Genomic DNA, 57,671 nt, shown 5'->3' on the forward strand with positions numbered 1-57,671 from the left:
TACCCGCCCACCAACCCGGCCAATGACGCGGGCGTTCTGTTTATCGAAACCTCCGGCTGTTTGCCCATGTGCGGACACGGCACCATTGGTACTGTTACGGTGGCTATCGAACAGAACCTGATTCGCCCCAAAACGCCCGGTGTGCTGAATCTGGAAGTACCCGCCGGACTCGTTCGGGCCGAGTACCAGCAGGATGGAAAAAAGGTGACATCGGTAAAGATTACGAACATCAAATCGTATCTGGCGGCAGAAAAACTAACCGTCGAGTGCCCCGACCTGGGCCCGCTGACGGTCGATGTCGCCTACGGGGGCAACTTCTACGCCATCGTCGATCCGCAACCGAATTTTCCGGGACTGGAGCATTACAAGGCCGAACAACTTATTGGCTGGGCACGCGAGATGCGAACCCGCCTGAACGAGCAATACACCTTCGTGCACCCCGAAAACCCGACCATTAACGGGCTTAGCCATATTTTGTGGACGGGTAAACCGCTGAAAGAAACCTCAACCGCCCGCAACGCTGTTTTCTACGGCGACAAAGCCATTGACCGGTCGCCCTGCGGCACCGGAACATCGGCCCGCATGGCGCAGTGGTACGCTCAGGGTCGCCTGAAGCCGGGCGAAACGTTCGTTCATGAAAGCATTATCGGGTCAATTTTTAACGGTCGCATTGAGGCCGAAACGGAGTTGGCGGCTAACCCGGCCATTGTACCAAGCATTGAAGGCTGGGCCAGAATTCACGGCTACAACCACCTTATTCTGGACGAAGACGATCCATATGTGTATGGATTTCAGGTAATATGACACACGTTGGCATTATTGGCGGAGGCATTATCGGGCTCAGCTCGGCTTATTATTTACACAAAGCGGGGCACCGCGTTACTCTGTTCGATCAGACGGAGATTGCTGACGGCTGCTCGTTCGGGAATGCCGGTATGATTGTGCCCAGCCATATCATACCGCTGGCACAACCGGGTATGATTGCCAAAGGCATGCGCTGGATGCTCGACTCCAGCAGCCCCTTTTATGTAAAACCCCGCCTGAACATGGAGCTGGCCCGCTGGGGCTGGTTGTTCTACCGACATTCGACCAACAAACACGTTGACTACTCCATTCCAGTTTTGCGCGATATTAGCCTGTTAAGCAAAACGTTATACCAGGATTTAGCCGCCAACGGCGATCTGAATTTCGAATGGCAGGAACGGGGTTTACTGATGCTGTACAAAACGGCATCGGCCGAGCACGAAATGGCGGAGGAAGCCAGCGTAGCCAACCGGGCGGGGATTGAAGCGCAGGTACTGAACGGGCAGCAGGTTCAGGATCTGGAGCCTCATACGCGGGTTGATGTGCGGGGGGGTATATTATATCCCGGCGATGCCCACCTGAATCCGGGTGAACTGGTTCGTTCGCTGGTGGCGTATTTGCGCAGGCAAGGCGTCACCATTCTGGAGAATCATACCGTGACAGGCTTCGGCAGGAACCAGTCGCGTATCACATCGGTACAAACCGCGCAGGGTGACTTCTCCATCGACGAACTCATTGTGGCGGGGGGAGCCTGGTCTCCGTCGCTGGCCCGCCTGCTGAACCTGAATTTGTCGATGCAGGGCGGAAAAGGGTACAGCTTTGCACTGCACAATGTCAAAAACAACATTCGTGTTCCAGCCATCATGCTCGAAGCGCGCGCAACGGCTACCCCGATGGGCACCGACCTGCGGTTTGCGGGTACGCTCGAAGTAGCCGGTACCGACATGACGGTGAATATGAATCGGGTGCGGGGCATTGTCCAGTCGATCAACAAGTATTACCCGGATGTACCGGTTGCCATGCCTCAGGTCGAAATGGTCTGGCGGGGATTGCGTCCCTGTTCACCCGACGGACTGCCCTACATTGGCCGGACGGAACGATTCGATAACGTAATTCTGGCCACCGGGCACGGCATGATGGGGCTCAGCTTAGGCCCCGCCACCGGCAAGCTGGTGAGTGAAGTGGCCAGTGGCAAAGCGGACAGCATGGCGATTGAGGCTTTCAGCCCGGATCGGTTTTCCTGAGTTCTCTCTGGTATCTGTTACCGATACCTTTTTTAGAAACGGTTTGAGCCAGTTAAATTAGGATTAAGTCCCTAATTTAACTGGCTCAAACCGTTTTGTTTTTTTGGTAAAAGACAAGGATTATCCAGGTCAGGCCACAACGCTACTAAATTTATAAGGCCAGATTCCAGGCTGGAACGCTTATTCTGTTTGCTATGTACGGTAGACAAACTTACGTCCTTTAGCGTGTTAGTGTGGCTAAGATTTGTTTCAACTTCTCGTAGCTTCCCGGGCCTTGCAGGTTAGCCGCTACTTTTCCTGCTTTATCAATAACCACGAAAGTTGGTATAGAGACAATATCGTATTTGATGTGAAAGCCGTGTCCGTCGAGCACGGGCACAAATGGCAGCGCTTTTGTATTTAGTTGGTCGGCGTTCTTCAGCTGTTCACTACTCATGACTCCCAATACAACGGGACCAGTTTCTGACTGATAAGGCTTTAACGCATCAGCCAGCATGTCAGTCTGTTTGTCACCCCAGAAGGGTCTGTCCAGGCTTATCAGAAAGCATAAAACAACCACATTTCCCATCAAATCGGCGGAACGATATATCTTCTCGTCGAGGCCTTTCATGCTGAAGGGAGCAATAGCTTGACCAGCCTGAGGCTGCCTGGCCGGATCGCGGTCGCGAATCTGATGTGTCTCGTGCTCTTCGGGCGTCGTTGGCCGCAACAGGTAGGACGCTGGCTGCCCATATTCATTGTAATTGGCCACCAGATGATAAGCGTACGGGTCCTGCTGAATAAGTTGACTATACTCTTTCATCGAAATCCGCTTGCCGGTCTTCTGATCTGTAATAGGGGTAGTTTCGTCGATCCGTCGGCTATAACGAAACCCGGACTTTTGTACACTTATCTGCGCCTGGCATGTTGTAACGACAATCCATAGGCACATGATTAGACAAACTCCTTTCGGCAAAATTTTCGGGGTCATGAGGATAGCTGATTGGTAAGTAGATGTCAAGTAGACAAACTAGCCTTAAATCTATCGTTTCTACCAAACAGTTGGTAGTAAATTACACTCGCAGAAGCAGAAAAGTCGCTCCCTGCAAACAGGAGCGACTTTCTGTTACTCATCTTTTTAGTACTCGTCGAGCTGGATGTAGCCAAGGCAACGTATTTAGTCTTTCTTGTACTGCTGAATAATCTTGTAGAGAGCCTTCTGTTTTTCCAGTTCGGGGAAGAACTCGAATAGCTGAACGTGCGCGTCATAATCAAGCGAAAGCGCGGCCTCCAATTGAATGAGAGACTCGCGATAATGACCCGCGTGGATCAAATAAACAGCCGAGCGGTAATACAGGTCTGCTTCGGCGGGCATGTCGTTGATACCCGATTGGATAATATCATTGGCCCGCAGAAAATCGCCCTGGTCAAACGGCACCAGTGACCAGGTCAGATACACATCAGGATTTTCGGCATCCACCTCAGCTGCTTTTTCAAACGCTTCTACGCTCGAAAGGACGTTTCCGATCTTGTATTCCGTTTCGGCGATGGCCAGGTAGTACTCACCGTTCTGATCGCTAAGCTTAACTGCTTTTTGCAGGAACGGCAGGGCTTCGTACCACTTACCCGATTCGCTCAGACAAACGCCGATGCCAAACCAGGCCTCATCCCACATGGCATCCAGTTTGATGGCTTCGCGGTACTCCTTGATGGCTTCGGGGATGCGATCCTGTTTCTCCAGGCTAGCCCCGAGATGGCAGAACGTATCGGCCGTCGCTTCTTCGAATTTCAGCGTTTCGCGGTAACAGGCTTCGGCTTTCTCGAACAATCCCAGATTCATGTACGTATTACCCAGGTTGAAATGCGCCGAGGCAAAGTCTCCCTTAATAATAACCGCATAATCATATGCTTCGGCGGCTTCTGCGTAACGCGCCAGTTTACTATAAGCAATACCAATGTTGTACCAGGCATTGTACGAATACGGATCCGTATCGATCAGCTGTTGGTAGTACGACAGACTGTTCTCCAGCTCACCCGTTACATCCAGACAAAATGCCAGTTCATACAGTGCATTCTCGTTGTTAATGTTGAGCGCAATCGATTTTTTGTATTGCGTGATTGCTTCATCGTATTTACCCCAGTTCTGATAGCTTTGACCCAATTGAAACAGAATATCGTCTTTATCTTCGGCGCGGTCGAGCAGTTCTTCCAGCACCTGAATCGACTCTTCGTATCGACCGGCCATGTTCAGGACTGACCCCCGCATAAAGGGTATATCCAGATCGCCGGGGTTAAACAAAGATGCTTTCTCCAGCAAATCCAGTGATTCATCAAACCGTTGAAAATTAGCCAGAATCTGCGCTTTGTCGAGCATCAGTTCCAGCGCGTAAGGGAAGTTTTCCAGGCCGGCTTCAGCCGCCTTGAACGCCTTGTCCAGATCACCCTGATTGAGGTAGTGCTCAATCATTTGTTCATAGACATCCAGGTCGAAAAACTGACTTTGTTGCTGATCCAGCATTTGCTCAAAACGCCGGATTGATTCTTTTATATCGCCTTCTCGTTCTTCGAACTCTTGCTCCATACTATTGCCTTCAAAATGTGGGCGGATAGGGGCCGCACCAATGGCGCGGTTTATCCTTTGGCACTTCAATATAAACTCAAAAAAGCGAAACTCCAACCCCCGAACCGAAAATTTACGGACCGTCCGGAGGCTATTTATAAGCGGCTGCTACACGCTTTAATGTCTCACTAAGTGCTCGATACTGAAAATCAAGCACCTTTTCAATGGTGTGCCCATCGTACTGATATAACGAACTTGCCGACCGTGCCGTTTCTTTGGTTATCAGTGGACTCCTGTTCATCATCCAGGCCCGGACAGCTTCTAAAGGCCATAGCAACCGGCTTATTGTGGCTGGAATCGATACGGTCGGTGGCCGTTTATTCAGTACGGTGGCTATCTGTTCTAACAACAAACGATACGGAATGGTGCCCCCATTGAGAATGAACCGCCGGGCGCTCACGTCAGATTGCATTAGGCTCACAAGCACATCCGTTACATCCAAGACATCAACGTAATTAACTAGACCAGCCGGGTAAAAAGGCCGCTCATCGTGTACGTACTTGATAAGTTGAAGACTGCTTCGGCTCCAGTCGCCCACACCCAGCACCACAGACGGATTGACCATAACGGCATTAAGTCCCTCAGCCACACCCCGCCACACCTCCAGTTCAGCCCAGTATTTCGTTTTGGCGTACAGGGAGTTATTCGGCGAATCTTCCCATTTTAGCTCTTCATTGATCAGCATTGGCTCGCCCACGGCTCCACCTTTCACCGTTGGTCGGCCAATGGCAGCTACCGAACTCACATAACCCAGTTTTCGGACACCCGCTTTCAGGCAAACATTGACGACGTTGGCGGTTCCTTCCACATTGATCCGCTCCATTTGATCCCGATCCTTGGGCAGGAACGAGACAATGGCTGCGGCATGAATAACATCCATGTCCGGTTGAATGACAGTTTCCAGCGAGGGAATATCCAGTACATCCCCCTCATGCCAAGTAAGTTGATCAGCTACGTCGGCTAAGAGCCCATACCCGCTCGCTGGCCGAAAAAGCGCTGCAACCGAATAGCCATCAGCCAGATAACGCCGGGCAATGTGAGAGCCAATGAAGCCAGTAGCCCCGGTAATAAAGACTGATTTACGGAAGGATGATGAATTCATTCAGAATGCGTTGGAGCGTGAGGAAGCCGGGGGCCTGCCGGGCGTGGATATCTGGTTAATAATAATTGGAATATTCGATTTCCCTACGTTTGGCTTGCCGATAAATACGTTTACGCGCTTGCAGTCGAGCCGCAGGTCTTTGATGGACTTGAAGTTTTTGATTTCGACCCAGTTGAGGAAATTATTCGTATTCGGCGTGGTGTTCTCCATAGCAGCCCGGCAGTTCTCTTTGTGTAAACATAACAACGTTCGGCCCTGAATTGCTAATTTTGCGGGCAAATAAGGTTTTCCGTTCCCTGTTGGCGGTGGTTCGTTAAGGCCACGGTTAAACCGAAGACCAGAAACCGAAAACCGAAAACCAATCTATGTCTCAAGAAAATCCACAACGCTATACCGTTACGGCGGCCCTGATCTACGCAAACGGTCCGATCCACATCGGACACCTTGCCGGTTGCTACCTGCCCGCCGATATTTATGTTCGATACCTCCGGTCGACGGGTAAAGACGTCGCATTCATCAGCGGGACCGACGAACATGGTGTACCCATCACGATCAAGGCAAAAAAAGAAGGCATCACCCCACAACAGGTCGTCGATAAGTATTACGGCCAGATCAAGCAGGCGTTCAATGACTTCGGAATCTCGTTCGATATTTACTCACGCACATCGAATCAGATCCATCACAAAACGTCGCAGGAGTTTTTTACGAAACTGTACGAGCAGGGTGATTTTGACGAGGAAGTAACTGAACAATACTTTGATGAAGTAGCCGGGCAGTTTCTGGCCGACCGCTACATCGTTGGCACCTGCCCGGTTTGCGGCAACCCCAATGCCTATGGCGATCAGTGCGAACGGTGCGGCACGGCCCTCAGTCCCATCGAACTCGTTGAGCCCCATTCTATGCTGTCGGGCTCCAAGCCGATTCTGCGTTCAACCAAAAACTGGTTTCTGCCGCTGGACCGGATGCAACCTAAAATTGATGAGTACGTCAATAGTCATCCGGAATGGAAAACCAACGTGGCTGGTGCGTGCCGGTCGTGGCTGAACGAAGGATTGCGCCCACGCGCTATGACCCGCGACCTGGAGTGGGGCATTAAAGTACCCCTCCCCGATGCGGACGGTAAAGTGCTGTATGTTTGGTTCGACGCGCCCATTGGCTATATTTCCATGACCAAGGAATGGGCCGAAGAGCAAGGCCGTGACTGGGAATTATACTGGCGTGACGAACACACCAAACTTGTCCACTTTATCGGAAAGGACAACATCGTCTTCCACTGCATCATTTTCCCGGCTATGCTGATGGCCGAGGGAAGCTACATTCTGGCGGATAACGTACCAGCAAACGAGTTTATGAACCTCGAAGGCGATAAAATCAGTACCTCGCGCAACTGGGCCGTCTGGCTGCATGAGTACCTCGACGAGTTGCCGGGTAAGCAGGACGTACTGCGTTATGTACTGGCGGCCAACGCCCCAGAAACCAAAGACAGTGAGTTCACCTGGAAAGATTTTCAGGCGCGCAACAACAACGAACTGGTTGCGGTGTTCGGCAATTTTGTAAACCGGGCCGTTGTGCTGACTCAGAAATTCTGCGATAACCATGTTCCTGTTCGGGGCGAACTGACCGAGTACGACAAAACGGTCTTTAACGAGCTGGCCCTGTTTCCGGATCGCATCGGTCAGTCTATTGCTCAATATAAGTTCCGGGAAGCGCTGGCTCACCTTATGGATCTGGCACGCCTGGGCAACAAGTACCTGGCCGAAACTGAACCCTGGAAAGTCGTCAAGACCGACCCACTTCGCGCAAACACGATCCTGAACATTGCCCTTCAGATTTCGGCTAACCTGAGTATTCTCTGCGAACCTTTTTTGCCGTTCACAAGTGAGAAATTGCGCAGTCAGCTCAACATCACCGAGCACTTCAACTGGACCAATGCCGGTCGGACCGATTTACTGACCGAAGGTCATTTGCTGGGTAAAGGAGAACTTCTGTTCGCTAAAATCGAGGACGACGAAATCAATACACAGATTCAGAAACTACTGAATGCCAAACACATGAATGAGTTAGAAACCAAGAATGTTCCGCCCCTTCGGGATGAAATCAGTTACGACGACTTTGCCAAAATGGACATTCGCATTGGCACGATTACCGAAGCCGAACGCGTACCCAAAAGCGATAAACTTCTGAAATTAAAGGTGGACGACGGCCTAGGCGGACGTCAGATTCTGAGCGGCATTGCCAAGCATTTTGCACCCGAAGACATCATCGGAAAGCAGGTAACGTTTCTGGCTAACCTGGCCCCTCGCAAAATGATGGGTTTTGAATCGCAGGGCATGATTCTGATGGCCGAAGACCGCGATGGAAAACTAGCCCTCATCGCTCCCGGCGATGCTGTCTGGAACGGAGGAACGGTCAGTTAACGTATCAGTTGGCCTGATTTTGACAAGCCGGAAGGATTCGCTTTCCGGCTTTTTTGTGATAACAAGGCAAGCCACTGCGATTATATCCGTTGCCCGGCAAATGCCTGTTCTGGTGAAACGTTCGGCTTGAAAACACTGTTACCCATCTGAACTTGCCCTGTAGTTACCCCTGTGAACGAAGAACAAAAAAGCGCCGGCCGGATATTTGACCTGGCTATCCTCCGGCGATTATACGCGTTTATAAAACCGTACCAGACGCGCTTTTACCTCCTGATTGGCATTATTATGCTGGCGGCCTGTCTGGCTCCGCTGACTCCCCTGCTCATTCGCTACACCATCGACAACGTCATTGCCGAAGGAGATTACCAGCAGCTGACGATCATGCTGGTCATCATGATTGGTGTACTTGTTGTTCAGGCAGTAATCCAGTTTTTAAATACATACCTGTCTGGCTGGCTGGGCCAATACGTGATTCGTGATATTCGGGTACAGCTTTACCGAAAAATACTTCATCTGCGACTCAAATTCTTTGACAATACCCCTATCGGTCGATTGGTGACGCGCTCGATCTCCGATGTCGAAACGCTAGCGGATGTATTCAGCGAAGGCATGGCCGCTATCGCAGGTGACATTCTGCAACTGGTCCTCATTATTGGTGTCATGTTCTATACCGACTGGCGACTGGCGGCAATCAGCCTGTCGACCATTCCGGTTATGCTGTTCAGTACCTATGTGTTCAAGGAAAAGATCAAAACATCGTTCAATGAAGTCCGGACGGCGGTGGCCAACCTGAATTCGTTTGTTCAGGAACACATCACGGGCATGAACATTGTCCAGATTTTCGGCAGTGAAAAAATTGAAGCCGAGAAGTTCAAAGCCATCAACAACGAGCATCGGGCCGCCAACATTCGGTCTATCTGGTATTATTCGGTCTACTATCCCGTTGCCGATATTATTTCGGCGGTGGCCGTTGGCCTGGTCGTTTGGTACGGCGCGCAGCAGATCATCAGTTCAGACGTGACGTTCGGGACAGTTACGGCTTTTGTCATGTTTATCAACCTGTTCTTTCGCCCGATCAGGATGCTGGCCGACCGATTTAACACGCTTCAGATGGGTATCGTGAGCACCGACCGTATCCTGAAGTTGCTGGACAGCGACGAGTTCACCGTTGACAACGGCACTTATGCACCTGCCACCATCCGGGGAGCCGTTGAGTTTACGGATGTCTGGTTTGCCTATAACAATGAAGATTGGGTACTGCGCGACATCTCGTTCCGGGTCAATGCGGGCGAAACGGTGGCCTTTGTAGGCGCAACAGGCGCAGGCAAGTCGTCTATTATCAACTTATTAAGCCGTTTTTACGACATTAACAAAGGCGAGATACGCGTTGATGGCAGGGACATTCATGAGTATGAACTGGGTCATCTGCGCCGGAATATCGGCGTCGTGTTACAGGATGTGTTTCTTTTCTCCGACACCATCGAGAACAATATTACGCTGGGCGACAAACGAATCAGCCGGGAGAAAATAGTGGAAGCGGCCAAACTGGTTGGCGTTCACGATTTCATCGAACGCTTACCCGGTGGCTACGAATACAACGTAATGGAGCGCGGGTCCACCCTTTCGGTTGGGCAGCGTCAGTTGATCTCCTTCGTTCGGGCCATGGTACAGGATCCCAAGATCATCGTCCTTGATGAAGCGACCTCGTCGGTGGATACCGAAACCGAAGAAATGATTCAGGATGCCATTGGCAAACTGATGAAAGGACGCACAGCCATTGTCATTGCTCACCGGCTCTCCACGATTCAGAAGGCGAACAACATCATTGTGGTAGATAAGGGACGCATCGTTGAACAGGGCAACCACGAGGAGTTGTTGCAGCAGGAAGGCTTCTACGCCAACCTGTACCGGATGCAATACAAAGAAGTCGTTTAGGACCAGAGCCGGGGCTCGTTCTTTGTACTTCCGAGAAAACGTAACTTACCCGTGGCGGTATTATCGACGGTCGGACAAGCAGCGTAGATGATCAGGTGGCCCGTTAGTCGCGCAGAGCGGCTTCTTCGTCCTCGGGTCCGGCACCCGTTGTGCCTTCGGTAATTACCTTATGACCTGACACGTTCGGCTTATCATTCATGGGCCCAGGTCCGCTGCCATCGAGGGCATACGCTATCGAAGCGGCTAAATCATCGGGCGCGAGTTTCGCAGACTTCTCGACGGGTTTAGGGTATTCTTCACCAGCGCGCTGATCAATCACTTCCTCATCAGCGGTGGGATCATTGTCCATACCAGATGGAACACGGCTGGACGTGCCGCCAGTCAATTCGTCGGAATCAGGGCTGAAGTGTCGCATGGGCGTTGATGAGTTTGATTTTCTCTATAACCCGCGAAACAGGCGTGCTGTTTTATTCCTCGGCCAGTTTCTTGACCATGATCTTGTCAATCCGGCTCTTGTCCATATCAACAATTTCGAAGCGGTATCCATGCCAGACGAATGATTCTCCCGCCTGAGGAATGTCTTTCAGAATGTATAGCGCAAAGCCACCCAGTGTATCAAAGCCCGTTAATTCACGACGAGTCTGGGCGTTGATATTGATCGACAATGACGACAGGAAATCCTCGAACGGAAGTTGTGCGTCGATGAGATAGCTCCCGTCTTCGCGCTCCCGGATTTCGTAATCGGAATGGACATCGTCGTTGATATCGCCCACCAGCACATCCAGAATGTCATTCAGGGTAATAACACCCAACACGCCCCCGTATTCATCCACAATGACACCCACGTACTGTCTGCGCTCCCGAAACCGTTCCAGAACCTGATAGGCCCGGTTATTTTCCGGAATAAATAGCACATCCCGTTTCATATCGCCCAGGTGCAGAAGCTCCGAGTCCAGGTCTCTGCCTAAGAAGTCTTTCGTGTAGATCAGTCCAACCACTTCATCGACTCCCCCGTTGCAGAGCGGATAAACCGAGTGTTTGTGCTCCAGAATCCTGGCTTTGTTTTCAATCGGATCATCTTCCAGATCGAGGTACACAATCTCCTGCCGGTTCGTCATGAGGGAAGTAATCTTACGATCGCCCAGCTGAAAAACGTTCTGCACGATTTCCTGCTCAATTTCTTCGATAGCTCCTCCCGAGGTTCCTTCCTGAATCAGGCTTTTAATTTCCTCCTCAGTTACCGCACTTTCGTTCGGCCGAACATTCAATAGCTTCAGCAGTAAATCGCTCGAAATGGTCAGTAAGGCAATAAACGGCGACGTTAACCGCGAAAGCAAAAGCATCGGCGCGGCCATGGTTTTGGCAATGCCTTCCGGATTGGACAGGCCAATTCGCTTTGGTACCAGTTCGCCGAAAACCAGCGACAGATAGGTTAGCAGCAGAAGTACCAGCACGACCGCTACCGAATGTGCATATGGACGAATAAATTCAACCTGGGCCACATACGCCTGCACATCAGTCGTCAGTTTATCGCCCGAAAAAATACCGAGTAAAATACCGATCAGGGTTATGCCGATTTGTACCGTTGACAGGAAGCGGTTGGGAGAATTAGACAGATCGAGGGCAACCTGAGCCTGGCGATCTCCGTTTTTGGCGGCTATTTCTAACTTGGATTTGCGAGAGGAGACTAGAGCGATTTCTGACATCGAAAACACACCGTTCACCAGTGTCAGAAGAAAAATAATGAGGAGTTCCACAAAGAGGATGATTGGCCTGTTGCAAAAATATAGAAATGGAACTGGTTTGCAACAGACTCAACAGTGCGACAGACCATCTGTTTTGCTACTTTTACGCTTCGAACCGTTAATTTTCTGATGATTGTCTTTATTAATGACCGGCCTATTCGGCTCGTTGGCCCAAAAGCCGCTGCTCAACTGACGAATCCTGCGTTGGCAAATCACCCGGAATTCATTGACTATGATCAACTTGTCGATGCACGACTGGAGGTTTTGAAGCCAGATGCCCTGCACGGCCACCTGCTAATCATCAACGCTACGCCTGCCACGGTCAATAAACTGCTTACGCTGCTTCAGAAAGCCAATGCGGGTCAGCTTCTTTCCATTACCCTGGGTTGCCTGAATAAAGATGATTGCGAGGAGGCCATAAAAAAACCGTTCAAGATTATTAAAGCCGCAGGGGGCGTGGTTTTTAAGGGCGACAAGATGCTGCTTATGTTTCGGCGGGGCGTCTGGGATCTTCCCAAAGGCAAACTGGATAATGGTGAAACATCGCGAAAGGGAGCCGCTCGTGAGGTTCAGGAAGAAACGGGGGTTCAGGTTTCCGTCGGTGAACGAGTCTGTACGACCTGGCACACGTACACCCAGAATGGCAACCGTATTCTGAAACGCACGAAATGGTATAAAATGTCGGTCATCAATGACAGCCGCATGGCTCCACAGACCGAAGAAGATATTGAAAAACTCGCCTGGTTTGATCGTCGGGAAACGAAGCTGGCCTTAACCAATTCGTTCAGTTCGATCCGGTATGTGTTTGATCAGTTAGATGCATAGGACAGGAACAGGAATACGTTCCTGTTCACTTTGCCTTATCCGGATCCTGGTTCTGTAGTTGATACGGCAGAAATTCATCAACATCCTGACCATACCGATGCAGGTCACGAACAATGCTGGAACTGATGGGTGCCAGATGCGGTGAGGTAATCAGAAAAACAGTCTCTACGTCTTCGTAAATGTACCGGTTAACCTGCGATATGCCGTTTTCGTATTCAAAATCGGTCGTGTTACGCAACCCACGCAGCAGGAACCTGGCCCCGATGGAACGGGCCACGTTGGCCGTCAGGCCGTCATAGCTCATCACCCGAACAGCGGGCTGGTGGCGAAAAGCACTCTCAATTAACTCCGTCATCTGCTCGAGCGGAAAGTAGCGCACCTTGTGGGCATTTCGCCCAATGCCAATAACTACTTCGTCGAATAGCTGTAACCCACGCAGAACAATATCTTCATGACCCTTGGTGAACGGGTCGAATGAACCAGGAAAAAGGGCGATGCGCTTCATAGTGAATGGATGCGTGAATATGTATTCGACTTATTCACCAAGTAAGCCCAGTCCGTACAGACTTAAATACCGATGATCGGGCAGATCATCAAAATCAGGGGCTACGGACAGACCAGGGGGTGTTTGTCCGAAGGACAAGTTAGGCAGGAACCGACTCAATTCAGCGTACGCTTCCGCAAAAGGCGTTATTTCGCCGTAAAGAATGATTCGGATTTGCTCCGCGCTCAACTTCTGTTCGTCAAGCACGTACAACAGGTAATAGGTTAAATCCTGTACGTTTTTGTACCCGAAGCGATTGCAGTAACGGACCTGGTGTGCATGGCGATATATGACCGTGACAAACTCATCTTCAAAGAACAGATAAACGTTATCGGGTGTCAGCGCATGACGATCCAGGTTGGCGGTGGCCTGAATCAGCGCTCCCACCTGATGAACAAAGACCAGGGGCTGAAGCGGATACATCTCCGAGAAAAAATCGGCCAGCGGGTGTTCGAGGTTGAAGACCGACAAAAACCCCTCCGACGGATGAGCGAATGCCTGCGCAAACTCGTGTGCCGGCAGGGCACTTCCCCGCATCAGGGCCAGGTAACTACCGGCATATTCTTTCCGGAAAAGTGGCGCGGGCACAAGTGTGAACGAAGGCGAGTTTACGCCAATGCGTATTTCCTGCCACGGTCCGGCCGACAGAACCGGATGTTCCCGAAAAACGTCCGGTAAAATACCCGTCATGGACCGATCGGTCAGCAGGGATGAAAATGTGTAATCGCTGAGGTAGACACCACGCCCCCGCTTATCCTGCACCAGTATCCGGAACCGATCCCGCCCAACCTCCAGACTTAATACCGATTGGTCGGTATGCCGCGGATCGAACGAGTCGGAGCCAATGGAAACAGTAGGTGTAACGGTCACAGCGATTTGCACAATATCGAATAACTAAAGTTTACGGGTAGATCGATTAACGTCATTAAAACGGGCAATCAATTTCCAATATTTTCACTGCAGATAACCGCTCAGTTTAAAAACATCATCGAGCGACTGGCAGTAGCGGAACAACGCATGTACCTCTTCCGGCGGATAACTCTTTATCTCATCGAAGCTCATCAACCGAACTTCTTCGATAATTTGCCCATCGAGACTCATTTCGGGGTCAACTCCTTGGCGAAGTACCCCGCCCGTTACCCGCACGGTAAAGAACAATTCCATGGCGTGGAGGGGCGGCTGCATGAACTCATTCACAAACAGCATATCACCGATTTCGACCTCAAGCCCGGTTTCTTCAATGAATTCCCGAACTAGGGCTGCGGGGGCTGTTTCACTGAACTGAGCCCCGCCACCTGGGGGGCACCAGAACGTATCAGTAGGACCAATGCCCCGGTGTCGAACCATCAGCAATCGTTCATCTTCCCGATGCAGGCCGCAGACGCGCAGCCGGAGCCGGTTTCCATACAATTTAAGAACCTCTTCCCGAGGAGTGTCAGCTACTTGCGTCACGGTCTGTTACGTATTTGGGGACGCAAAGGTAAGGAAATTAGCCTGTATGATGTATGATATAAGTTGTATTTACCCGGCTACATCATACATCCTATGGCCTGCATTCAATCAATACGGGCTTCCGGATATGTAGCTTTCGAGCGAGTCAATGCGGGTTTTCTGATCACGGATAATGGCCGTAACAATGTCATTGATCGAAATAATACCGATCAGGTTTCCTTTTTCCATAACCGGCAGGTGCCGGATGTGCCGATCTGACATGATAATCATACCATCCTCCAGTGATTGTTCAGGCTCGATGGTGATAACGCTCGCCGTCATAACGTCGGCAATGCGGGTGTCATCGGAGTGACGATCCTTCAGAATCACTTTGCGGGCATAATCCCGTTCAGAAAAAATGCCGGTCAGTACACCCTTGTCGACAACCAGCAAAGCACCGATGTTTTTTTCGGCCATGACCTTAAGTCCATCCAGTACGGTTTGATCGGACGAGACACTATAGAGCGCGTTAACTGACTTTCCCTGAAGTATTTGACGTATGTTCATTGGGCTAAAGGTTTAGTGGCGGGTGAATATAAGAAAAAGGGTGAACGAGCGAAAGGAGATGCCGAGAAAGGAGCGAAAAATAAAAGACAGAGCTCGTTTCTCTGCTTTCCAGTCTCCCCCTTTTTGTGTAAATTAGTCGCATGAACGAAACCAAAGCGGCTGCCGAATTGCTAGCCAAACGTTTCCCTTTTAAGCCTACTCCCGGCCAGGAACAGTTTTTTGAACAGATTGGCCATTTCATTACTCCTCAGGAAGTTGAACACTACCGCGATTGCTTTTTGCTGCGGGGTTACGCCGGTACCGGGAAAACGACACTCGTTGGTACACTCATCAAGGTACTTCCTCGGTTTGGGTATAAATCAGTGCTGCTGGCGCCTACCGGACGGGCCGCCAAAGTGATGACGAACTACGCCAAGAAGGCTGCGCAAACCATTCACCGGAAAATATACCGGCAGGTGGCCGAGCCGGGTTCGGGTAGCCTGGCCTTTCAACGGCAGAAAAATTACCATGAAGACACGCTGTTTATCGTCGACGAGGCATCGATGATTTCGGACGAAGCCGATTTCGGTGGCAAGGGACTTCTGACAGACCTGATCGACTATGTCTTCGAAAACCCCGGCAACAAGCTTATGCTTGTCGGCGATACCGCTCAGCTGCCCCCCGTTGGTCGAGAGTTGAGTCCCGCCCTGGACCGGGGGTTTCTGGCGAGTGCCTTCGACATGACCGTATATGAACAGGAATTGACCGAAGTCATGCGGCAGGACGAAGAATCGGGTATTCTGTACAACGCAACCGGCCTGCGCCTGTTGCTCGATGGGATTTCGGCTACCCCCAAAGCCGTTGGATTTGACGCCCTCGTTGGCGATGGCTCTGACTCCACTCCTGCCGAAATGCCGCCAATTCAGCTCAACGTGCGGTCGTTCAATGACATCTACAAAATGCCCTTGATGAAGCTGGAAGACGGCATTCGGTATGCGTACGACAAATATGGCCGTGAGAATACGGCTATCATCTGCCGATCGAACAAAACGGCAGTGCAATACAACCAGTTTGTTCGACGAATGATTGACCAGTGCGAAGAAGAACTCGACGCGGGCGATATGCTGATGATTGCCCGAAACAATTATACCGTTCTGGACGAAGATTCTCCGGCGGGGTTCCTGGCCAATGGCGAGTTTGCGGAAGTGCAGAAGATTCGAAACAAAGAGGAAATGCATGGCTTCCGGTTCGCAACCGTTACCCTGCACCTGGTGGACTATGAGGAGCAACCTGATTTCGATGCGAAAATTATGCTCGATACGCTGCATACACCCGTGCCCTCACTGACCGCCGATCAATATAAGTCTCTGTACGAAAGTGTATCGAAGGACTACTTTTATATCAAGAGCAAAAAAGAACGATCAGAAGCCATCCGGCGCGACCCCTATCTGAACGCATTACAGGTCAAATTTGCGTATGCGCTCACCTGTCATAAGGCGCAGGGTGGCCAGTGGAGCGCTGTTTTTGTCGATCAGGGCTTCTTGCCCGAAGGGCAGGTAAACGACGAATTTGTCCGTTGGCTTTATACCGCCCTGACCCGGGCAACGGATGAAGCGTTCCTGATGAATTTCAATCCGCAGTTTTTCGGGTAAAACTATCGTTTCGGTTTGCTGTTTTTAGTATATGGCTGGCTAGCCGTACCGGCGGACCGGCCTAAGCTATCTTTGCGTCGGTAGACCTTATACCAAAACCTGTAAACCCAGAAAATATGTCCCTCGATTGGATTATGAGTGCCTGCATTGGCGTCGGCCTGGCGGCCTGCTGCGGGTTTCGGGTGTTTGTACCGCTGCTGATTGCCAGCGCAGCGACAAAACTTGGCCTGATTGGCACAATGGCTGGTTTTGAGTGGCTTAGTGGCTGGCCTGTTCTGCTGGGCCTTACGGTTGCCACGGTCTTTGAGGTTGGCGCTTATTACATTCCCTGGCTCGACAATCTGCTCGATACCGTTGCCACACCCGCATCCATTTTGGCGGGCACCCTACTGAGTACGTCGTTTCTGCACATCGACAACCCCGTTATCCATTGGGGGCTTGGCTTAATGCTTGGCGGTAGTTCGGCCGGGATTGTTCAGGCGGGAACAAGTTTATTACGACTCGGCTCAACAGCAACGACCGGTGGGATCGCTAACCCGGTAGTCGCCACCGGCGAGAATGTAGCCTCGTTAGGTTTGTCCGTGTTTACAATTTTTCTGCCACTCGTAGCGATGGTTATCATCGCTCTGATCCTGATTTTCATCATTGGTCGTCTGGTATCCCGCCGGAAAGTCTGGTTTACGAAGGCGTCTACTAAACAGACAGGTGGACCGATCAGCCAGATACCCCGAAGCAGCAACGGACGGCTATAATGCCTGACCGAACGAATTGTTTGTACTTCAGTTAATTACTCCAACATCAGAATAATCAACTGAAGCACAAACAATTCGGTCAGATATTACAACGTAGCGACCGTCCGCTTCACAAACGCGGTCAGATCAGCTCCGGTAAGCATATTTTGCGAGAGTAACGCCAAGTCGTACACTTGTTTGACAAGGGCCTTTTGCGTATCGGCTTCGGTTTCCGCCAGAATTTTGCCAATCAAGGGATGGTTTCCATTAACGACCACATTGTGCGTCATGGGGAAGTTTCCGTAGAATGACTGCTCTCCAGACAGTGCCGACATATCTTTCATCCGACGCATAAACTCCGGCAGGGTAATCGTAACGGGTAGTTCATCCGTTGGCTGGGCTTCGATGCTTACGTTCAGCATTTTGTTATCCAGCACCTGGTCGAATACCTCTTTCAGTTTCGTCTGATCGGCCTCCGACAGAACACTTTCGCTGTTCAGTCCTTTGTCGATCAGCTTATCCAGTGTATCGGCATCAACCCGCTGGAAATTAACCTTTTCCAGCTTCTGTTCGAGGGCATTGATGAAGTGTGCATCGATAACGTTATCCAGCAGTAGGACATCATATCCGCGCCGACGAGCCGATTCGATATAGGCATCCTGTTGCTTACGATCCGACGTGTAGAGCAGCACCAGCGTCTCGTTTTTATCGGTCTGGTTGGCCTGCACTTTCTCGCGGTATTCGTCCAGCGTAGCAAATTCACCTTCCGTATTTTTAAGTAGGACAAAGTTTTTGGCTTTCTCCCAAAACTTGTCGTCGCTCAAAATACCGTATTTGATGAATAGACCAATATCGTCGAACTTTTCTTCGAACGACTTGCGGTCGGCATTGAACAGGTCATTCAGCTTGTCCGCTACCTTACGGGTAATGTAGCCGTTGATCTTCTTGACATTCGTGTCCGATTGCAGGAAGCTGCGCGACACGTTGAGCGGAATATCCGGCGAGTCGATGACCCCATGCAGCATCATCAGGAAGTCAGGAACAACGTCTTTTACCTCATCGGTAATGAATACCTGACGGCTGTAAAGCTGGATTTTCTCGCGCTGAAACCGCAATTCGTTTTTGATGCGGGGAAAATAGAGGATACCGGTCAGATTGAACGGATAGTCGACATTCAGGTGAATCCAGAACAACGGCTCCTCGCTCATTGGGTACAGCTCCCGATAGAAGGTTTTGTAATCTTCGTCGGTTAGTTCCGATGGCGATTTGGTCCAGATCGGGCTCGTGTTGTTCACGACCTTCCCGTCAAACTCTACGGGTACGGGCAGGAATCGGGCGTATTTGTCCAGGATGCCCTGCAAACGACCTTTGTTCAGAAACTCCTCCGAGTCCGGAGCAACGTGCAGAATAATATCCGTTCCGCGTTCGGCGCGCTCGGCGGGTGACAATTCATATTCGGTTGAGCCATCGCACGTCCAGCGAACGGCTTGTGAACCATCCCGGTATGATTTTGTGACAATATCAACCGTCTCAGCCACCATAAATGCCGAGTAAAACCCTAAGCCAAAATGACCAATGATCTGGCCTTTGTCGTCGGTCTTATCTTTATATTTTTCCAGAAAATCCGTTGCGCCGGAGAAGGCAATCTGGTTGATATATTTCTTGATTTCATCGGCTGTCATGCCGAGACCATTGTCGCTAATGGTTATCGTCTTTGCCTCTTCGTCGAGCGATACGGTCACTTTCAGGTCGCCCAGTTCGCCACCGAACTCCCCAAACGACGCAAGTTGACGTAGTTTCTGAGTAGCATCTACGGCGTTGGAGACCAGCTCCCGCAGAAAAATCTCGTGGTCAGAATAAAGGAATTTCTTAATGATCGGGAAAATATTCTCGGTGTGGATCGAGATCTGGCCCCGCGTGGACTCGCCCCGCGTGGACTCACCTTGTTCGTTTTGTACTGCTTCCATAATTTAGTCAGAATGAGATTATGAATCTGATTAGGCGACGTCAAATCCTGTTCCACCCTCTTCATTTGTGACACATTGACAGAGTTGCGGGGCTGGAGCGGCAGAAATTGACGTTTTAACCATCACAAATTCGCCGTTAACGAACAGGCAATACCCATTGGTTGTTATGCCTGCCTATGCCTACGACCGCTTACACTGACATAACGCTGCCCGAATTGCAGCAACTTCGCCAACAACCGCATACGGCTATTATCGATGTACGGGACGAATGGGAGTTTGACGAATTTAACCTTGGCGGACTCAACGTCCCGCTACCCGACATTCGCGCCCGGAAAGCTGAACTTCTACCCTATCAGACGTTAATCGTTATTTGCACGAACGGGGCTCGGAGCCGGGTGGCAGCCAAAGACCTGCTCCGGCAGGCCGAATTCCAGCATAAAACCATCTACCACCTGCACGGCGGCATCATTGAAGCGGTTGACTAGGTCACAATGGTGAAACCGGGCTTGGCAGCCTGCTTTTCCACCTGTGGTAGAGGAATCTGTAGAATATCATGCACGCTCACTCGAATGAGTCGGCTCAACTGGTTGAGGGGTAAATCGTTGCGCTCAAAGCCAAAGGGCTCTTCTATTTCTTCACCAATCAATTCCAGCCCAACCAGAATATACGACGTCAGCAAAACGACCGGAATGGTCAGGTAGCCGAAGGCCGTAATAACGGTGAAAGGCAACATCATGACATAAAGCAGAATGAACAGTTTGATGAACAGGGTATAGGAGAACGGAATTGGCGTACTCTTGATCCGTTCGCAGACACCGCAAACATCCATGAGCGTTGTCAAGTACTGATTCAGGTTAATATGCTGCGATTCAGAGATGTGGCCGTCGCGATACAGAATTTCCGTTTTTACCCAGAGCTGGTTGGCTACGCCCGCCGGTTTATGATCAAAGTTGCGTAAGTCACGGCGCTCGCCCTGTTCAACCATATCCAGCTCACTTAAATCAGTCATATCGCGCAGGTGATTTTTTAACGCAAACGGAAAGTTGGAGATGGCTTTGGCAAAGAAGTGTCGGCTTTCGTCATCATCTTCGGGCAAAACGGCATTGAAAAAGATGGCCAGATTGCGGCAGTTGTTTACTAGTTCGCCCCACGCCTGGCGGCCTTCGTAAAAACGGTCGTAAGCCGTGTTTGTCCTGAAAATGAGGAGCAAGCTAAGCAGAATCCCCATGGCGCTCAAAAAGGAACCGGGCGTATCTTTCAGGCGAATATCGAGGAAAGTCATTTCGCCAATCGTAACCAGCGTTACATACACACCGATGATGATCAGCTGGCGGAGGATCGCTTTTGCCGTGGGGCCGGTGTGAAAATGATAGATGGATGGCAGTAGGCCCTTGTTTTTGTAAATGATCATTCTGTTGGACGATTGCTTGACTTCCTGATTAACGCACTAAATCCTTAAACAGTTATACGACCAGCGAAGACCCGTTTGGCGGGGCCAATCAGGTTAATGGCATCAAATTGACCATCAGCCAACTGCTTAAATGACACGCGCAGGTTTCCGCCAATTGTTTTGATGCCTACCGGACTGGTCAGGGCCAGCTGCTGGTGAGCAACCAGCGCCACAGCAGTCACCCCAGTTCCGCAGGAATAGGTTTCGTCTTCAACGCCCCGTTCGTAGGTTCTGACAAAAACCGTATTGTCCGCCATGACCTGCGCAAAGTTGACGTTTGTGCCACGGGGTTTGAATTGATCACTGTATCGGATGGCACGCCCTTCAGCGACAACATCGAGCGATTCCAGATCATCCACGAACAGGACGACATGGGGTGAGCCGGTGTTCAGAAACGTCAGTCCGTTGCGGTCTTCGCTACCCGATACGGGGCTCATTTTCAGCGAAATATTCTCATCATCGACAACGGCCGTATGTTCACCGTCTACGGCTATAAACTGTGTTTCCTGCTCAAACATGCCCAGGTCGTGCGCAAACCGAACAATGCACCGCCCACCATTTCCGCACATGCTGCCCTCTGCCCCATCGGCGTTGAAATAAACCATCCGAAAATCATAGTCCGGATCGTTTTGCAGCAAAATTAACCCATCGGCTCCAATGCCAAACCGGCGGTGGCAGAGCTGTTCAATCAGCGCCTGGTTAGCTGCAGGAAACGTTTTGCTTCGGTCATCGATCAAGATAAAGTCGTTGCCGGTACCCTGGTATTTGAAAAACTCCATGACGATTGGGCTTTTTGGCTATAAAAAAAGCCGCCCTTGCAGACAGCTTTTTCAACAATGTTGTGTAACGCGGAGGTAATTAAGCAGCTGCAACTACTTTTGCTTTGCGCTCTTTAACACGAGCAGCCTTACCCTGACGACCACGCAGATAGAACAAGCGCGCACGACGTACTTTGCCCAGACGGACGATTTCGACTTTATCGATGTTGGGTGACAGAAGCGGGAAAATCCGTTCAACGCCTACGCCATTCGATATTTTGCGGACGGTAAACGTCTCGCCACCGGTGCTTGGGTTACGGCGTTGAATAACCGTTCCTGTAAACACCTGAACACGTTCCTTATTTCCTTCGCGGATTTTAACGTGTACGTTCACCGTATCACCCGCCCGGAATGTGGGCAACTCGGTGCGACGCTGCGCGTTGTCTGCCTCCACTAATTTGATTAACTCGCTCATGACCGTATATAAATCGCCAGATAACTATTTGCGAAATGAGCCGCAAAGATAGTAATTTTCTCAGTAGGAGAAAATACTTTTGCAAAATTACGTGCTGGCTCAATAACCGACTCCATGAAAATACTGAACGTTGATCAAATTCGTTCCCTTGACCAATCGACAATTCAACACGAACCCATAGCACCGATCAATTTAATGGAGCGAGCCGCGCTCACCTTTGTCGACTGGTTCATTGACCACTTCCCGACTACAACCAAAACGAAAATTTTCTGTGGCCTGGGCAATAACGGGGGCGATGGTCTGGCGATTGCCCGTCTGCTTCTGGAACGTGAATACCCCATTGATATCTTCGTGGTGCGGTACGCACCCCGCGAGTCGGATGACTTTATGCATAACCACCGGCGGCTCAAGCTCGTGACGGATAAGGTCCACTACGTTGAACTAGCCACTGATATTCCGACCATCCGCCACGACGACGTTATTATTGACGCCATTCTTGGCTCTGGTCTGTCGCGACCAACCGAAGGCATTGTCAGCGATACAATCAAGGCCATCAACCGCGCACCCGCAACCGTTGTTGCCGTCGATATCGCCAGCGGACTGTACACCGATCAGCCGAACAGCCCGACCGATGTCATCATCGAACCCGACTATACCCTGTCGTTTCAGTTACCCAAGCTGGCCTTCCTGTTGCCTAAAAACGGGCCTTATGTGGGCAGTTGGCACTTGCTGGACATTCGGCTACACAAACGATTCATCGACAAAGCGCCAACGCCGTATTATTACACCCAACCCCATGAGGCTCGCCTATTGCTTCATAAACGGAATCAATTCTCTAACAAAGGCACGTTTGGCCATGCTTTGTTGCTGGCAGGCAGCTACGGAAAAATCGGAGCGGCCGTTCTGGCCGCTCGTGCCTGCCTGCGGTCGGGGGTAGGTTTGCTGACTGTACAAGTGCCCCAGTGTGGTTACAGCATTGTACAAACCAGCGTTCCCGAAGCCATGTGTAGTCCGGACTGGCATCAAAACGTGCTCAGTGGAACAGCCCAGACGGGCCATCCGGATAATGAAAGCATAAATCCATCCGATTACTCGACTGTGGGCATTGGTCCGGGCATTGGTAAAGCGCCCGAAACGCTGGCCTTCTTGAAAGGCCTGTTGCCTACGTTGAAGAAACCGATCGTTGTCGATGCGGACGCCCTGAATTTGTTGGCCGAAAACCGGGAACTGCTGACTCACCTGCCTCAGAACAGCATCCTGACCCCACATCCCAAGGAATTTGAACGACTCACAAAAAAATGGAGTAACGATTACGAGAAACTCACCATTCTGCGCGATTTCGCCAAAAAATACCAGGTCGTTGTGGTGTTAAAAGGAGCTCATTCAGCCGTTACGACACCCGATGGAGACATTCATTTCAATTCAACGGGGAATCCGGGATTGAGTACCGGCGGCACGGGCGATGTGCTGACGGGTGTTTTAACCGCCTTGCTGGCTCAGGGATATGATCCGGTAGAAGCGGCTGTACTCGGCGTGTTTGCCCACGGCCTGGCTGGCGATCGGGTAGCGGAGCAACGAGGCCAGATTGGCATGATAGCTTCAGATATAATCGATGCGCTTAAGTGGGAATAAATAGGCCGAAACTGTAGAATAACATCCACACATTTACCCGACGAGACAGCGTTGTTGTTGTCCATAAGTTACCGCCTACGAAATATTCATAACGGGTAGTTATACGTACTCGGCATATTCCGGTTTTTTACGCTTTTCAGGATTTTAACAAGGTCCCAAATTTGCGCCAGTATTAGTAAACAAAATACTACTGCGCACGATGAAACATACGGTACAGCGGGACCTGCGAACAGGTCGCCCTTCACGAAGAAGCCGGGGCACTCTCGATCAAACAACTGCCTTGGGCGGCCTGACAATAGCCTTGTTTGCCTATATACTTTACTATTTCATTTATCCGATGGTTGCCAAGGGTCTGCTTTGGTAATTTCCCCTTCGACTACTTCAGGAATTGGTAGGTGGCAAACGCTGAAACATAGGCCAGTATCATCATATACGTTAGCTGTACCATGGGCCATTTCCAGCTCTTCGTCTCTCGCTGTGTAGCTGCCAATGTGCTCATGCACATCATAGCAAACACGTAGAAAACTAACAGCGACCAGGCCAGCGCGGGTGTATACATAGCCTCCCCTGTCTCGGGGTTGCGCTCCTGCCGAAGCCGCTCCCGAATGGTTACTCCGGCGTCATCTGCCCCATCGCCAATGCTGTAGATCGTGGACATTGTCCCAACGAATACTTCACGGGCGTAAAATGAACTCAGCAAGGCAATCCCGATCTTCCAGTCATAGCCAAGTGGCCGAATAGCGGGCTCAATGAAATGACCAAAATTACCGGCGTAAGACGCTTCAAGTCGTTCGGAAGCAATCCGGTTTTGCAGCTCATCCGACGTAACTACCGGCTTTTCCTGTCGGACACGCGCTTCCGCCTGCTCCATCGCGTTACCGGGGCCGTAGTTTGACAGTACCCACAATATGATAGATATGGCCAGGATAACGCGTCCGGCTTCCCAGACAAACGACCGCACGCTTTCCCATACTGTTAAACCGACATGATTCCAGCGGGGTAACTTGAACGTTGGCAATTCCATAATGAAATAGCCCCGTTCTTTTGTCTTCAGAAACAGCTTCAGGACATAGGCGGCCAGTAGAGCACTGACCAGCCCAAGCAAATACAACCCCATCAGGGCCAACCCCTGCAGATTAAATACGCCTAGAACGCGCTGGCTTGGCACCACCAGCGCAATTAAAATTGTGTAAATTGGTAACCGGGCCGAGCAGCTCATCAGTGGTGTTACCAGAATGGTAATCAGCCTGTCACGCCGGGTGCCGATGCTGCGCGTTGCCATGATGGCGGGAACAGCACAGGCTACCCCCGAAATAAGCGGCACAACGCTCCGCCCATTCAGCCCGAACTTCCGCATGATTCGGTCCATGATCACCATGACCCGCGCCATGTAACCCGACTCTTCCAGCAAGGCGATCAGCAGAAACAGAAAAGCGATCTGTGGAATAAAAACGAGTATACCCCCAATACCCGCCAGTATACCATCGGTGAGCAAATCGGTGAGTGGGCCAGGGGGCAAACTTTCTTTCAGCTGCCCATTGAGCCAGGCGACACCCGTATCAATGGCATCCATAAACGGTTGCGCCCAAGCGAAGATAGCCTGAAAAATCAGCAGGAGCACGAAGCCGAAAATGGCGTATCCCCAAACAGGATGTAACAGAACACGGTCGAGCTTTTGACTCCAGGTCGGCTGGTTGATTGGCCGTTTGTCCGTTACAACCTCCGTTACGATTGCCGCTATACGTTTGTACCGTGAGATCGTCTCATTGGCCTGAAAGGTTGACTCGTTGAACTGATGTTTGTCAATAATAGCATCGAGACCCATTTGCTGAGAACGATTCAAAAACGAGAACCCATCATGCTGAATGACGTACTGAAGAGCGAGGTAATTATTATCGAGCTGGTATTGGGTTCTGGTGTCGGTAATTATGGCTGAGGCTTCATCGGCCGGATCGAAGAAAAGCTTGCCCGGCAGGGTCGGCGCCAGCATCTGTTCCTGAACTGCCTTTTTAAGTTGATCAATGCCTTCACCGGTCCGGGCGTTGAGCCGCACCACGGGTACACCTAACCGCATGGCTAGCCGCACCGCATTAACTGATTTAGCCTGCTGCTGCGCCACATCGAGCATGTTCAGCGCCAGAACGGTCGGTACACCCAGATCAATAACCTGCGTGAAAAGGAGCAGGTTCCGATGAAGATTAGCGGCATCAATTACAACGACAGCCACATCAGGATAGTCGGGATGGCTGGGATTAGCCAGAATATCCGTAACGATCTGTTCGTCTAACGACTTGGGATAAATGGAATAAACACCGGGAAGGTCGATAACGACAGACGACGTTTGCCCATCCAGAGGCCAGATTCCGGACTTTTTGTCCATCGTGACACCAGGAAAGTTACCCGTCTTCTGACGCAGGCCGGTCAGTTGATTGAATAAAGACGATTTGCCGGCATTTGGGTTGCCAATCAGGGCAATTGTGGAAGACGATTTCAAGGCACAGGTTCAGACGTGGCCGCCCTACACGATGCATGAAGACGGGACCATCCACACGGTTAAGTCTATTTATTCTTTATTCTGAATCATAATAGTAGCCGCTTCTGACTTACGCATGGCCAGGCAGTACCCGGCTACGTTCAGGCATATCGGATCACCCAGGGGCGCTTTGCTGTGCAGGCACACTTCAGCACCCGGCAAACAACCCATCTCAAGCAGCTTAAGCGACATTAACTGGTTATTGAACGACTCAATGATGGCTCGTTCTCCAATTTTCAGGTCAGCTACGGTGCGCTTGCTCATGGTCATCGGGAGGCTAATCTTTATTTAGATTCAGTTTAATTAACGCAAGATTACGACGGAAAGTTTATCGACGCAAATCTATCTCAGCAAATCCCACGCAAACCGGACTATGGTTGCGGCAATAAGCACCAGGAAAAATACCCGGATAAAGCGGTTGCCTTTTAATATGGCCAGTCGTGCTCCCAGAAAAGCACCCGTAAGGTTGGCAACCGCCATCGGCAGAGCGAGCGCGTACAGGATTTTGCCTTCACTAACAAAGTACACAGTACTGGCGAGATTCGTGGAAGCGTTCACCAGTTTGGCGTGGGCACTCGCCTTAAGGAAGTCGAAACCGATTAGAGTAATAAATCCCAGAACGAGAAAACTGCCTGTTCCCGGCCCAAAAAAGCCATCATAAAAGCCAATGCCCGCACCCATACTCCACATGCGTATTCGCTGCTGCCGGGGCGTCACAATTCGGTTGGAGACCTGCCCGAAGTCTTTTTTGGTGAATGTGTAAATAAACACCGCCACCAGAATAACGAGGGCAAGTGGTTTCATAAAGCTATTGGGCACATGCGAGAGCGTCCACGAGCCAAGCCACGACGCCCCAAAGGCAATGGCCATCATGGGTCCAATGAACCGACCAACAACGGCGACACGTCGGCTGTATTGAAAAGCCCCCATCAGGCTACCGAACATAGACGGGATTTTGGTTGTCCCGATCAGGGTCGGCACCGGGTACTGCGGCAAGGTAAAGAGCATAGCAGGCGTTTGGATCAGCCCTCCCCCACCAATAATCGCGTCGACGAAGCCCGCGAGGAACGAAAACCCACAAAGAACCAGAACGGTAGAATAATCCATCAAGCGAGCCTACTCCTTAATAACAGCCGCGCAAAAATAGGCAAGGCATAATGGCTGCGTTTCAGAAGGTGAAACTATTTCTTTTTCGCATCAGCATTGCGCTGTAAATTTGCAGAATTATCAGATAGAGCATGGCAGAATCAGTACGACAGTTGGGTGCGTTGATGCGGAAGGAGTTTCTGCTGGAGTGGCGACAACGCTACGCGCTCAACGGTATGCTGCTTTATATTGTGGGGGCCGTGTTTGTGTGCTACCTGAGTTTCAATGCCCGGCGCGGTCAGTTAACGCCCATCGTCTGGAATACATTGTTCTGGATTATCCTGCTATTTACCGCTATTAATGCCATTGCCAAAAGCTTCGTGCAGGAACGGGCGGGACGTCAACTTTATTACTATACGCTGGCGAGTCCGCAACAGATCATCCTGTCGAAAATTCTGTACAATACGGTCCTTATGCTGATCCTGGCCTTTTTAGGCTTTGGTATCTACGCCTTTGTGATGGGAAATCCGGTCGATGACATTCCGGTTTATCTATTAACACTTTTGCTGGGAGCCATCGGTTTTGCGTCTTCGCTGACGCTCGTATCAGGCATTGCCAGTAAAGCAGAGAACCCGGCAACGTTGATGGCGGTCTTGAGCTTCCCTATCATTCTGCCGTTGCTGCTTATGCTATTGAAAGTCTCCAAGAATGCCCTGGATGGTCTTGATCGAAGCGTAAGCTGGGGTGAAATCACGATTGTGTTAGCCATTGACGCTATTGTGGTGACACTTTCGTGGCTATTGTTTCCGTTTTTATGGCGGAGCTGATGTAACGCGGACAATCTGTCCGCCCTTATTTGACCAACCCTGCGGACAGACCATCCGCATTACTTAAATGAAAAAGAACTGGTGGAAGGCCCTGGCGGTCTTGATTCTAACCTACGTAATTTTACAGGGCCTGTTGGGCGTCGTACCGCGCCAGCCAATTTTAAATGAGAGTATCCGGAACGTATATTTTCATGTTCCCCTTTGGTTCAGCATGATCGTTCTGCTGCTGACGTCTGCCATTTATTCCATTCGGTACCTGCGAAACGGTCGGCTGGACGATGATCTGGTCGCGGTTGAGTTTGCCAACTCGGCCATTCTGTTTGGCTTGCTGGGCTGCCTGACGGGGTCAATCTGGGCAAACTTCACCTGGGGCGAACCCTGGCCGAATGATCCCAAGCTAAATAGTGTGGCAGTGGGAATGCTTATGTACCTGGCTTACCTGATTCTACGCGGCTCCTTTGACGACGAGCAGCGCCGGGCGCGTATCTCAGCGGTCTACAATATCTTTGCTTTCGCTGTATTCGTTCCGTTGATTTTCATCGTTCCGCGCCTGACGGATTCACTCCACCCTGGCAATGGCGGTAACCCGGCTTTTGGAAAGTATGACATGGACAACCGGATTCGGCTGGTATTTTATCCCGCCGTTATTGGCTTCACCCTACTGGGCGTCTGGATTACCGAGCTTCGCGTTCGATTCCGTCGGCTGAAAGCCGCTCTGGACGATTAGAGTCATGGCCCCGGTCGGAACCACCGTTCGGGGAACATCCGTTCGGGGAATGATTCGGCTTATCTTTGCGTTATTTTTCTAACTACTTTATACGACAATGCGACTGCCTTTTCGCCTGACCTATCTCCTGGCAACGTTACTTCTCTTCAGCCAAAACCTAATGGCCCAACAGCCCGCAGCGGATGGCATCGAAATGGCCGATCGGCTTCGGGCTGACGGTAAAATCTGGGTAGTGGTTGCCGTAATAGCGGCCGTTTTTGTTGGTATCATCGTTTACCTTATTCGGCTCGACCGGCAGATCGGGAAGCTGGAAAAAGACGTAAACGAGAAGAAGAATCAGTATAGTTTGTAATTTGTTGTCTGTCGTTTTTCAGTCTATAAACCACAGCGGTTAAATCCGTTAACCCCATGAAACTCTCTCACATTTTTGGTATTGTTGTTATCGCTCTAGCCATCGGTATAATCGTTGCTACCGCGGGTGATGCCAGTTCGTATGTTACCTTCAAGCAGGCAACCGAGCTTGCCAAGGATGGTGACGATAAAATGATTCACGTAGTCGGCAAGGTTCAGAAAGATGCCCAGGGACGAATTACGGATATGCTCTATAATCCTGCCATCGATCCGAACCACTTCGAGTTTACGCTGGTCGATAACAACAACCAGGCGCAGAAAGTGGTTTTCAACAGTCCCAAACCCCAGGACTTCGATCGGTCAGAGCAAATTGTGATCATTGGAGCCATGCAGGGCGATCACTTCCAGTGCAACAAAATTCTGCTGAAATGCCCATCCAAATACCAGGACGGCAAGCTGGAAACCACCGAACACGAAGTAAAAACAGCACAATTATAAAAAGAGCGAAAGAATGAAAGAGTGAATTAACACCTCCTCTGCGGCTCTCGCTCTTTCACTCATTCACTCTTTCTCTCTTTCTAATTTAGCGAATGATACATACCACCGTCGGGCAACTCGGCCACTTTTTTGTCATTTTATCGTTTGTTACGGCACTCGTAGCAACGGTCGCTTATTTTCTGTCCGCCCTCGGGCGAGGACAAACCGTCGAGGAAGCGGAGCCCGTCGAGGAGCCCCAGTTAGCCTATGCCGGTGAGTCAAGTCTGGGCGGGAAGAAAGCCAGACACAAGACGCCATCAAAGCACATCAGTCAGCCCGAGCCAGCCGATAAAGACGACTGGCGGACACTGGCACGATGGGCCTTTTACATTCATGGCGCGGCTGTAATCGGCGTCGCATCGAGCCTATTTTACATCATCTACAATCATTATTTCGAGTATCATTACGCCTGGAGTCACTCGTCGAGGGCGCTGCCGGTTCAGTACATGATCTCCTGTTTTTGGGAAGGTCAGGAAGGGTCCTTCCTGCTGTGGCTGTTCTGGAATGCAGTTCTCGGTGCCATTCTGATTCAGACGAGTGGCAAAGGCTCTTTATCCCGGCAATGGGAAGCGCCGATGATGGCCGTTTTTGCGCTTGTTCAGGCATTTTTAGCTTCCATGATTCTGGGCGTCATCTTTGGCGATTCATTTAAGGTCGGGTCGTCACCGTTTCTGCTACTGACGGAAGCCATGCCCGATGCACCGATCTTTACGGCTGACCCAACGTTTGTACCCAAAGACGGGAACGGACTGAACCCCCTGCTCCAGAACTACTGGATGGTTATTCACCCGCCAACCCTGTTCCTTGGTTTTGCGTTGGCGCTGGTTCCTTTTGCCTATTGCATTGCCGGTTTGTGGCGCAATCAACCCCTCGAATGGATACGTCCCGCGCTGCCCTGGACACTGATCGGTGGTATGGTGCTGGGGGTTGGTGTTATGATGGGTGGTTACTGGGCTTACGAAACCCTCAACTTTGAAGGGTACTGGAACTGGGACCCCGTCGAGAATGCCGTATATGTTCCCTGGCTGGTACTGGTCGCTTCACTGCACACCATGCTGATTGCCAAGCGGAGTTCGACAGGGCTAAAAATGTCCATCATTCTTACGATTGCCACCTTTGTTCTGATTCTGTATTCCACCTTCTTGTCGAGGAGCGGCATTCTGGGCAATGCGTCCGTTCACTCCTTTACCGATTTAGGTTTGTCGGGGCAATTGTTGCTTTATCTAATGGCCTTTATCGTACTGGCGGTTATTCTGGCGGCCAGCAAATGGAAATACATTCCCGCCGATAAAGAAGAAGCGTCGGTATACACCAAGGAATTCTGGTTATTTATCGGGGCTACTGTACTGTGCCTGGCCGCTTTTCAGGTGATTGCAACAACCTCTATCCCGGTTTATAATAAAGTTCTGGAATCGTTCGGTAAAGTATCAAACCTGGCGCTTCCTGCCGACCAGGTGGCTCACTACAGCAAATTTCAGATCTGGTTCTTCGTCTTTATTGCGTTGCTGACTGGCGTTGGCCAGTACATGTGGTGGCGTAAACTGGAGCATAAAAAGTGGGATGCCCTGGTTACACCCAGCATCCTGACCTTATTGATCAGTGCGGCTCTGATTGCCTTTGGCGAAATGAAAAACCCGGTGTACATGGCTTTGCTGGTGGCTTCCGTTTTTGCTTTAGTCACCAACGGGGCTACCCTGCTGGACATCATGCGGGGCAATCACCGGCTATCGGGTGGCGCTATTTCGCACATCGGCATGGCCCTCATGCTCATTGGCATTCTCTACTCGTCGGGTTATACGAAAGTGATTTCGCTGAACAACAGCGGTTTACTCATTTCCAAACAGGAGGAGTTCACCAAGGATAACAACAAGCAGAACAAAGAAAATAAGCTGTTGTGGCTGAACCAGCCGGAGCGCATGGGCCCCTATCAACTGACCTACCGGGGTAAGCAGATTGAAGCTCGCGACGTGCCGGGTTACATTCCCCGCCAGGATGTGGTGGTGATTGAAGGCGATTTCCACGGTATTGCCCAGCGTGATATTGAGCAGAACGGTAAAGTCTACCACAAGAAAGGAGATACGCTGGCCCTGTACCCGGAAAACACCTATTATCAGGTCGAATACCGGGAGCCCAATGGAAAAATTTTCAATCTGTATCCGCGTGCGCAGGTGAACGAACGGATGGGCTTACTGGCCTCACCCGATATTCGGCACAAGTCTGATCGGGATATGTACACGTACGTATCGTCGGTGCCGGACCCTGATGCCGAGAACACCTGGGCGAAAACGGAAACGTACAGCGTTGCGGTTAAGGACACGTTCTTTTTGAACGATTACGTGGCTATACTGGACGATGTCTCGCGTACAAACCAGGTGGAAGGCGTTGACATTGGCCCCAATGATGCGGCTGTCCGGGCTAAAGTTCGGGTGCTCGACAAAAATGGTGAACACATAATCAGCCCTGCTTTCGTGATCAAAGACCGGATGGTAGCACACCCGGCCGAGGTGAGCGACGAGTTGGGTGTACGGATGCAGTTGAACGAAATTGATCCGCGCACGGGCAAGTTCACATTTGCGGTTAACCGGACGCAGCGGGATTACATCGTCATGAAAGCCATCGAAAAACCACTGATCAATATTCTCTGGATTGGCACCCTGATTGTTGTGATCGGCTTCCTGATCGCTACCATCCGTCGGTATCGGGAGTTCAACAAGATGCAGCGTAAATCGGTTTAATGAGTTTGTGGTTCGTCGCCAGTTGCGTACAATGCGGCACTGTCCGTTCAGTAAGCAACAGGCGACGAACAAGCCGTTACCTGTCAAAAACACATGAAACTATCTGAAATGCTTCTCCTGGCCGTTTCCATTGGCTTTTTAGTTATCTGGATTGCGGAATATCAGCGGACTACTTTTGGGGATAGCTACTGGTTATTAATGCTGTTTCTGGGTTTCCTTCTGGCTTTTCAATACGTCCGAAGCAAGCGAATCGAACGGGAGAAGGCAGTCTCGCCAACGATCAAACAGATGATAGAAGACCGCAGTAAGAAAAAGAAACACTAAGTGACGCATAAGACAGGGTCTTTTAGATTCATTACTGTTCATGCCTAACGCAGCGTTTACAACGCATCATTTTTCACTAAAATTTGGAATCGTACGCTCTTTTAATCGGCGCCTTGCTTGCCCTTGTACTCGCTGGTTTCTTCTCGGCAGTTGAGATGGCTTACGTATCTGTCAACCGATTATACTTCGAGTTGCACAGTAAACAGGGTCCGTTGAGCGAGAAACTGGTATCAAACTTTCTAAAGAACCCTATTTTATTCGTCGGGACCACCTTAACGGGTAACACGCTTTTTCTGGTTCTTTATACCGTTCTGGGGGTTACGGTTCTTAACCCCTTCCTGACAATTATTCTGCCCGAAAGCTGGGCCACGCACGAATCGGTGTTTATTTCCATAGAAACGCTGATTCTGACCATCATTTTCTTACCGCTGGCGGACTACATCCCCAAGAGCCTTGCGCTCATTCATCCCGACCGTTTTCTGGAAGCGCTGGCCGTACCACTTTGGGTGATCTTTAAAGCCATTGCCCCCATCGTTCGGTTACTGGTCGGAACAGCACGATTCATTATTCGGTATATACTGGGCAAGCGTAACCCGGAAATTCGCCCGGTTTTCGGACTGACCGACCTGAACCACTATCTCCAGCAACTCAATCAGAAAGCCGATACCGAAAAGGACGTAGAAGTCGATGCGAAAATATTTAACAATGCCATTGAGTTTCGGGATGTACGCGTACGCGATTGCCTGGTTCCCCGGACGGAAATTAATGCCATTGCGGTAGACGATACGGTTGAAGATCTTCGGTTAGCCTTTCAGGAAAGTGGCCATTCCAAGATTGTGGTCTACCGCGACACGATCGACGATGTTATCGGCTATTGTCATGCACTGGCCCTGTTCAGGAAACCAGCCACGGTCGAAGAAATCATTACCCCCATTATCATTGTTCCGGAAACCATGCCCGCGCAGGATCTACTGTTACGCTTTCTATCAGAGCGCAAAAGTCTGGCCCTCGTTGTCGATGAATTTGGTGGCACCGCTGGCATTGTGAGCGTAGAAGACATGGTCGAAAAGATTTTTGGCGAAATTCAGGATGAGTACGATACCAATGAAGATTGGGTAGAGCAGCAACTCGATGAGTCGAACTGGCTGTTGAGCGCCCGGCACGAAATTGATGACCTGAACAAAACCTACGGCTGGACGATTCCCGAGGGCGATTATGACACGCTGGGTGGCCTGATTTTAGAAGCACACGAAGACGTACCTCGGGTTGGCGAGGTCATCGAGTTTTCACCCTTTACCTTTACCATTATCTCAATGGACGGCACACGAATTGATACGGTAAAAGTCCATCTAACCAAAGAATAATTTTTTTGCTTTCGTTACCATTCTCTTACATCGTGAATAAATCATCCATTCAAAAAACTGTAGCGCGTCATCTACTGGAGGTACAGGCAGTACGACTCAAACCCAATGAGCCGTTTACGTGGAGTTCAGGCTGGAAATCGCCTATTTACTGCGACAATCGGGTTACGCTGGCCTATCCAGACGTTCGGACTTACATTAAAAATGCGTTGGCGGAAGCCATCCGGCACCGGTTCCCATCGGTTGAAGTCATTGCGGGTGTGGCGACAGCGGGCATTCCTCAGGGCGCCCTGGTTGCCGATGTATTAGGGCTTCCCTATTGTTACGTGCGCCCCGAGCCCAAAGCACACGGGATGGGCAAGCAAATCGAAGGCCATCTGTCCAGCGGCCAGCGCGTCGTTGTTATTGAAGACCTGATCTCCACCGGAGGCAGCTCACTTAAAGTCGTCAATGCGCTTCGGGCGGCTGGTGCCGAAGTGGTTGGCATGGCGGCAATTTTCACCTACGGATTCCCGATTGCGGAACAAAATTTTGCCAGTAGCAACGTGCCGCTGGTTTGCCTCAGCGATTATGACGCGCTCCTGATCGAAGCGCAGGCACTCGACTACATTTCGGAAGATGCGATGGAATCATTGTCGGCTTGGCGGCAAAACCCGGCTCAATGGGGGCAATAATTCAATATAACTAATGGTTGCTGATAACTCCGGGACTGGCGTTTACTTCCTATAGTCCAAATTCATTACCGTAAACACATGGCTACCATCACGGCAAGCATTCAGCGAACACTTTATGAAACCCACTTGTCAACGGGTTCGCAGGTCATTGTTGCCGACGAACCCGTTGATGTGGGCGGACAGGATAAGGGCATGCGACCGGGCGAACTGCTGGCCGGATCGCTGGCGGCCTGTACCGTAATGACCTTGAGAATGTACGCAGACCGGAAAGGATGGCCCCTTGACTCGGCCGTTGCACACGTCGATTATACCAGTAATCCAGAAACAAAGCGGTCGCTCTTTTCAGTACGCCTGATTCTGAATGGCGACCTCAACGAAGAGCAACGAGCGAGGCTACTGGAGATGGCTGATCGGTGCCCTATTCACCAAACCCTGGAGAACCCCGCTGATTTCAACACAACGCTGGTAGAGTACTCAGCGCAGGATTGAGCAGGATTGACCGTTATCCGGGCAACATGGCGCTCATATCCGATCCGTGCGTCGGGTACGCGAACAGCATATCGCTCAGGTCTTTGGCCAGAATACGGTGCTTTATGGCTATCGTGAACAGGTTGATGACTTCCTCACTGCCCGTGCCGAGCAAATGAGCCCCGACAATCTCATCCGTTTTCTCGTCGACCAGCGTTTTGAAAGCAGAAAAAGGCTCGTTAATTCGTCGGCTGCTGTACCAGTCGCTGGTTTCCCGGAACAGCACGTTCACGTTTCTCCCCTGCTCCTTGGCCTGTTCCTCCGTTAACCCGACAGACGCCAGCGGAGGGACAGTGTACACGGCTGAGGGCACGGGTGCATCCTGGTACGTTTTCCGATTGCCATTCAGTATATTATCCGCAACAATACGGCCTTCGTAGGAAGCCAATGGCGTAAGGGGTAACCCTTTGTCGGTTACGTCGCCACAAGCGTAGACAATCGGGTTTGAGACGCTTTGCAGGTATCTATTAACCAGTACCCCTTTCTTTCCAACGTCAATACCCGCCTTATCCAGCGCCAGTTCGGCAGTGTTAACCACGCGCCCGGCAGCGTGAACGACAAGATTGGTCGATACCGTGTGGCTCTTTTTCTGTTGCGTGTACTGGACGGTGAACTCATTTTCCTTTCCCGATACAGCGGTCACGTTAGCGTTCAGGATAATGCGTATGCCAATGGCCTCCATTGCCTTGACCAATACAGCCACTATGTCGGCATCAAATCCCTCCAATGGGCGCTCTCCCTGGTGCAGAATGGTTACCCTGGCACCGGCACGGGCAGCAATGTGCGCAAATTCAAACGCGATATACCCACCCCCAACCATCACAATCTTGTCCGGCATTTCTGGTAGATCCAGAAAGCCCGTACTGTCAATCAGCAAGTCTTCGCCAGGGATACCGAGCGGTTTGGGATCCAGGCCTGTTGCCAAAATAATATGGTCAGCCTGTAACTCATCCTGGCCGACCCGCACTGTATTGGCCGAAGAAAACGAAGCGACACCGTGAAAGGCCTTGATGCCTTGCTTGGCAAACTTCTCGTCCGTTCGTTCGGGAACGGGATCAGTGAATGTATTTTTGAACTTCATCAGTTCAGGCCAGTCAATGGCTGGTTGCTTCGTCATTCCTTTGCCAACCATCTGCTCAGATCGGGCAATAATCTCGGCGGCTCCCACCAGCACTTTTTTGGGGTCACAGCCCCGTTGCGAGCACGTACCGCCGAAAGGCAATTTGTCGATGATGGCAACCGTCTTGCCAGCCTCTCTGGCTTTTTGCGCGACGGTTGCCCCAGCGGAACCGGTGCCAATAACAATTAAATCAAAATTCTGCATGTCCTGACGAAAGGTGAAGGGTTAGCAGTATAACCCGAAACGGACGGTACTGGCTAAAAAAAGTGGCTGATTCATCTGAATCAGCCACTTAAACCTGGTAATGCAACGCGTCAACTTACGCGACAGCTTCGTATAACTCTTCGCGCTGCGCTTTTACGCGCTCATCAGTGAGGTACTCATCGTAGGTCATCAGTTTATCGAGGATGCCAGCCGGAGTGATTTCGAGCACTCGGTTAGCCACCGTTTGGACAAACTGGTGGTCATGCGATGTAAACAGGATAGGGCCTTTAAAGTCGATCAGTCCGTTGTTCAGCGATTCGATTGATTCAAGATCGAGGTGGTTCGTTGGTTCGTCGAGCATCAGGAGATTAGATCCCGAAAGCATCATTCTCGATAGCATGCAACGCACTTTTTCGCCCCCACTTAGTACCGTTGCCTTCTTGAGCGACTCTTCACCCGAGAACAGCATACGGCCCAGGAATCCCCGAATAAAACTCTCATCTTTTTCAACCGAATACTGCCGCAGCCAGTCGACCAGGGTTAGATCCGATTGGAAAAATTTCTCTTTTTCAGCGTCGGTCGGAAAATAAGACATCGTGATCGTGACACCCCAACGGAATGTACCTGAATCGGCTTTACGCTCGCCCGCCAGAATATCCAGCAAGGCAGAAACGGCCAGCCCATCGCGACTGAACAGGAAAATTTTGTCCTGTTTGTTCATCGTGAACGACAGGTTCTCGAATAGTTTCGTACCATCCTCGGCCGTGTAAGTCAGGTTTTCAACCGTTAAAATCTGATCGCCGGGCTCCCGTTCAGCTTTGAAGTTAACGTACGGGTATTTCCGGGATGACGGCTGAATATCGTCGATCGTCAGTTTTTCGAGCAGCTTACCGCGACTTGTTGCCTGCTTCGATTTGGATGCGTTGGCCGAGAAACGACGGATGAATTCTTCCAGTTCTTTCCGCTTATCTTCCGTTTTCTTATTTTGATCCTGGCGTTGTTTCAGGGCTAGTTGACTCGACTCGTACCAGAACGAATAGTTTCCGGCAAAGAGCTTAACCTTGCTGAAGTCAACGTCGACAATTTGCGTACAGACCTGATCTAAAAAGTGGCGATCGTGGGATACTACGATCACGGTGTTGTTGAAGTTAGCCAGGAAGTTTTCAAGCCAGATCACCGACTCTACGTCGAGGTTGTTGGTTGGCTCATCAAGCAGCAGGACATCAGGGCTACCAAACAAAGCCTGCGCCAGCAGAACCCGCACCTTCTCCGAGCCGTTGATTTCACTCATCGGCGTGTAGTGCATGTCCTCTTTGATACCCAGGCCTGACAGCAACGTAGCGGCATCCGATTCGGCATCCCAGCCATTCATCTCAGCGAATTCCGATTCGAGTTCGGCGGCTTTCTCCCCGTCGGCATCCGTAAATTCGGTTTTGGCATACAGCACGTCTTTCTCCTGCATGATGTCATACAGGCGTTGGTTACCCATGATTACCGTTTGCAAGACGGGAAACTCATCGTAGGCAGATTGATTCTGGCTCAGCACCGACATCCGTTCGCCGGGGGTCATGATAACCGAACCGGTTTGTGGTTCAATTTCGCCCGAAAGAATTTTAAGAAATGTCGATTTCCCGGCTCCGTTAGCGCCAATGACGCCATAACAGTTACCGGAGGTGAATTTTATAGTTACGTCGTCGAAAAGCACCCGCTTTCCGTAGCGCAGTGAGACGTTTTGTACCGATATCATGATGTGATTTCCTGTTCAGATTGAGCGGCAAAGGTACGAATTTTTAGCGAGAAATAAGGTCGTGGTTTTGTCCGTGGTCAGCGCTTTCCGTCTGGGTGATTACGGGCCTCCGCTTACTTTCCCCGGACGCACCGAAAGCCGAGATTGTTACTCCCGCTGCTTGTTTCGCCCTTGCCCCGACTCCCGGCTTTGTAACGGATGCAGTACTGGTCGCTGCACAGAAATGACCCGCCCCGCTGTACGTGTTTGACCGCTCCCGGCTCTTCGGGATCGTAGCTGTCGACAGGACCCGCCGGGTCGCTTTTGGGCGATTTACTGTAGTAATCAGGCCGGTATAAATCCTGGCACCACTCCCACACATTGCCATCCATATCATAGAGCCCATACGGATTAGCCGGATACGACTTAACCGGTGCAACACCGGCAAAACCATCTTCGGTCGTGTTGTTTGCCGGAAAATCACCCTGGTAAATATTGGCAGTCCACTTTCCGGCGGGCTTCAGTTCGTTCCCCCAGTAATAGGTTCGATTTCCTTTGTCTCCCTGGGCCGCAAACTCCCACTCGGCCTCGGTGGGCAGGCGTTTCCCAGCCCATTTGGCATAAGCGGTGGCATCGTCAAAACTGACGTGTACAACAGGCTCCTGTTCATGCCCGGCAAGGCTACTCTTGGGGCCATTGGGATGGTTCCAGCTTGCTCCTTTCACATACGACCACCATTGCAACGGGTTGGCCAGCGAAACTTTCTGAGTGGGGGGCGTAAACACGGCCGAACCCGGCACAAGCTGCTCGGCAGGAACACCCGGATAATCAGCGGGATTGAGTGGACGCTCGGCTACCGTCACGTAGTTGGTGGCCGATACAAAACGAGAAAATTCGGCGTTGGTTACTTCATGATCATCCATCCAGAAGCCTTTTACTGTAACCGAATGCACGGGCCGGGCATCCGCAAACTCATCGGCCCCCATCTGAAATGTCCCGCCGGGAATCCAGACCATACCGGTTGTGCCCATCGCTCCCGAACCAGCCTCTGAAGCCGCCGTGCGAATAGCCGCCGAACGCGAAGGCATTCCTTTCGCAACGCAGTTAGCCCCCGAGTCGGCGCTTATTACCTGTTCGCTTTCCGGCTTGCCGGTAGAATGGCAGGAAAGCAGACTAGCCAGCATGGCAACACTCAGTAAGCGCTTCAGCCCGTTATCAGTTGCTTCCCAAAAGAGTAAGTGCTTCATCATCCTTATACTTCTGTATTTGCCCCTTAAGTCTCTTTTTCAAATCCGCTGTTATGGCCTCGTAACCCTTCGTTCCGTACAGGTTGTGCAGGTTCTGCGGGTCTTTTTTAACGTCGTACAGTTCCCAAAAATTCGTTGGTCCATAAAACCGGGCCAATGTGTACTGGTCTGTCCGGATGCCGAAGTGTGGATAAACATGGTGCGGCTCCGGATACTCGTAGTAGTGGTAATAGGCTTCCTTGCGCCAGGGTATCTTCTCTCCTTTCAGCAACGGCAGAAACGATTCGCCCTGGATTGCCTTTGGAATGGCTGTGCCTGTCAGGTTCAGTAGTGTCGGTGCCCAGTCGATATTTGACACGAGATCCCGTACCTGCGTGCCGGGCTTGATCACCCCCGGATAGCGAATGACGAAAGGCGTTTTCAGGGATTCTTCATAAATAAACCGCTTGTCGAACCAGCCGTGTTCACCCAGGTAAAAACCCTGATCAGAGGCATAAATGACCACCGTATTGTTGGCCAGCCCGGTTTTGTCCAGGTGATTCAGCAAGGCACCAATGTTACGATCCAGCGAATTGGCCACTGATAAATAATCTTTCAGATAGCGCTGGTATTTCCATTCGGCCAGGGCACGACCAGATAGCTTTTTTGCGTCGAACTCCTTGCTGATTTTAGTTTCGTAGTAGTCGTAAAAAGGCTTTTTCTGTTCGGGCGAGAATCGGTTAAAAATACCGCTGTTTTCGTAGTCGGCGTGCACCTTCAGATCTTCTTTCAAACGCATGGTTTTCTCGATGGTCATGTCCTGCGCTTTGGCCGCTTCCCGACCGGCGTAGTCATCGTAAAAAGTCGACGGCAGCGGAAAGTTAACCTTGTCGTAAGCGCCCAGATCGGGGGCATCGGGTAACCATTCCCGGTGGGTTGCTTTGTGCCCCACAACCAGGAAAAACGGCTTCGATTCGTCACGCTGGTTGAGCCAGTCGATGGACAGTTTCGTAATGACGTTGGTTACGTAGCCCGGATAACGAACCGATTCATTTTTCGAGTTAATAAACTCCGAATTATAGTAGTGTCCGTGGCCGGGCAGCACATTGAGGTAGTCGAATCCGTGGGGCAAACTACCCAGATGCATTTTCCCCACCCAGGCCGTTTGGTAACCATTTTTCTGCAATTCTTCGGTAAATACCGGCTGGTTTACATCGAATACCTTTTCGTTCAGCTTGTACCCGTTCAGGTGGCTGTATTTTCCGGTGAGCAGGGTGGCCCGGCTGGGTCCGCAAATTGAGTTGGTCACCACATTTGTGTGCAGGATAGCCCCTTCCCTGGCGATACGATCGATATTCGGGGTCTTTGCCAGCTTACTTCCGTAGGCGCTGATTGCCTGAGAGGTGTGATCGTCGGAGAAAATAAAAATAATGTTGGGCCGGGCCGTCGTACGGGGTACGGCATTCCGGCGGGCAGGCGGGGCAGTTACTCTTTTCGTGACACCCCCCGACAGCACCAGCCAAACGGAAAACAAGGCCACAGAAGCAACGAGGCAGCGAAGGCTATTTTGTCGATTCATAACAAGTTTAGAGAATGATAACGGATTTGGTTTTTGGCAGGATTAACAGGAAAAGAAATGATTAAAAATCTGAAAGAAAATCCTGTTGTTCCCTGTTAATCTTGTCAGAAAAATTTTAATTTATCCCAATAGCACCTTGGCCAACTCCTGCCATGAGATCAGGCCAATGGCCAGCACAGCCAGGCCCAAGCCAATTTTATTGGCCGTCGATAATTTCTCCCGAAAAAAGAGCGTAGCCAGGAGGGCAGCCAGCATTATGACACCAATGTTATAAATCGGATAAACAAAGGCGCCATTACTGCCAAAAGCCGACAAAGCCAGCAAGAGCGTGTAGAAGCTGAGAAAGTTAGGAACGCCCAGGGTTACCGCGCCAACCAGGTTTTTGACCTGAATCGTTTCTTTACCCTGAACAACCCGAACAAGCAGCATACCAAGACCAGCCAAAACAGCGCCCAAAACCATCGTCAGGGTTACCTGGATCGTTTTGTCGGCGGATGGAATGTAGTGCAGATTCATGTAATTGATCAGGGTATTGGTGGCTCCGTAGAACAGGAATACACCCACGGGCAAGAGAATACGGGGGCCTAATCGGCCGGACTTGCCTGACCTGAAAACCTCCTGATTGGCCGTCTGTGGCTCTTTTTTGTACGTGCTCAATCCAACCGCAACGACCGCGAGAACCAGCCCTACGGAGTTGAGCGCATCGAAACCCGAGGTACCGCTTCCGGTCCGAAAGACAAACAAACTGAAACAGACCGGAATAACCAGGGACAGGTTATTAGCCAGCGAAGTGGCCGTAATACCCATCCGCTGGGTAGACGCCCCCGAGAGTAAAAACGTCAAAATGAATCCCACGCCAAGCCCCAGCGACAACCAGGTCCAGGTCTGCGATAAATCCATGGTGAACGGTTGTCCGGCGGGCAACAGCAACCAACCCGTCAGGAAACAAACCGGGTAATTAAAAACGATGGCCTGAAATGTATTGATTTCGTAACGGGGAAATAGCCGGAAGTTTACTAGCAGACATACCGAAAGAAGAATACTGAGGCTTAAAAACAGCATGAGCAGTAAGTATCGAATGGGTAATTTTGGGCCTAAGTTACTCCACTGTTCGGTTCCGGCTTATCTTTAGACACAATTCAATTATCTGTTCCGGTAACCGTTTTCACATGATAACCCTGACTCTGCGTTTGCTGATCGCGTTTTTATGGTTTCCAACAGCTCTGGTATTCGGGCAGCAGAACCTGTCGGTTTCGGCAACGATGGCCCCTACCTATTCGCACACCTTTTATAAGTCCCGCTTCTTTTTTCCCAACAGCGATGGTCAGGTTGTGGAGCCTATCTATATGAGCGGCAAACGTTGGGCACCGGGCTATTCGGGTGGTGTTTCTATCCTGTATACCTATGCGCCGGGCTGGTCAGTTGCCTCGGGCATCTGGTACCAGCAACTCACTACGCGGCAGGCCCGTCAGACGGCGGCAGGCGATGGTACCACAACGGTACGCAACCGGGCCATTCGCATCCCCCTGCTGCTCAATTACGCATCATCGACGAAACGATTATCGCCGTATTTTTCGCTGGGGTTCCTGACGGATATTCCCCTGTCAGCGCGGGTAATAGTGGTGCGGACGGGAGAGTCAACCCAGAATCTTACGCTGGCGAACAGCACCCGTCCTGTTTTTAACTTTATGCTGGGGGCTGGTGCCAAATACCAGCTTTCTCGTCGGTATACGTTGATGGCGCAACCCGTATGGACGTATCAACTGGGCCAATTGGGCGGAGCCAGCACCGACAATCCATCTTATGAACTGAGTTTGCTGACTCAGCTAGCGTATTCGTTCTAACGAAGAGGCCTCTTGCAGCAGGCGCATCCGGTAGGCATTCATGGCCGTCTGGCCAAGCTGATTGACGAGTTGATAGTTGACCACAATACCCACAGCAGCACCAATGCCGGGGATCAATTGCGCCATCTTGGCCAGATCGATGTAATCGCGATACTCCTGCTGGAAAGTCAGCCAATCGAACTGGTTGATGTCATTGGGTAACTGGCGGCTGTGCTCCGGCCAGTTGGCAATGTGCTGGTAAATTACCTGCCGACGCTCCTGACTTGAAAAGGCCAGTTGAAAAACGTACAGAATGAAAACCCGCTCGCGGTAATCGCTGGTCGAATAGCCATACAGGCTCGCCACTTCGAACAGCAGCTTCATCTTCAAACTGAGTAGTAACGGAAAGTCAGCTAGGCCCAGCAAGAAGCCACCGGCCCCCGTAACACCCCCTTCTGCAGCACTGGTTTTCTTGTAAAATTCGATCCGTCGGGCTACGGCCGCATCGCGCTGGACCAATGTCTGCCCGGTTACGGGCGCCCGGTTCAGGAAATCGGCCCCGAACAGGACCGCTCTGGTCATCTGTTTAATGGTGGCGGTAACGATGGCGTGAATACGGTTCGGGATGATCCGGTTCATCCGCTTTTGCAACGATGTCGATAGCCTGCCAAACGTTGAGGGCGGCTTTTGCATGCTTTGCTGCCAGCGAATCAGTTCAGTCTGAACGGCTTGTTCGTATGGATTCATGCTACTAATTTTGGCAAAAAGTGGTACCTTCATCGAATCAAAAAATCCGTAAGCTTGTTGAAATCACATGCATATTCATAAATCCCGACGTCGCAAGTTAGTAGGTATGATGAATGTCCTGGTTGTTATGGTGGCGCTGGTGTTCATTTATTTTGCCAGCACCGGGCACAAAACCATACCAGGACCAACGACCAAGCCCGTAGCTGTTGCCAGCAAAAAAGCCAAAACCATCGCTCATCTGGATGTTTACGACCAGTTGAATCTTCGTAAAGTCGGTTTACAGAAAAGCGTTTTCGAATACGCGTTGCGTGGCTGGCAGAAAATCGACACGGCTAAACCAATGCTGACAATTGTTGACCTCAGCCAGCCTTCCTCTCATAAACGGCTGTACGTAGTCGATTTATTTCATAAAAAGCTATTATTCAACACCTACGTTTCGCACGGGCGCAACTCCGGCGATCTGGTAGCGAACCGCTTCTCCAATACCCAGTCGTCTTTTCAAAGTAGCCTGGGTTTCTACCAGACGCTCAACACCTACATGGGTAAGCATGGCCTTTCTTTACAGCTAAAAGGGTTGGAGAAAGGGTTTAACGACAATGTTTACGATCGGAACATCGTTCTGCACGGAGCCGATTACGTTTGCGAAGACATTATCCGCAAAACGGGCCGACTGGGTCGTAGCCAGGGGTGTCCGGCCGTTCCCTACGCCGAATCGAAAGGCATTATTCAGGCCGTAAAAGGTGGCTCCTGTCTCTTTGTTTACTCGCCCAACCCCGATTACCTGAAACAATCGGCCTACTTGGCCAGCGAGTACACGTCTTTGTAGAAATGCAGCTTTCCACTGGCATCAACATCAGCAATATTGTAGGTAATAAAAACCGGAAACTTTTTCGGAATCGGTAACGTACGGGGCTTCTGGTCAATCAGGCATTTGTTCATAAACGCAGCATCAAAGGTGTTGGTACCGAGCACAAGATTGGCCAGTTCAACGGGTTTCTGAACGCGTACGCAACCGTGGCTGCGCCAGTGGTCTTTGGTGGTTGTGAACAGATCCCGGCTGTTAGTGTCGTGCAGGTAAATCGCCAATGGATTAGCCAGATTGAACTTCAACAAGCCAAGCGAGTTCTCACAGCCAGACGCCTGGCGAACGCGATACGGAAAGTTCGTTTCCGACAGGCTTTCCCAGTCAATGTCCTCCGGATCAACTTCTTTGTCTTTCGCGTCCAGAATCTGAAGGTTCTGATTGTAGATGTACGACAGATCCCGTTTCATGCGGGGAAGCATTTCTTCCAGAGCAATGTTCTTCGGTACGTTCCAATACGGATACATAACGATGTCCTGAATGTAGGTCGTCATGCAGGGCGTCATTTTGTCGGGTTTGCCCGAAATAACCTGCATCGGCAGCAGTCGTTTACCCGTTTTGTCGAATACATTTAGTTCACCCGACGGAATATTGACCATGACGAACTGGTCTGGATTGAACCGATTGACGTACCGGTAAAAATTGAGCGTTTGCCGAAGTAAACGCAATGAATCGGCCAGTGCCGGGTCGCTACTTCCCTGTTTGCGAAGCCGGTTGTAATGACCGATCAGTTGTTGATAAGGTGTAAACGTAGCTAGTGCCGCCAGCGAACCGGGTTCCGCTTTAGCCGACCAGCTGGAGTCTACGGCTTCTTTCAATCCGCTGAACGCCATACGGGAAGGCTTCTTTCCATACCGCACCTCCATCATGATATCCGCCAGCACTTCCTTATTTCGGGCGGCATCAGTCCCGACTTTATAGCGAGTGGTATCAATCCCTACCGAATCAGCATAATGGCACGCCTGGTGCACCAGTTGGGAAACTCGCTGCGCTGAATCGTCTGATTTTTCTTCCTCAACCCTAGCCTGATCTGTCTGGTCTTTCTTTTCGCCTGTATTCGTAAAGAAAGTTTTACCAATAAAGAACAGAACGACCAGCCCTGCTATCACTGCTACAGCAATGCCTATTCCTCGATTATTCATGTGTATCTACTGTGTATGCGTACGTACTATAACACCAAATACGGTCATTGGTTGTAACATTACGGCCAGAAGCAGGTCTATACTCCGTTTGCTATCTGATGAAACCACCTTACCTACTATTCGTTTTTTCTGCTTTACTGATCGGTTTTCTGGTGTCCTGTCGGTCACTGACATTTCAGCCACCTACTAAAACCTCAGACACCTATTGTTCGCCTACCATCCAGTATGCGTATGATTCGACGCACTTACCCCAGCCAGATAGCCAGTTGGTGCTTCGAACCGATACCAGCTTAATAAATCGCTACTCACAACACGACTTATTTCTGGCCAATGCGGTTGGTATTTTGCCCCTGCTCCGCGATCTGTCCAGGCTGGAACAAAGTACCCGACCAGCCGACAAACTGGAAGGTATTCAAAAACGGCAGCAAATACTTAACCGGCTGCTGCTGGCATCTACCCAGATTGCGGGATTGGCGGCCGAACTGGATTGCGAAGGCGAACGGGCCGATCAGATCGCTGCGTATCTGGATCAACGGGATACCAAGCGCGTCCGACGGCTTACCATCCTGTCCGTTGTACTGGGCGCTGCTACAACCGTAGCGACGGCGCTGATTCAGGCCGATGGGCCCAATAAGGTGGTGGGGGTTGGCGGGGGCGTTGCCAGCGCCGGACTTGGTGGACTAGCCGCTTTTTCGTCTAATCGCTCCGTGAACTTCCGGCACGAGCGCAATCTGTTAACAGACATCTGGTTACAGCCCAAACAGTCTTCGGTTTATCCGCCGGTGGTTTGGTACGTGCTGAACGAAAAACTGTTCAGCAACATTGGCGAACACGCGATCAGCTACAACATCCGCCAGCGCTGGAAGAATTATGTACTCAACGATGTTCCGATCGCGCAACAGGCATTGTATTTTGGTCCGGGTGGCGATTATCAGGCTGATGATCTGCATAATCGGGCCAATATGCTCAACCAACTCCAGTCCTCCGTTCGGTCCATCAATCAGGACTTACAAAGTTTGGTTTTGGCGTTAGCCAGGTAGTAGAACGGGGAAATCCACCAGGCAAGATTACCTGACGAACTCCCCCGTTAATTACAATTTCACGTTACTGCTTGGGCGCAGTTGGCATCAATACGGTGTCGATCGAATGAACGATACCATTGGTCGCTTCAACGTCGGCCTGATTTATCGTTGCCGTGCTGCCTGCACCGTCGGTAATGGTTATCGTATCGCCCTGCTTGCCTACCGTTAGGGTGCCGCCCGTGACCGTTTTCAGCTTTTGTCCGTCCTGTAACTGGTCGGCCGTAAACTTACCCTTCACCACATGATAGGCCAGCAGTTTTATCAGTTTAGGTTTGGCTTCCGGTTTCCACAATTCAGCCACAGAGCCGGATGGAAGCTTTTCAAATGCCTCATTCGTTGGCGCAAAAACGGTGTAAGGTCCTTTGCCGCTGGCCTGCTCGGTCAGCCCCGATACCCGGAGAGCCCGAAACAATATCGTATGACTAGCCGATTTGGCCGCACTGATTGCCAGATCCTTTCCCGTTGAGGTTCCCGTTTTTACCGTCGTCGTTGTCGTAGCCGTTTGGGCAGCCGAGTTTTGACCTTGCGCGAGAACCGACGCGTTCGAGCCGACCAGCAGTGTAACCGATAAGGCCAGGCCTAGAAATGGTGTCTTGTTCATCTGGATTTAGTTAGACATGAAACGTACGGCTTGTTATGCGGACAAGCCCGGAGCAAACGCCCCTGATTGTTGATTAAACGGTTAATCTACCCCAGAAAATTGTTCAGGAAAGAGAGAAATTGAGTAAAAGGGACACAAAGCGTTAATGAATGACCGATAACTGGCCCCGGTAAGTCGTATTTAACCCGCCGTTGCCGGTTTTAATCTGATAGGTATAGACACCTGTTCGTACTGTTTCCTGCTTGTATGTACCATCCCAGGGCTGCGTATACCCTTTCGAAAAAAAGACGAGTTCGCCCCAGCGACTGTAGATTGATACTTCGGCCTGTGGAAACGCATTGATGTTCGGAATTATCCAGGAATCATTCATGCCATCGGCATTGGGCGAGAATGCTGACGGAATGTAAAGGGGCTCGCTTACCTCAACCAGCACGGCAAACGTAGCCACGCAACCACTTACACTGACCGCCGTTAACTGATAGGGTGTCGTTTCGTCCGGACTAGCCTCGGGACTGGCGACATCGGCCCGGCTCAACGCGGTAGGCGGACTCCAGGCGTACTGACGAATGGCTTCATCGCTTTGTGTCACCAATTGAACAGTGCTCCCTTTTGTTATACCGTACGTCGTTTGGCCGGTTAGCGTTGGCCCGCCCGAAACAACAGCCCAGCGTCCCTGCGACGCCCGGCAACCGTCGGCCGATGTGATCGTATACCGGAGTTCGTGCCGCCCCACGCCGGCAACTGCCGGATCGAAACTATCGTTTCGCACGCCCACGCCGGCGTAAATTCCGCCGGCGGGTTGCCCGCGCAAAGCGATCAGGGCCGGGTTGGTGATGCACACCGACGCAATGGAATCGAACTGCACTGCCGGAGAGTCAAACTGGCCAAGTGTGTAGCGATTGGATATTGCTGTGCAACCCGTTGGAGCCGTTACGGTGACCTGATAAACGCCCGCCTGCCGGGCCATAAGCTGCCCATCAGTAGCGGTGAGCTTTATCCCGTCAAGCTGCCAGCTATAGCTATTCCCGCTCGCCGTTCCGGCCGTGAGCTGAACAGATGAGTCTGGACAAAGTTTGGTAGCTGCTGCGCTGATCTGAGCGGCTGGCCTGGCATTCAGCGTCAACTGGACACTATCCAGCCCGTCACATACGGATTCCGACGATGTTGTCAATACCCGATACGTTCCGGACTGATAGACCCGCAGCGTAGCCTGCTCACCGGCAATGGCTCGCCCATCCCGACGCCATTGGTAGCGTGTTCCGGGCTGCCCATCCGCTTGTATCGTAATGGTATCGCCAGTGCAGTAAGGGCCAGGTTTACTTACCGATAATGCAACGGCCGACGTTGTTGATACGGTAACTTTTACCGCCTGCGAGACGGTGTCATTGGCGCAGACTTTAGCCTGACTTTTTACAACCGTGTATATGCCCGACTCCGCCACCCGTAATGTATCGGTTGTCGATCCTCTGATATTCGCCCCGTCTTTCTGCCATTGATAGGCCCAGGCCGGGTTTTTCTCCACACTTAACACCAGCGGTTTGGTGCCGCACCAGTTCACCTCGGCTGTTGATTTACCATCGGCCAGTACGGCGGCAGGCGGGGGCGTATTCCGGGAACAATCGACGACAGGCAGTTGAAAATCACGCCGGACAACGCCAATAAGTACCCCATTCCGGTATTCTTCACATTGAACGGTAAACAGGTAGAGCCCGGTTTGGTTTGCCCGCACGGACAACTGTCCCGTCGTTGGGTTGATCCGTAAAGCAGGGTTCCCCGGAATGATGTTGGACAGATCGTATCCTGGTGCCCAGGCGATGGTCGGGTAACTGCTGCGTGGCGACTGGTCTATGCTGTTGGCAACGCCCCGGTTCGTGTACCCATTCAACGGAGTTACCAGCGAATACTTGAGTTGATCGCCGTCGGCATCCGTGGCTCCAGCGTTGAACGTGAATGGCTTATTGATGCAGATGTAGTCGCCGTTGGGTACCCCGAAGTCAGGAGCCGAATTTTTGACATACGCCCCGTTTTTAGTCATTGCCGGAAACTCCAGGTAAAATACCATGCCCACACCAGCGGCCGTATTGCTATTAACGTTCGTCAGATCGTCCGTTCGGCAACAACGCTCCCAAATTATGTAGTACCCCCCAGGGTCATCGTATTTCTGTATATCGAACTGATGAGTCGTGTAGTACTTGGCTTGCGTAAACTCTAATTTACGCAGTGTAGCGCAGGCTTCATTGTCGAAGGTAAGCGGGAGCGTTTCCTTAAGGTCAAGGGCAATCCGTTCGACCAGCATAGGATCCTGCTTGCGGTAGATCAGTAACGTAACAAAATCATCCCGATTGCCGGAACTGGTCTTCGTCTGATCCCAGTATTGGTTCAATTGCAGCAGAAACAGACCGGGCGTTGACCCAACCGCCCGCATGCTCACATCGCCACCAATGATGTGGGTTGCCTTACCGGTAAATGACAGGAGCAACGCTGTCATACACAGCATCACTCTTTTTAGTTTAGAGGAAACTTCACTCGTTGCCCGGTGCATAACGCCAGTACAGGTTAGTCAGCTTTGTGTAGTCAGTATCACGACAAAGCAATACTGAATATACAAACACGACCAGCACCGATCAGTTATGAGGATAAAGTCTATTTATCCTATGGTACATTAGCGAAACACTAACGCAACAAGTATAGACTAAAAGAGCTCATTTGGAGAGCACCCCTTTGGCAATGAGGTATGGAATCAAAAGCCAGAGTAGCCCTTTGATCAGAAAGAAAAGAAAACCGCCCCACCCGACGCGTTTGAGCCAAAATTTGAACCGCTCATTCATAGACTAAAGATACTAATTTCCGATTGCCCGATTTGCTACATCTGTACAGGTGCCCTAACCCGGTTCGGGATCAGCCCCCCTTATCCAGAGATGACAGGAAGCAAATGACAAACCAATTTTGTAAACATAATTCAGGACGGTATAGGAACCAACAAAATACAGTGAGGTGGGCTTAAAACTCGGTTTCGATAAATTATACAAAAAAATAACAGCAACTTTGCCCGCTTAGTTGTTATAAAATAATAATCATTTTAGGGTAGAAGTAATCATGAATATCACGAAAGACAAAGTTGCCGCCATTCACTATACCTTGCGCGATAGTGATGGTAACGTACTGGATTCCAGCGAAGGACGCGATCCATTGTTCTATTTACACGGTGCCAATAACCTGATTCCGGGTATGGAAGAGGGTCTGGAAGGCCGTACCAAAGGCGACGTACTGAAGTTGGATGTTGACCCAGAAAAGGGCTATGGCAAGCGTGATCCTCAGCTGGTTGAAGAGGTGCCCATTAAGGCTTTCGGTGGCCAGAAAATTGAGGTAGGAATGCAGTTTGAAGCCAACGATGGCCAGGTGATTACGGTTACCAGTGTTGGTCCGGAAACCGTAACCGTTGATGCGAACCACCCCCTTGCCGATCAGAGCTTACATTTCGATGTAGAAGTTATTGACGTTCGGGATGCAACCTCCGAAGAACTGTCGCACGGCCACGTCCATGGTCCCGGCGGACATCATTAATCGGTTTACGGTATTCGGTTTAAAGCGACCCGTCGCGGCTATCACAAACCGAATACCGTAAACCAAATACCGTACGTATCTTTGTGCCACAAAATCATGGCACAACTAGGTACAGATAAGGCGATTGCCAAGGCATTTCTGGAAGCGGGGAATGTCGTCGGCATTCCAACCGAAACAGTTTATGGGCTGGCGGGTAATGCGCTTAACCCCGATGCAGTTCTCACTATTTTTCGGGTAAAAAATCGCCCTTCCTTCGACCCGCTCATTGTTCATACAGACTCGTTCGATAAGCTTACGCAGTTCGTTACCGCCATTCCGGATCGCGCCTACCAACTGGCAGAAACCTTCTGGCCCGGCCCGCTGACTCTGCTGTTGCCCAAACAGAATCTGATCCCTGATCTCGTTACGGCGGGACTGTCCAGTGTGGCGGTTCGTATTCCGAACCACCCCCTCACCCTCGATCTCTTACGATCGCTCGATTTTCCGCTGGCAGCCCCAAGCGCCAATCCATTTGGCTACATCAGCCCGACCACGGCGCAACACGTAGCCGACCAACTGGGCGATCGGGTGCCGTACATTTTAGATGGTGGCCCCGCCGGTGTCGGCCTTGAATCGACAATTATTGGGTTCGAGGATAACGATGCGACAGTGTTCCGACTGGGCGGCATGGCGCTTGAGCAGATTGAGGCCATTATCGGCCCTGTTTCCGTCCGAACGCACTCAACCTCGAATCCCAAAGCACCGGGGATGCTGAGCAGCCATTACGCACCTCGTAAACCCCTGATTCTGTTATCAGCTGGCGCAACCCCCGAACCGGGCGAACGGGTGGGCGCTTTAGCTTTCCGGGAGCCCTTTGGCGGCATTCGTACAAATGATCAGCGCATTCTCTCGCCCACCGGCGATTTAACCGAAGCCGCTAAAAATCTCTTCGCCCACTTACGAGCGCTGGACAATCTACCCATCGATGTCATCTACGCCGAACCTTTACCCAATGAAGGGCTTGGCTGGGCCATGAACGACCGGCTCCGGCGAGCCAGCGTCCAGGACTGAGGAATGGCTTTTCTATTTGATGCTTGTTGCTTTACAGGCTGTCCAACTCCACACTCCTCCCCTGCAAGCCACCCGTATGCACCGCTACGACGGTCGCTCCTGCTGGAAAGTACCCCTGCCGGGCCAGATCATAAATGCCCCAGAGCATTTTGCCGGTATACACCTGCTCCATCAATACCCCGTTTTTCTGTTCAAACGCACGGATGAAGGTGAGCAACTCGGGCGTGGTTTTAGCGTATCCACCAATGTGATAATGGAACAGGCGCGGACAGTATCCCGGCTGTTCGTTGGTGAACCGGGTCGCGGGGAAGCTGTCCGGCCCAAAACCTTTCAGCACGACAAAGCCCAGTACATCGGTTTGGGTTGGTGCTGACTGTACCAGCCCGGACATTGTCCCCCCCGTACCAACCGGGCAACAGACAAAATCGGGTACGTAACCAAGTTGAGCCACAATCTCCGGAATGATTTCGGCCGTACCCTGCACAGCCAGGTCATTCGTGCCGCCTTCGGGTATCACATAGCAGGCACCAACTTGTTGAATTAATTCGGCTAGAAAATCAGGCGTGTCTTTTCGCCGGTAAGCGTCCCGACTAACGAAATGGAGATGCATACCCGCTTCCTGGCAAAACCGCAGGGTATCATTTAGTGGCTTTCCGGCAAGTTCTTCGCCCCGCACAACGCCAATTGTCCGAAACCCAAATACCTGTCCGGCGGCAGCCGTGGCGTATATATGATTGGAATACGCCCCGCCAAACGTCAGCAATGTGGTGTGCTCCTGCTCGCGGGCCGCCAGTATGTTGTATTTAAGTTTTCGCCATTTATTACCCGACACCAACGGGTGCAGCAAATCATCCCGTTTCAGAAACAGGTTGATGTCGACAGGTTCGGGAAAGGGACTGGTAAGCAGCTGAAGTGGCGAGTTACCGGCCAAATTGGCGAGTTGTCGGGCAAGTTCGTCCATAATCCGTATTTTTGCTGATTCATGACAAACCTAGGCGGTTTTTGAACCCGATAGGTCTATTAGGTACAGAAATGATAGCGGAAGCGGAAGACGAATTACCCGAAGACGACGAATTATACGAGCATCACCGCATTGTGGTGGACAAAGGTCAGAGCCTGCTGCGGATCGATCGTTTCCTGATGGATCGATTGCAGAACGCCACGCGCACCAAGATTCAGGCGGCTATTGACACTGAATCCGTGCGGGTAAACGACAAGACAACCAAAGCCAGTTATAAAATAAAACCACTGGATGTCATCACGGTTTCGCTGGCACACCCACCCCGCGAAACGGATGTAAAGCCGGAGAATATACCCATCAACATCGTCTTTGAGGATGACGACCTGCTGGTTATCAACAAAGTAGCCGGTATGGTTGTGCACCCGGCCCACGGAAACTGGGATGGCACGCTGGTCAATGCCCTCGTTTATCACTTCCAGAACCTGCCCACCTCCCGAAACGGCGAAATCCGTCCGGGTCTGGTTCACCGCATCGATAAAGATACGTCGGGCCTGATGGTGATTGCGAAAACGGAATACGCCATGACGTATTTGGCCCGGCAGTTCTTCGAGCACTCCATCGAGCGAACCTACAATGCACTTACCTGGGGCGTTCCCAACCCGCTGGTTGGCACCATTACGGGCTTCATCGGACGATCAATTAAAGACCGTAAAGTACAGGCCATCTACGATGATGAGTCGAAGGGGAAGTGGGCAATCACGCACTACACAACGCTCGAAGAGCTGGGGTACGTTGCACTGGTCCAGTGTAAGCTGGAAACCGGTCGGACCCACCAGATCAGGGCGCACTTCAAACACATTGGCAATCCATTGTTCAATGACGCCATGTACGGGGGCGACCGAATTTTACGCGGCACACCCGTTGGCAGCTACAAAGCCTTTGTCGAAAACGCATTTAAATTATTACCTCGTCAGGCACTACACGCAAAATCATTAGGGTTTACGCACCCCCGAACGCGCGAGTGGCTTCAGTTCGACTCCGATCTCCCCGACGATTTCCAGGCAGCACTGGCTAAATGGCGGAGCAAAATGACGAGCCGGACAACCGGGGCGGATGACCAATAAAGTAGTATATTGGGCCAGTCACACGTATTCATTCCCTGTTTTATCATTCACCACTTCCTTTTGTAATACATGATTTCTATTCGCCCCGGTACCCTTGAAGACGTGCCAGAAGCTTTTGCTCTGGTTATGGAACTGGCTATTTATGAACGGGCCGCCGATCAGGTTACCAACACAATCGAGCAGATGGCTATCGACGGTTTTGGTCCGAATCCCCTCTTCGGGATGATTATGGCCGAAGACTCCGACAGCAAAAAAATTGTGGGTATGGCCCTGTACTTCTATCGGTATTCGACCTGGAAGGGCAAGCGATTATACCTCGAAGACATTATTGTTACGGAGAACTTTCGGGGGTATGGCGTCGGTAAGTTACTCCTGGATGCCACCATCGAGATGGCCCGCGAAACCCAATGTACGGGTATGATGTGGCAGGTACTCGACTGGAATGAGCCCGCCATCGGTTTTTACAAACAATTTGGCACCCGTTTTGACGATGGCTGGACAAACTGCCACCTCGATTTCTAGAAAGTAAAGCTAGCCCAAAAACCTTACCTTTGCCTCTCGCGCATAGACATTAAGCATGACGTATCGTCAACGAAAAGCCATTCGTATAGCCGGATGGGTGTTTTTAAGTATTTTTTTGCTGGCTCTCGCCGGTGCTGGCATTGCCTATTCCAAACGGGAAAGCCTGTTAAAAACCGCTCTCGAACGAGGTATTCGTAAGGCGAAACGTGACTACGACCTTGATGTCAAGATTGGGTCTGCTAAATTTACCGGCTTCAGTTCACTGGCCTTCAACGACATTTCGGTGGTGCCGGCGAAGCGCGATAGTCTGGCGCGTATTCAGCGGGTAGAGCTGGAAGTTCGTTTCTGGCCATTGCTGGCGGGCAAAATCGGTTTGTCGGGCATGACGCTCGAAAATGGCCTGATTCAGGTGATCAAACGCGACTCACTGACCAATATCGATTTCTTTCTGCACCGTAAACGTGATTCAACCGCAGCCAGCAGCACCCCGGTTGAAACGACCCGCCGGACGAATCTGGCCGATGTGACGGAGAATCTGATCGATAATATCTTGTCTAAAATTCCCGACGATCTCAACGTCAGCAATCTGGAATTCAGGGGGATGGATGTCGGTAATGATACCATTAACCTGCTCACGCGGACCGCCCTCATTAAAGACGAAAATGTTACGTCAACTATAACGTTGAATGGGAACCAGGCAACCTGGCATCTGGCTGGCACGGCTGATCCCAGCGACCGCGAATACAATCTGGCGCTTTACGCTGAAGGCCGGAACGGACGCCCTCAACCGATTGAAATACCGTACGTTTACAAGAAATATAACCTTAAGGTTCAGGCCGATACTCTCCGCGCCGAGTTGCGGGATGTAGATCGGTCGGGGGGGCAATTCCGGCTCGAAGGAGCAGGCTCTGTCCGAAATCTTCGGATCAACCACCCGGCCATTGCCCGCACCGACGTACTGGTTCCGAGTGCCGCCGTTGATGCCAATCTTTTCGTCGGCGAAAATTACGTGGGTATTGATAGTTCGTCAACGCTTCTCCTGGGCGAAGTGAGTGCGCGGCCATTCGTCAAATACACCCTTCCCGACGCAGCCTCGTCTACTGGCAAACAGTATGATGTGCAGCTGCATACGGACCCGCTGGATGCACAGGCGCTCTTCAACTCGTTTCCGCAGGGACTTTTTGAGTCGCTGGAAGGGATGCAGGTTAGCGGGCGGCTCAAGTATGACTTGTCGTTCCAGTTTGACACCGCCCTACCCGATTCGGTTAAATTCAACTCCGGCCTGACACAGGAAGATTTCCGGGTAATCAAGATGGGCCGGACGGACTTTGCAGCCATTAACAAACCGTTCGTTTATACGCCCTACGAAAAAGGCAAGCCGGTTCGTGACATCGTCGTTGGTCCCGAAAATCCGAACTACACGCCCATCAACCAGATTTCGCCCGATCTGCGCAACGCGCTATTAACGTCGGAAGATTATAACTTCTTCACGCACAACGGCTTCAACGAAAAGGCGTTCAGAGTATCGATTGCGACCAACTTCAAGGAAAAATCATTCAAGCGGGGAGCCAGTACCATCTCCATGCAGTTAGTGAAGAATGCTTTTCTAAGCCGGAACAAAACGCTTTCCCGCAAAATCGAGGAAATCCTGATCGTCTGGCTTATCGAAAACGAACACATCGTTTCGAAAGAACGAATGTATGAAGTGTACCTCAACATCATTGAGTGGGGCCGCAACATTTACGGAATCGGTGAAGCCGCCCGGTATTATTTTGCCAAAAGCCCGGCCGATCTGAATCTGGGCGAAAGTATTTTCCTGGCTTTCGTTGTCCCACGCCCGAAAGCGGCTCTGAACTGGTTTGTGCCCGACGGTACTCTTCAGGTCCGGAATGTGCGGGGTTATTTCAAACTGATTGGCCGCATTATGGCCCGCCGTGGCCTTGCCACCCCTGATTCGGGTGCTTACGGGTTTTATGATGTTCGTCTGCGCCAGGGACTACGTCGAGAGGTGGCCCCCGTCGATTCTCTATTTCAGGGAGATAGCCTGATGACCGACCCAATTGATCCGGAAATTGATGCCGATGAAGAGGGCGGTAACGGCATTGGCAATTTCTTTCGTCGACTGTTTAAAGGCAAGAAACCGGACGACAATCGCAGCAGTGAAGAACAGCCAACGGTTCAGCCAGACCGGTCGGAAACGCTTCCCGGTGTACCGGCACCCGCCGATACCGTCAAAACCCGCAAGCAGTTACGGCAGGAAAAGCGGGAACGAAAACGACGGGAGAAAGAAGCGCAGCAGGCGTTGGAAAATGGCAATCAATAAAACGAGAACGCATGAAAGCGCTGTTTAGACTTTTGTTATTGGTGGTCGTGCTGGGAGGACTTATCCTGTACGTTGTCTCCCGGCACAATAATACCGCTCTGAGTCCGCAAACCATCGATCTTCGGGTTGATTGCTCCGACCTGGAAAATGTGCTGGTAACGTCTACGGTCAATGTGGTCGTGGAAAATCTATCCTCCCGGTCGCACAACGATATATCGGTAAAACTGCTGGCCTTCGATGAGAGCGGAAAAATGCTCAAAGAGAAGTACACCACGTTCTCCCGAACACTTTCGCCGAACAGCCAATTCGACAAACCCGTTACGCTTCCCGCCGGGACCAAGCGTTGCGACTGCAAAATAGTTAGCTCACAACCAGCCCGTTGATACGGGCTGTCAGGCACCGGTCAGGGTTATTGCTTTTTGCTGATAGGTGTCCTTCTCAAGCTGATGTAGCAGAAAAGCGGCTACATCGGCGC

Annotated in this window: 56 protein-coding genes (2 of these 56 only partly in view); 27 read left to right on the forward strand and 29 right to left on the reverse strand. The window is 51.1% G+C overall.

All coding sequences use genetic code 11. From position 1 onward, the window contains the following. Both ACYU87_RS03205 and ACYU87_RS03210 read left to right on the forward strand, forming a co-directional pair. Positions 1–804: the 3' portion of a 4-hydroxyproline epimerase gene (locus ACYU87_RS03205; RefSeq protein ID WP_461132578.1), read on the forward strand. 201 nt of this gene lie to the left of the window's left edge; only the last 804 of its 1,005 coding nucleotides appear in the window; its start codon lies off the left edge, out of view; it ends in the stop codon at positions 802–804. Continuing rightward, positions 801–2,048 carry an NAD(P)/FAD-dependent oxidoreductase gene (locus ACYU87_RS03210; protein ID WP_461132579.1) on the forward strand — a complete coding sequence of 416 codons (1,248 nt, stop codon included), beginning with the start codon at positions 801–803 and terminating at the stop codon, positions 2,046–2,048. Before ACYU87_RS03205 ends, ACYU87_RS03210 begins: the two co-directional genes overlap by 4 nt. 220 nt (positions 2,049–2,268) lie before the next feature. On the opposite strand, the gene ACYU87_RS03215 is transcribed toward ACYU87_RS03210, so the two are convergent. The 4 genes from ACYU87_RS03215 to ACYU87_RS03230 form a co-directional block, all read right to left on the reverse strand. Then, positions 2,269–3,018: a TlpA family protein disulfide reductase gene (locus ACYU87_RS03215; RefSeq protein WP_461132580.1), complete on the reverse strand. Its 750-nt coding sequence runs from the start codon at positions 3,016–3,018 to the stop codon at positions 2,269–2,271. 186 nt (positions 3,019–3,204) lie between these two features. After that, positions 3,205–4,608, reverse strand: coding sequence for a tetratricopeptide repeat protein (locus ACYU87_RS03220; protein ID WP_461132581.1), 1,404 nt, complete (start codon positions 4,606–4,608; stop codon positions 3,205–3,207). A 130-nt stretch (positions 4,609–4,738) separates the two neighbouring features. Further along, positions 4,739–5,749, reverse strand: coding sequence for an NAD-dependent epimerase/dehydratase family protein (locus ACYU87_RS03225; RefSeq protein ID WP_461132582.1), 1,011 nt, complete (start codon positions 5,747–5,749; stop codon positions 4,739–4,741). Continuing rightward, positions 5,750–5,959, reverse strand: coding sequence for an AAA family ATPase (locus tag ACYU87_RS03230; RefSeq protein ID WP_461132583.1), 210 nt, complete (start codon positions 5,957–5,959; stop codon positions 5,750–5,752). It abuts the gene before it with no gap. A 155-nt stretch (positions 5,960–6,114) separates the two neighbouring features. Here ACYU87_RS03230 and metG point away from each other — a divergent pair, with 155 nt between their 5' ends. Together metG and ACYU87_RS03240 are read left to right on the forward strand one after the other, a co-directional pair. After that, complete coding sequence (gene metG, locus ACYU87_RS03235) at positions 6,115–8,166, forward strand: methionine--tRNA ligase (protein ID WP_461132584.1); 2,052 nt, start codon at positions 6,115–6,117, stop codon at positions 8,164–8,166. A 171-nt stretch (positions 8,167–8,337) separates the two neighbouring features. After that, on the forward strand, positions 8,338–10,101 hold the full coding sequence (locus ACYU87_RS03240; protein ID WP_461132585.1) for an ABC transporter ATP-binding protein: 1,764 nt from the start codon (positions 8,338–8,340) through the stop codon (positions 10,099–10,101). A gap of 103 nt (positions 10,102–10,204) precedes the next feature. Here ACYU87_RS03240 and ACYU87_RS03245 read toward each other — a convergent pair whose 3' ends face one another. Both ACYU87_RS03245 and ACYU87_RS03250 read right to left on the reverse strand, forming a co-directional pair. Next, positions 10,205–10,516: a hypothetical protein gene (locus ACYU87_RS03245; RefSeq protein WP_461132586.1), complete on the reverse strand. Its 312-nt coding sequence runs from the start codon at positions 10,514–10,516 to the stop codon at positions 10,205–10,207. A gap of 52 nt (positions 10,517–10,568) precedes the next feature. Continuing rightward, positions 10,569–11,858: a hemolysin family protein gene (locus ACYU87_RS03250; RefSeq protein WP_461132587.1), complete on the reverse strand. Its 1,290-nt coding sequence runs from the start codon at positions 11,856–11,858 to the stop codon at positions 10,569–10,571. Between the two features lie 117 nt (positions 11,859–11,975). Between ACYU87_RS03250 and ACYU87_RS03255 the strand changes: the two genes are divergently transcribed. Continuing rightward, on the forward strand, positions 11,976–12,671 hold the full coding sequence (locus ACYU87_RS03255) for an NUDIX hydrolase (protein WP_461133623.1): 696 nt from the start codon (positions 11,976–11,978) through the stop codon (positions 12,669–12,671). Positions 12,672–12,696: 25 nt separating this feature from the next. Here the strand turns inward: ACYU87_RS03255 and coaD are convergent, their stop codons facing one another. The 4 genes from coaD to ACYU87_RS03275 form a co-directional block, all read right to left on the reverse strand. Then, positions 12,697–13,176 (reverse strand): pantetheine-phosphate adenylyltransferase, encoded by a 480-nt coding sequence (gene coaD, locus ACYU87_RS03260; RefSeq protein WP_461132588.1) that lies wholly within the window; start codon positions 13,174–13,176, stop codon positions 12,697–12,699. A 30-nt stretch (positions 13,177–13,206) separates the two neighbouring features. After that, complete coding sequence (locus ACYU87_RS03265) at positions 13,207–14,097, reverse strand: DUF3822 family protein (RefSeq protein WP_461132589.1); 891 nt, start codon at positions 14,095–14,097, stop codon at positions 13,207–13,209. 72 nt (positions 14,098–14,169) lie between these two features. Continuing rightward, on the reverse strand, positions 14,170–14,667 hold the full coding sequence (locus ACYU87_RS03270; RefSeq protein WP_461132590.1) for an NUDIX domain-containing protein: 498 nt from the start codon (positions 14,665–14,667) through the stop codon (positions 14,170–14,172). Between the two features lie 108 nt (positions 14,668–14,775). Continuing rightward, positions 14,776–15,213 carry a CBS domain-containing protein gene (locus ACYU87_RS03275; RefSeq protein WP_461132591.1) on the reverse strand — a complete coding sequence of 146 codons (438 nt, stop codon included), beginning with the start codon at positions 15,211–15,213 and terminating at the stop codon, positions 14,776–14,778. Between the two features lie 140 nt (positions 15,214–15,353). Here ACYU87_RS03275 and ACYU87_RS03280 point away from each other — a divergent pair, with 140 nt between their 5' ends. Both ACYU87_RS03280 and ACYU87_RS03285 read left to right on the forward strand, forming a co-directional pair. Next, positions 15,354–16,844, forward strand: a complete 1,491-nt coding sequence (locus tag ACYU87_RS03280) for an ATP-dependent DNA helicase (RefSeq protein WP_461132592.1) — start codon at positions 15,354–15,356, stop codon at positions 16,842–16,844. Between the two features lie 116 nt (positions 16,845–16,960). Next, complete coding sequence (locus ACYU87_RS03285) at positions 16,961–17,596, forward strand: DUF4126 domain-containing protein (protein ID WP_461132593.1); 636 nt, start codon at positions 16,961–16,963, stop codon at positions 17,594–17,596. A gap of 86 nt (positions 17,597–17,682) precedes the next feature. Here ACYU87_RS03285 and htpG read toward each other — a convergent pair whose 3' ends face one another. After that, the gene (gene htpG / locus ACYU87_RS03290) at positions 17,683–19,542 is read right to left on the reverse strand and encodes a molecular chaperone HtpG (protein ID WP_461132594.1); all 1,860 of its coding nucleotides are present in this window, start codon (positions 19,540–19,542) and stop codon (positions 17,683–17,685) included. A 176-nt stretch (positions 19,543–19,718) separates the two neighbouring features. On the opposite strand from htpG, the gene ACYU87_RS03295 reads away from it, so the two are divergent. Further along, positions 19,719–20,027: a rhodanese-like domain-containing protein gene (locus tag ACYU87_RS03295; RefSeq protein ID WP_461132595.1), complete on the forward strand. Its 309-nt coding sequence runs from the start codon at positions 19,719–19,721 to the stop codon at positions 20,025–20,027. On the opposite strand, the gene ACYU87_RS03300 is transcribed toward ACYU87_RS03295, so the two are convergent. The 3 genes from ACYU87_RS03300 to rplS form a co-directional block, all read right to left on the reverse strand. After that, positions 20,024–20,953 (reverse strand): bestrophin family protein, encoded by a 930-nt coding sequence (locus ACYU87_RS03300; RefSeq protein ID WP_461132596.1) that lies wholly within the window; start codon positions 20,951–20,953, stop codon positions 20,024–20,026. The two genes, ACYU87_RS03295 and ACYU87_RS03300, sit on opposite strands and share 4 nt — an antisense overlap. 44 nt (positions 20,954–20,997) lie before the next feature. After that, on the reverse strand, positions 20,998–21,771 hold the full coding sequence (gene dapF / locus ACYU87_RS03305; protein WP_461132597.1) for a diaminopimelate epimerase: 774 nt from the start codon (positions 21,769–21,771) through the stop codon (positions 20,998–21,000). A gap of 79 nt (positions 21,772–21,850) precedes the next feature. Then, positions 21,851–22,225, reverse strand: coding sequence for a 50S ribosomal protein L19 (gene rplS / locus ACYU87_RS03310; RefSeq protein WP_461132598.1), 375 nt, complete (start codon positions 22,223–22,225; stop codon positions 21,851–21,853). Between the two features lie 114 nt (positions 22,226–22,339). Here rplS and ACYU87_RS03315 point away from each other — a divergent pair, with 114 nt between their 5' ends. Then, positions 22,340–23,857: an NAD(P)H-hydrate dehydratase gene (locus tag ACYU87_RS03315; RefSeq protein ID WP_461132599.1), complete on the forward strand. Its 1,518-nt coding sequence runs from the start codon at positions 22,340–22,342 to the stop codon at positions 23,855–23,857. Positions 23,858–24,233: 376 nt separating this feature from the next. On the opposite strand, the gene feoB is transcribed toward ACYU87_RS03315, so the two are convergent. The 3 genes from feoB to ACYU87_RS03330 all read right to left on the reverse strand — a co-directional run bounded on the left by feoB (position 24,234) and on the right by ACYU87_RS03330 (position 27,497). Continuing rightward, positions 24,234–26,351, reverse strand: a complete 2,118-nt coding sequence (gene feoB / locus ACYU87_RS03320; protein ID WP_461132600.1) for a ferrous iron transport protein B — start codon at positions 26,349–26,351, stop codon at positions 24,234–24,236. Between the two features lie 69 nt (positions 26,352–26,420). Then, positions 26,421–26,654 (reverse strand): FeoA family protein, encoded by a 234-nt coding sequence (locus ACYU87_RS03325; RefSeq protein ID WP_461132601.1) that lies wholly within the window; start codon positions 26,652–26,654, stop codon positions 26,421–26,423. A gap of 78 nt (positions 26,655–26,732) precedes the next feature. After that, positions 26,733–27,497 carry a sulfite exporter TauE/SafE family protein gene (locus tag ACYU87_RS03330; RefSeq protein WP_461132602.1) on the reverse strand — a complete coding sequence of 255 codons (765 nt, stop codon included), beginning with the start codon at positions 27,495–27,497 and terminating at the stop codon, positions 26,733–26,735. A 131-nt stretch (positions 27,498–27,628) separates the two neighbouring features. On the opposite strand from ACYU87_RS03330, the gene ACYU87_RS03335 reads away from it, so the two are divergent. The 9 genes from ACYU87_RS03335 to ACYU87_RS03375 all read left to right on the forward strand — a co-directional run bounded on the left by ACYU87_RS03335 (position 27,629) and on the right by ACYU87_RS03375 (position 35,501). Continuing rightward, complete coding sequence (locus ACYU87_RS03335) at positions 27,629–28,303, forward strand: heme exporter protein CcmB (RefSeq protein ID WP_461132603.1); 675 nt, start codon at positions 27,629–27,631, stop codon at positions 28,301–28,303. A 67-nt stretch (positions 28,304–28,370) separates the two neighbouring features. Next, on the forward strand, positions 28,371–29,030 hold the full coding sequence (gene ccsA / locus ACYU87_RS03340) for a cytochrome c biogenesis protein CcsA (protein WP_461132604.1): 660 nt from the start codon (positions 28,371–28,373) through the stop codon (positions 29,028–29,030). A 97-nt stretch (positions 29,031–29,127) separates the two neighbouring features. Further along, positions 29,128–29,382: a CcmD family protein gene (locus tag ACYU87_RS03345; RefSeq protein ID WP_461132605.1), complete on the forward strand. Its 255-nt coding sequence runs from the start codon at positions 29,128–29,130 to the stop codon at positions 29,380–29,382. A 56-nt stretch (positions 29,383–29,438) separates the two neighbouring features. Then, positions 29,439–29,879, forward strand: a complete 441-nt coding sequence (locus tag ACYU87_RS03350; protein ID WP_461132606.1) for a cytochrome c maturation protein CcmE domain-containing protein — start codon at positions 29,439–29,441, stop codon at positions 29,877–29,879. 92 nt (positions 29,880–29,971) lie between these two features. Beyond that, entirely contained in the window at positions 29,972–32,653 is a 2,682-nt protein-coding gene (ccsA, locus tag ACYU87_RS03355) for a cytochrome c biogenesis protein CcsA (protein WP_461132607.1), read from the forward strand. Positions 32,654–32,746: 93 nt separating this feature from the next. Continuing rightward, positions 32,747–32,977, forward strand: a complete 231-nt coding sequence (locus tag ACYU87_RS03360; RefSeq protein WP_461132608.1) for a hypothetical protein — start codon at positions 32,747–32,749, stop codon at positions 32,975–32,977. Between the two features lie 83 nt (positions 32,978–33,060). After that, a complete protein-coding gene (locus ACYU87_RS03365; RefSeq protein WP_461132609.1) occupies positions 33,061–34,341 on the forward strand; it encodes a hemolysin family protein in 1,281 nt (426 codons plus the stop codon). Between the two features lie 32 nt (positions 34,342–34,373). Continuing rightward, positions 34,374–35,012, forward strand: coding sequence for an orotate phosphoribosyltransferase (pyrE, locus tag ACYU87_RS03370; RefSeq protein ID WP_461132610.1), 639 nt, complete (start codon positions 34,374–34,376; stop codon positions 35,010–35,012). A gap of 78 nt (positions 35,013–35,090) precedes the next feature. After that, positions 35,091–35,501, forward strand: a complete 411-nt coding sequence (locus ACYU87_RS03375; protein WP_461132611.1) for an OsmC family protein — start codon at positions 35,091–35,093, stop codon at positions 35,499–35,501. A gap of 13 nt (positions 35,502–35,514) precedes the next feature. Here ACYU87_RS03375 and ACYU87_RS03380 read toward each other — a convergent pair whose 3' ends face one another. From ACYU87_RS03380 to ACYU87_RS03400, 5 genes are all read right to left on the reverse strand, one after another. Next, complete coding sequence (locus tag ACYU87_RS03380; RefSeq protein ID WP_461132612.1) at positions 35,515–36,864, reverse strand: dihydrolipoyl dehydrogenase family protein; 1,350 nt, start codon at positions 36,862–36,864, stop codon at positions 35,515–35,517. Positions 36,865–36,979: 115 nt separating this feature from the next. Next, positions 36,980–38,611 (reverse strand): ABC-F family ATP-binding cassette domain-containing protein, encoded by a 1,632-nt coding sequence (locus ACYU87_RS03385; RefSeq protein ID WP_461132613.1) that lies wholly within the window; start codon positions 38,609–38,611, stop codon positions 36,980–36,982. Positions 38,612–38,724: 113 nt separating this feature from the next. Further along, positions 38,725–39,774 (reverse strand): formylglycine-generating enzyme family protein, encoded by a 1,050-nt coding sequence (locus tag ACYU87_RS03390; RefSeq protein ID WP_461133624.1) that lies wholly within the window; start codon positions 39,772–39,774, stop codon positions 38,725–38,727. A 31-nt stretch (positions 39,775–39,805) separates the two neighbouring features. Next, positions 39,806–41,395, reverse strand: coding sequence for a sulfatase family protein (locus ACYU87_RS03395; RefSeq protein ID WP_461132614.1), 1,590 nt, complete (start codon positions 41,393–41,395; stop codon positions 39,806–39,808). A 120-nt stretch (positions 41,396–41,515) separates the two neighbouring features. Continuing rightward, the gene (locus tag ACYU87_RS03400) at positions 41,516–42,457 is read right to left on the reverse strand and encodes an EamA/RhaT family transporter (RefSeq protein WP_461132615.1); all 942 of its coding nucleotides are present in this window, start codon (positions 42,455–42,457) and stop codon (positions 41,516–41,518) included. A 107-nt stretch (positions 42,458–42,564) separates the two neighbouring features. Here ACYU87_RS03400 and ACYU87_RS03405 point away from each other — a divergent pair, with 107 nt between their 5' ends. Then, the gene (locus ACYU87_RS03405) at positions 42,565–43,239 is read left to right on the forward strand and encodes an outer membrane beta-barrel protein (protein WP_461132616.1); all 675 of its coding nucleotides are present in this window, start codon (positions 42,565–42,567) and stop codon (positions 43,237–43,239) included. Here ACYU87_RS03405 and ACYU87_RS03410 read toward each other — a convergent pair. Next, a complete protein-coding gene (locus ACYU87_RS03410; RefSeq protein WP_461133625.1) occupies positions 43,222–43,965 on the reverse strand; it encodes an EcsC family protein in 744 nt (247 codons plus the stop codon). The genes ACYU87_RS03405 and ACYU87_RS03410 overlap by 18 nt on opposite strands. A 106-nt stretch (positions 43,966–44,071) precedes the next feature. On the opposite strand from ACYU87_RS03410, the gene ACYU87_RS03415 reads away from it, so the two are divergent. Beyond that, complete coding sequence (locus tag ACYU87_RS03415; RefSeq protein ID WP_461133626.1) at positions 44,072–44,791, forward strand: murein L,D-transpeptidase catalytic domain family protein; 720 nt, start codon at positions 44,072–44,074, stop codon at positions 44,789–44,791. On the opposite strand, the gene ACYU87_RS03420 is transcribed toward ACYU87_RS03415, so the two are convergent. Further along, positions 44,761–45,969, reverse strand: coding sequence for a L,D-transpeptidase family protein (locus ACYU87_RS03420; RefSeq protein ID WP_461132617.1), 1,209 nt, complete (start codon positions 45,967–45,969; stop codon positions 44,761–44,763). The genes ACYU87_RS03415 and ACYU87_RS03420 overlap by 31 nt on opposite strands. Positions 45,970–46,067: 98 nt before the next feature. Between ACYU87_RS03420 and ACYU87_RS03425 the strand changes: the two genes are divergently transcribed. After that, a complete protein-coding gene (locus ACYU87_RS03425) occupies positions 46,068–47,009 on the forward strand; it encodes a hypothetical protein (protein ID WP_461132618.1) in 942 nt (313 codons plus the stop codon). A gap of 64 nt (positions 47,010–47,073) precedes the next feature. On the opposite strand, the gene ACYU87_RS03430 is transcribed toward ACYU87_RS03425, so the two are convergent. The 3 genes from ACYU87_RS03430 to ACYU87_RS03440 form a co-directional block, all read right to left on the reverse strand. Continuing rightward, the gene (locus ACYU87_RS03430; RefSeq protein ID WP_461132619.1) at positions 47,074–47,652 is read right to left on the reverse strand and encodes a fasciclin domain-containing protein; all 579 of its coding nucleotides are present in this window, start codon (positions 47,650–47,652) and stop codon (positions 47,074–47,076) included. Between the two features lie 142 nt (positions 47,653–47,794). Next, complete coding sequence (locus ACYU87_RS03435) at positions 47,795–50,140, reverse strand: gliding motility-associated C-terminal domain-containing protein (RefSeq protein ID WP_461132620.1); 2,346 nt, start codon at positions 50,138–50,140, stop codon at positions 47,795–47,797. Between the two features lie 214 nt (positions 50,141–50,354). Then, a complete protein-coding gene (locus ACYU87_RS03440; protein ID WP_461132621.1) occupies positions 50,355–50,480 on the reverse strand; it encodes a hypothetical protein in 126 nt (41 codons plus the stop codon). A 268-nt stretch (positions 50,481–50,748) separates the two neighbouring features. Between ACYU87_RS03440 and ACYU87_RS03445 the strand changes: the two genes are divergently transcribed. Further along, a complete protein-coding gene (locus tag ACYU87_RS03445) occupies positions 50,749–51,216 on the forward strand; it encodes an FKBP-type peptidyl-prolyl cis-trans isomerase (RefSeq protein WP_461132622.1) in 468 nt (155 codons plus the stop codon). Between the two features lie 96 nt (positions 51,217–51,312). Then, positions 51,313–52,266, forward strand: a complete 954-nt coding sequence (locus ACYU87_RS03450) for an L-threonylcarbamoyladenylate synthase (RefSeq protein ID WP_461132623.1) — start codon at positions 51,313–51,315, stop codon at positions 52,264–52,266. Positions 52,267–52,297: 31 nt separating this feature from the next. Here ACYU87_RS03450 and ACYU87_RS03455 read toward each other — a convergent pair whose 3' ends face one another. Next, entirely contained in the window at positions 52,298–53,227 is a 930-nt protein-coding gene (locus ACYU87_RS03455) for a 1-aminocyclopropane-1-carboxylate deaminase/D-cysteine desulfhydrase (RefSeq protein ID WP_461132624.1), read from the reverse strand. Between the two features lie 71 nt (positions 53,228–53,298). Between ACYU87_RS03455 and ACYU87_RS03460 the strand changes: the two genes are divergently transcribed. From ACYU87_RS03460 to ACYU87_RS03475, 4 genes are all read left to right on the forward strand, one after another. After that, positions 53,299–54,351 (forward strand): RluA family pseudouridine synthase, encoded by a 1,053-nt coding sequence (locus ACYU87_RS03460; RefSeq protein ID WP_461132625.1) that lies wholly within the window; start codon positions 53,299–53,301, stop codon positions 54,349–54,351. 69 nt (positions 54,352–54,420) lie between these two features. Next, entirely contained in the window at positions 54,421–54,873 is a 453-nt protein-coding gene (locus tag ACYU87_RS03465) for a GNAT family N-acetyltransferase (RefSeq protein WP_461132626.1), read from the forward strand. A 55-nt stretch (positions 54,874–54,928) separates the two neighbouring features. Next, positions 54,929–57,196: a transglycosylase domain-containing protein gene (locus ACYU87_RS03470; RefSeq protein WP_461132627.1), complete on the forward strand. Its 2,268-nt coding sequence runs from the start codon at positions 54,929–54,931 to the stop codon at positions 57,194–57,196. A gap of 11 nt (positions 57,197–57,207) precedes the next feature. Further along, positions 57,208–57,579 carry a hypothetical protein gene (locus ACYU87_RS03475; protein WP_461132628.1) on the forward strand — a complete coding sequence of 124 codons (372 nt, stop codon included), beginning with the start codon at positions 57,208–57,210 and terminating at the stop codon, positions 57,577–57,579. Positions 57,580–57,588: 9 nt separating this feature from the next. Here the strand turns inward: ACYU87_RS03475 and ACYU87_RS03480 are convergent, their stop codons facing one another. Then, a protein-coding gene (locus tag ACYU87_RS03480) for an NAD(P)-dependent oxidoreductase (RefSeq protein ID WP_461132629.1) crosses the window boundary here: on the reverse strand, positions 57,589–57,671 show its end. It continues 550 nt past the right edge of the window; only the last 83 of its 633 coding nucleotides appear in the window; its start codon lies off the right edge, out of view; it ends in the stop codon at positions 57,589–57,591.

The sequence above is a fragment of the Spirosoma lituiforme genome (genome assembly GCF_054776635.1).

Bases quoted from the DNA above. Each gene is read 5' to 3' on its own strand.
- ACYU87_RS03255 (WP_461133623.1), top strand. From the start codon at position 11,976: ATGATTGTCTTTATTAATGACCGGCCTATTCGGCTCGTTGGCCCAAAA.
- ACYU87_RS03410 (WP_461133625.1), bottom strand. From the start codon at position 43,965: ATGAATCCATACGAACAAGCCGTTCAGACTGAACTGATTCGCTGGCAG.
- ACYU87_RS03415 (WP_461133626.1), top strand. From the start codon at position 44,072: ATGATGAATGTCCTGGTTGTTATGGTGGCGCTGGTGTTCATTTATTTT.
- dapF (WP_461132597.1), bottom strand. From the start codon at position 21,771: ATGGAGTTTTTCAAATACCAGGGTACCGGCAACGACTTTATCTTGATC.
- ACYU87_RS03400 (WP_461132615.1), bottom strand. From the start codon at position 42,457: ATGCTGTTTTTAAGCCTCAGTATTCTTCTTTCGGTATGTCTGCTAGTA.
- ACYU87_RS03325 (WP_461132601.1), bottom strand. From the start codon at position 26,654: ATGAGCAAGCGCACCGTAGCTGACCTGAAAATTGGAGAACGAGCCATC.
- ACYU87_RS03375 (WP_461132611.1), top strand. From the start codon at position 35,091: ATGGCTACCATCACGGCAAGCATTCAGCGAACACTTTATGAAACCCAC.
- ACYU87_RS03405 (WP_461132616.1), top strand. From the start codon at position 42,565: ATGATAACCCTGACTCTGCGTTTGCTGATCGCGTTTTTATGGTTTCCA.
- ACYU87_RS03425 (WP_461132618.1), top strand. From the start codon at position 46,068: ATGAAACCACCTTACCTACTATTCGTTTTTTCTGCTTTACTGATCGGT.
- ACYU87_RS03245 (WP_461132586.1), bottom strand. From the start codon at position 10,516: ATGCGACACTTCAGCCCTGATTCCGACGAATTGACTGGCGGCACGTCC.
- ccsA (WP_461132607.1), top strand. From the start codon at position 29,972: ATGATACATACCACCGTCGGGCAACTCGGCCACTTTTTTGTCATTTTA.
- ACYU87_RS03285 (WP_461132593.1), top strand. From the start codon at position 16,961: ATGTCCCTCGATTGGATTATGAGTGCCTGCATTGGCGTCGGCCTGGCG.
- ACYU87_RS03275 (WP_461132591.1), bottom strand. From the start codon at position 15,213: ATGAACATACGTCAAATACTTCAGGGAAAGTCAGTTAACGCGCTCTAT.
- ACYU87_RS03315 (WP_461132599.1), top strand. From the start codon at position 22,340: ATGAAAATACTGAACGTTGATCAAATTCGTTCCCTTGACCAATCGACA.
- ACYU87_RS03385 (WP_461132613.1), bottom strand. From the start codon at position 38,611: ATGATATCGGTACAAAACGTCTCACTGCGCTACGGAAAGCGGGTGCTT.
- coaD (WP_461132588.1), bottom strand. From the start codon at position 13,176: ATGAAGCGCATCGCCCTTTTTCCTGGTTCATTCGACCCGTTCACCAAG.
- ACYU87_RS03380 (WP_461132612.1), bottom strand. From the start codon at position 36,864: ATGCAGAATTTTGATTTAATTGTTATTGGCACCGGTTCCGCTGGGGCA.
- ACYU87_RS03295 (WP_461132595.1), top strand. From the start codon at position 19,719: ATGCCTACGACCGCTTACACTGACATAACGCTGCCCGAATTGCAGCAA.
- ACYU87_RS03230 (WP_461132583.1), bottom strand. From the start codon at position 5,959: ATGGAGAACACCACGCCGAATACGAATAATTTCCTCAACTGGGTCGAA.
- ACYU87_RS03220 (WP_461132581.1), bottom strand. From the start codon at position 4,608: ATGGAGCAAGAGTTCGAAGAACGAGAAGGCGATATAAAAGAATCAATC.
- ACYU87_RS03440 (WP_461132621.1), bottom strand. From the start codon at position 50,480: ATGAATGAGCGGTTCAAATTTTGGCTCAAACGCGTCGGGTGGGGCGGT.
- htpG (WP_461132594.1), bottom strand. From the start codon at position 19,542: ATGGAAGCAGTACAAAACGAACAAGGTGAGTCCACGCGGGGCGAGTCC.
- ACYU87_RS03335 (WP_461132603.1), top strand. From the start codon at position 27,629: ATGGCAGAATCAGTACGACAGTTGGGTGCGTTGATGCGGAAGGAGTTT.
- ACYU87_RS03435 (WP_461132620.1), bottom strand. From the start codon at position 50,140: ATGACAGCGTTGCTCCTGTCATTTACCGGTAAGGCAACCCACATCATT.
- ACYU87_RS03430 (WP_461132619.1), bottom strand. From the start codon at position 47,652: ATGAACAAGACACCATTTCTAGGCCTGGCCTTATCGGTTACACTGCTG.
- ACYU87_RS03395 (WP_461132614.1), bottom strand. From the start codon at position 41,395: ATGAATCGACAAAATAGCCTTCGCTGCCTCGTTGCTTCTGTGGCCTTG.
- ccsA (WP_461132604.1), top strand. From the start codon at position 28,371: ATGAAAAAGAACTGGTGGAAGGCCCTGGCGGTCTTGATTCTAACCTAC.
- rplS (WP_461132598.1), bottom strand. From the start codon at position 22,225: ATGAGCGAGTTAATCAAATTAGTGGAGGCAGACAACGCGCAGCGTCGC.
- ACYU87_RS03210 (WP_461132579.1), top strand. From the start codon at position 801: ATGACACACGTTGGCATTATTGGCGGAGGCATTATCGGGCTCAGCTCG.
- ACYU87_RS03300 (WP_461132596.1), bottom strand. From the start codon at position 20,953: ATGATCATTTACAAAAACAAGGGCCTACTGCCATCCATCTATCATTTT.
- ACYU87_RS03350 (WP_461132606.1), top strand. From the start codon at position 29,439: ATGAAACTCTCTCACATTTTTGGTATTGTTGTTATCGCTCTAGCCATC.
- ACYU87_RS03455 (WP_461132624.1), bottom strand. From the start codon at position 53,227: ATGGACGAACTTGCCCGACAACTCGCCAATTTGGCCGGTAACTCGCCA.
- ACYU87_RS03330 (WP_461132602.1), bottom strand. From the start codon at position 27,497: ATGGATTATTCTACCGTTCTGGTTCTTTGTGGGTTTTCGTTCCTCGCG.
- ACYU87_RS03465 (WP_461132626.1), top strand. From the start codon at position 54,421: ATGATTTCTATTCGCCCCGGTACCCTTGAAGACGTGCCAGAAGCTTTT.
- ACYU87_RS03475 (WP_461132628.1), top strand. From the start codon at position 57,208: ATGAAAGCGCTGTTTAGACTTTTGTTATTGGTGGTCGTGCTGGGAGGA.
- ACYU87_RS03445 (WP_461132622.1), top strand. From the start codon at position 50,749: ATGAATATCACGAAAGACAAAGTTGCCGCCATTCACTATACCTTGCGC.
- ACYU87_RS03215 (WP_461132580.1), bottom strand. From the start codon at position 3,018: ATGACCCCGAAAATTTTGCCGAAAGGAGTTTGTCTAATCATGTGCCTA.
- ACYU87_RS03390 (WP_461133624.1), bottom strand. From the start codon at position 39,774: ATGCTGGCTAGTCTGCTTTCCTGCCATTCTACCGGCAAGCCGGAAAGC.
- ACYU87_RS03360 (WP_461132608.1), top strand. From the start codon at position 32,747: ATGAAACTATCTGAAATGCTTCTCCTGGCCGTTTCCATTGGCTTTTTA.
- ACYU87_RS03420 (WP_461132617.1), bottom strand. From the start codon at position 45,969: ATGAATAATCGAGGAATAGGCATTGCTGTAGCAGTGATAGCAGGGCTG.
- ACYU87_RS03280 (WP_461132592.1), top strand. From the start codon at position 15,354: ATGAACGAAACCAAAGCGGCTGCCGAATTGCTAGCCAAACGTTTCCCT.
- ACYU87_RS03225 (WP_461132582.1), bottom strand. From the start codon at position 5,749: ATGAATTCATCATCCTTCCGTAAATCAGTCTTTATTACCGGGGCTACT.
- ACYU87_RS03460 (WP_461132625.1), top strand. From the start codon at position 53,299: ATGATAGCGGAAGCGGAAGACGAATTACCCGAAGACGACGAATTATAC.
- metG (WP_461132584.1), top strand. From the start codon at position 6,115: ATGTCTCAAGAAAATCCACAACGCTATACCGTTACGGCGGCCCTGATC.
- ACYU87_RS03470 (WP_461132627.1), top strand. From the start codon at position 54,929: ATGACGTATCGTCAACGAAAAGCCATTCGTATAGCCGGATGGGTGTTT.
- ACYU87_RS03450 (WP_461132623.1), top strand. From the start codon at position 51,313: ATGGCACAACTAGGTACAGATAAGGCGATTGCCAAGGCATTTCTGGAA.
- ACYU87_RS03345 (WP_461132605.1), top strand. From the start codon at position 29,128: ATGCGACTGCCTTTTCGCCTGACCTATCTCCTGGCAACGTTACTTCTC.